The organism is Streptococcus dysgalactiae subsp. dysgalactiae, assembly GCF_900459225.1.
Taxonomy (GTDB): domain Bacteria; phylum Bacillota; class Bacilli; order Lactobacillales; family Streptococcaceae; genus Streptococcus; species Streptococcus dysgalactiae.
In genome coordinates, this window is sequence record NZ_UHFH01000003.1 from 1,188,260 (window position 1) to 1,245,930 (window position 57,671).

Below are 57,671 nucleotides of genomic sequence, written 5' to 3' on the forward strand. Positions count from 1 at the left end.
AACAGGCTGATAATGCTGGTTCATTTGGAACAGTCATTGATAAAATGCTCCCATTGACCTTATCATTAACTTTTGGTGCTTTAATTGCAGGTTCCCTCTTGTCGACCTTACTGATTATCATTAATCGCTTTAGTAAAAATATTTTTGGTCGTGAAGGGTATTTAACCTTAACACTACCTGTGACTTCTCACCAGATTATTCTTTCAAAATTGGTGGCTTCTTTCATCTGTAGCCTTTTTAATCTGATCATTTTGATTTTTGGAATTGCCATCTTGATCGTGCCAATGGTTGATTTTAAGGATGTTGGGGAAACTCTATCAAAAGTTATCAAGGCCGAATATATTCTCGATAATGCTTTCATTTTAAGTTATCTACTTGTATCATCCCTAGCAAGTATTCTACTTCTTTACTTCGCTATTTCAATTGGACAACTTTTCTCTAATCGTCGTGGATTAATGGCTTTTATCGCTTACTTTGCCTTGATGATTCTCTTTAGCGTAGCAACCACTTATCTCAACTTAAAAGTTTTTGGCTTTGAATCAACTTCAGAAGTCCTCCCATACAAAGAACAGGTGTACCTTTATGTTCTCATTGTAGAAGAATTTTTTGAGATGTTGTTTTGCTATCTAGGCACTCATTTTATTATTAAGAACAAACTCAATATTCAATAATCACTCAAACCTTCCCTTTAGATAGCTACTTAAAGGGAAGGTTTTGTATTTCCTATTAATGCCTAACTTCAGTCGAAGCTATTAAAAAACCACCCCATCATGAAAAGAGGTAGTTTAGCACTGAGACAATATTTATTAACGATGTAGTAGCCATGACACTAAATCTTTACCAAAGATAAAGAGATAGCTATAACCAATAATGGAAATAGGTTTAGTGACTAAGATAATGGTTGTGAACCGCTTTAAAGACATAGCTGTTAGCCCTGTAATCATCACCATGATATCCGCCGGAGAAATTGGTGAAGCCATACAAGCAATAAATAACTTTCCATAGCCAGGCGTTTCTAAACGACGCTCATACTTATAAAAGGTCTTTTCATCCATAAAAAGCAAAATAAACTTGCGGCCGTACGTTTTTACTAACAAAAAGAGAATCACACTGCCAATTATAATGCCAACATAATTGTAAATAAAACCTGCTATTGGGCCAAAAATCAAAAAGCCTGCTACAGTTGTAAGTCCTCCAGGGATGATAGGAAAAACGATTTGAATAATCTGAACCACAATAAAAATAAGTGGTCCCCATACCTTATACCGTTGGACTAAATCTTTTAGTGCATTGCTATCATTTAAAATACCTAATCTGTAAAGCCAAAAGGCAAGGATAAAGGATCCAATTAAAGCGAGGATTCCTAAAAGTTTAATAATTTTTTGCCAAGTCTCATAGACTTTTCTTTGTCGATTCTTCATAGCTTAATCATACCATAAGCTATGATTTTTTGCTATTTCTAAAGAGTTTTGATATAATAAATAAAGTAAGTTATTAATAAACCTTATATTAGGGGTTGTTACGGATTCGACAGGCATTATGAGGCATGTTTTGCGTCCCATCGGCAGATGTAAATTGCCAGTTAAATATAACTGCAAAAAATACAAACTCTTACGCTTTAGCTGCCTAAAAACCAGCTAGCGTGACTTCTACAAGATTGCTTGCGTCCTGTTAGAAGTCTCAAAATAGCAAGCTACGGTTACGAAATTGTCTATTTTCGTGACAAAAGATTGATAGACTCGCAAACTAATGGCTTGAGTTATGTGTCTTTAGTTTGTTAAATTAAAACATAACCTATGGACGTAGACAAATATGTTGGCAGGTGTTTGGACGTGGGTTCGACTCCCACCAGCTCCATCAATACTTACCGTAAGTAACCATAACTTATTAAAACCTTGTTATATCAAGGTTTTTTCTTTTTATCTTGTTCATAAGTTACCGTAACTTTCTATAAAAAGGAGAACAAAAAGGAATACCCGACATCCTTTAAAGACTTTTTGTTACTGTTATCATCTAACTGAGAGATCATTTTCGAGACCTCCTATCAGGTTATACTTTAAGCAAAGTCTTTTTGAAAGAGGTTTCCATTTCTCCCTAAACTCCTCTTTTTCGGTTAAAAATATGTTATAATGGGTTAAAAGAAAAGAGTTAGGAAATAATTATGAAAAAACACACCGTGCTTAGTTTCTTGATGCTTCCTTTATTTGTGGCATCTTTATCAGCTTGTTCCACCAGTAAAGACAAAACCACCTCTCCAAGCAGTCTAACAACCACTACAGCAGAGGTCCAAAAAGCAGATCATCAAGATGTTCGCGCTAATGTTGAAAAAATAAAACTAGCTACTGCTGCCGCTGAATTTAAGGGTGGTACCAGTCTTGAAGAGCTCATAGCACTTTTTGGACAACCTACTCAACATGAAAAACGACCCGCAGGAAGTGTGACACTTGATTCCTATACTTGGAAATTTGACCAAGTGACGCTGAATGTTAATCTCTATGATAATAGTAGCATTGTTAAAACGATATCAAACTTTGCTTTTGTGAGGGACTTAAACCTTTCACAAAAAGATTATCAAAAATTAAAAAAAGGTATGTCCTACGAAGCAGTCAAACAAATCCTGACTGAACCAGATAATTACAGCCAAGCTTCTTCGAGTGACAATCAAAGTTTACAGGCCATTTGGATTAGCGGCTTAAAAACCGAAACAAATGGTGCCAATATTTCTCTTGTCTTTGAAAACAACCAACTGACAGAAATGTCTCAGACAGGTCTCGAACCTTAAACAAACAGACTCGACTTTACCAAAGTCAGAGAAAAAAAATTCTGAAAAAGTTCGTCAACTCTTCTCAATCATTTTGGACATCTAATAAAAAAGCCTATTGTAATAGGCTTTTTTATATATATTTTAACTCCACCTTGAGGGAATCGAACCCCCATCTCAAGAACCGGAATCTTACGTGATATCCATTACACTAAAGGTGGTCAATACCTTTATAGTATATCATAAATTTATGAAATGGGGAATGACTTTTCTGACGAGAATATGTAAAAAAGTTGAGGTTTTCCTCAACTTTTTAGATTTATTATAATTCAATATCACCGAAAAGATCAGCCATTGAGAATCCAGTTTGAGTTTCTGGAAGTTCGTAGTCACGTTTTGTTTCACGTTTTGGACGACGTGGACGTGATTGACGTTTTTCTTCTTTATTTTCACCTTCGGCTTGAGCTGGACGTTCTTCAAGAGCTTTGATTGAAAGTGATACACGCTCATCAGCAGCATTCACTTCAAGGACTTTAACAGTTACTTCTTGTCCTACTGAAAGAACATCTTTTGGATTTTCAACACGTTTGTGTGAAATTTGTGAAATATGAACAAGTCCATCGATACCTGGTAATACTTCAACAAAAGCACCGAAGTCAGTCAAGCGTTTAACTTTACCTTCAACAACATCACCTTGAGCAAGTTTTTGTTCAACACCATCCCATGGTCCAGGTGTTGTTGCTTTAAGTGAAAGTGATACACGACCAGCTTCTTCATCGATTGAAAGAACTTTAACTTCAACTTCTTCACCAACAGAAACAACTGATTTAGGTGACACGTTACGTTCGTGAGATAATTCAGTCACGTGAACAAGTCCATCAACACCACCAAGGTCAATGAAAGCACCAAAGCTTGTCAAACGAGCAACTGTACCAGTAACAACTGCACCTTCTGAAAGTTTAGAAAATACTTCAGTACGAGCTTCTTTAGCTGCTTCTTCAATCACTTCACGACGTGATAGGATGAAACGGTTCTCTGCTGCATCAACTTCTTTGATTTTAGCATCAAATTCTTGACCAACAAATTTTTCTGTGTTGCGAACAAAACGAGTGTCAATCATTGAAGCAGGGATAAATCCACGAAGTCCTTCAAATTCAACTGAAAGGCCACCTTTAACAGCACGGGTACCTTTAACAGTGACAACTTCGCCTTCACGGCCAACAAGTTTGTCCCAGGCTTTACGAGCTTCCAAACGTTTTTTAGATACTAGGAAAGTAACTGTATCAGTATCTTTACCTACTACTTGACGAAGAACAAGTACTTCAACTGTGTCGCCAGCTTTAACAAAGTCATTAATATCAGCATCGCGGTCGTTAGTCAATTCACGAAGTGTCAAGACACCTTCAACACCTGTTCCTTCGATAACAACGTTTGCTTGACCGTTATCAACAGTTAAAACTTCCGCAGTGACAACATCACCAGGGTTCACTTCGCTAACACTGTTTAGCAAATCTTCAAATTCATTCATTCTAAAAAATCCTCCAACAAAAGCTAGCCAATGCTAGCTTTTGATAACAATATATTTTCTCAAGGTAACCCGCAACGACAACAACTCTTATCTTTGACGGTCTCAGACAACATCTGATACCTCTGACTGGGGTAGCTGGATTCGAACCAACGCATGAGGGAGTCAAAGTCCCTTGCCTTACCGCTTGGCTATACCCCAAAATGTCTTTCACAGAAATCTAATCTTTTAATAAATCATTTTTCTGAGATGGAAAGAGAGGGATTCGAACCCCCGAACCCGAAGGAGCGGATTTACAGTCCGCCGCGTTTAGCCTCTTCGCTATCTTTCCGTAACAACAAAAACTATTCTATCATAGTTTTTGTAAGCTGGCAAGTGTTTTTACCTACTTTTAATGGTTCAAATTATAGTTTTCAATGATATTTTCAACCGCTTGCTCAAGGTTTTTAAAGAAGCTATCCACGGTGTCATTTTTTAATACCGCGAATTTCTCATCAAGCTCTGCAATTTCTCCAACAACACGTTTTCCAATCTGCAACTGATAACCGTCAATTTTAGTTTGATTGACCATTACTTTATGATCAATTAATTGAATTTCAATCTTTTTATCTTTTTTACTCATCACTTTACCTCACTTTGTCTATTTTACACAAAATCAAAAAAGCTTGCAAGAGCAAGCTTCATTTTAATCAACTTTTACAATCCAACCTTCTGGGGCTTGAATGTCACCAAATTGGATACCAACTAACTCGTCATACAAACGGCGCGTTACTGGTCCAACTTCTGTTTCACTGTAAAAGACATGCAATTGATCCTTGTACTGGATACCACCAATTGGAGAAATGACCGCTGCTGTCCCACAGGCACCGGCTTCCACAAATTTATCCAATTCTGCGATTGGAACATCTCCCTCAATTGCTGTCATACCAAGTCTTTCTTCAGCTAATTGTAAGAGTGAGTACTTCGTAATAGATGGCAAGATGGATGGACTAAGTGGCGTAATAAATTCATTATTTGCGGTAATGCCAAAAAAGTTTGCTGCCCCTACTTCTTCAATTTTGGTATGAGTCGCTGGATCTAGGTAAATCACATCAGAGAAGCCAGCTGTTTTAGCAGCTTTACCTGGTAACAAACTTCCTGCATAGTTTCCTCCTACCTTAGCAGCACCTGTTCCGTAAGGAGCAGCACGGTCAAATTCTTCAGAAACAATAAAGTTTGTAGGAGCAAGTCCTCCCTTGAAATAGTTTCCTACTGGCATGGCAAAAATAGTGAAAATATATTCTTCAGCAGGTTTAACCCCAATAATATCTCCAACTCCAATCAATAGTGGTCTGAGATAAAGGGTTGCACCTGTTCCGTAAGGTGGTACAAAGTCTTCATTGGCTTTAACCACTTGCTTAGCAGCATCGATAAATTGCTTGGTTGATACTTGGGGCATCAAGAGACGATCTGCTGTCGCTTGCAAACGGGCTGCATTACGGTCTGGACGGAACAATTGGATTGAACCGTCTTTAGTTCGATAAGCTTTTAAACCTTCAAATGCTTGCTGTCCATAGTGAAGTGCTGGGGCGCTTTCTGAGATATGTAAGGTGGCATCTTCTATTAATTGACCTTTGTCCCATTGACCATTTTTGTAATAAGAAATGTAACGGAACGGCAACTTATGGTATTCAAATCCTAGGTTGTCCCAATCAATTGCTATTGTCATCATCGTACCTCTTTTCTACTTTTTTCTATTGTAACTTTTTTTCAATAATTTTCAAGTCTATTTTATTCTTTTGCTTTAATGTTCTTAATTTAGCATAAAATTAAAAAGAGTTTTCACTCTTTTTAACGTGTTCTAGCTGCTAGTACTTCTTGATCCGAAATAGTGTCTGAAATAAAGGAGCCATTGCTGGTTCTTTCCGATAACGAAAGCGTTTCTAAAGCAATCTCGTAGGTTTGACCAGTCTTACTAATGACTTCAAGCATTTGTTGATTAGTCTCTTCTTCAGGTATATCAGTGAACAAATCAAACTGCTCAGCTGAAGTATCTGATTGAACGCCTCCGGCCAGAAAAACTCTATGAGGTTTTGCTTTTAGCTCTCGTAGGACCAATAGCCCACGATTAGCACGACTTGTCTGAGGAATATCATCTACAGCCATACGTTTGAGGGCACCCCTCTGAGTTAAGACAAAGAAAGAGTTACTTGTCACCGAAAAAGCGGAAACAAGTTTATCCTCATTTTTCAAGTTAGTCCCTTTAACACCAGATGACTTCAATCCTTGAATCGGAACGTCTTGACTAGAGAATCGCAAAGCATAACCATAATAAGTGACTAATAAAAGGTCTTCCATAACAATCGGTGTCAAGGTCACTACACGATCTTTAGCATCTTTTAATTTCACATACTTGGTTGATTTAGATTTATAGGTTCGCCAAGGCGTCAATTCTTGACGTTCAAAACGCTTGGTAAAACCATTTTGTGTGACAGCAAGGTATAGACCTTGGTCAAAGGAAGTCACAATATCTGCGTAGAGAATCTCTTCATCTGTCGCAAAGTTTGAAATGGTTTGCGATAGATGCTCACCGATATCCTTCCAACGTAAATCGGTTAATTCATAGATGGGTCGGTAAATGACATTGCCTAATGTTGTAAATAACAAGAGGTGTTCTGTGGTTTTTGCCTGTTTAACAAAGATGAGGTCGTCATCATCTCTTTTACCAACTTCTTCCAAACTAGACGCATTGAAGGATCGTGGACTAGTTCTCTTGAGATAACCACCTCGTGTCACACTGACAAAAGTTTCTTCCTCAGCAATCAAGCTGGCAATATCAATCTCAATCGTTTGACTTTCCGCTTGCAGCTCTGATAAGCGAGGGTTGGCGAATTTCTTTTTCACCTCTCTTAATTCACGTTTCATGACGTTATACATGGTTGCTTCATCACTAACAATAGCAGAAAGAGTCGTGATTAATTCTCTCAGATCATTTTCTTCGTTCTGAAGCGTGATAATATCGGTATTGGTTAAGCGATAAAGCTGCAAGGTCACAATGGCCTCTGCTTGTTCCTCAGAGAAATCATAGCTAACTTTCAGATTTTCTTTAGCATCAGCTTTATTATCAGACGCTCTAATTAGAGCAATAATCTCATCTAAAATGGACAAGACACGAATCAATCCTTCAACAATGTGAAGTCGTTTTTCAGCTTTAGCTTTATCAAATTTGGAGCGTTCGATAATAATATCTTTACGGTGACTGATATAGCTTGATAGTATTTTTTGAAGGCCTACTTGGCGTGGCGTAAAGTGGTCGATAGCAACCATGTTAAAATTATAATTAACTTGAAGATCTGTGTATTTCAACAAGTAATTCAAAATGGTTTGGCTATCTGCATCTTTTTTCAACTCAATAGCTATGCGAAGACCTGTGCGATCAGATTCATCACGTACTTCTACGATGCCTGGGACTTTATTGTTAACACGAACATCGTCAATCTTTTTGACCAAGACTGCTTTGTTAACTTCATAAGGAATCTCAGTGACAATAATTTGTTGTTTACCACCTTTAAGTTCCTCAATTTCCGTCCGAGAGCGAACGACGACACGTCCCTTACCTGTTTCGTAAGCTTTTTTGATTTCGTCAGCTCCTTGGATAATACCTCCTGTTGGGAAATCTGGCCCTGGCAAAAACTCCATTAATTTCTCTAAGCTAGCCTTAGGATGGTCAATCATGTAAACAACGGCATCAATCACTTCAGATAAATTGTGTGGTGGAATATCTGTCGCATAACCTGCGGAAATACCAGAAGACCCATTGACAAGTAAGTTAGGAAAAGCTGCTGGTAAAACCGTCGGTTCTTTTTCTGTGTCATCAAAGTTCCAAGCAAAGGGAACTGTATTTTTTTCAATGTCTTGAAGAAGATAACCTGCAATTTCAGACAAGCGAGCTTCTGTATAACGCATAGCCGCAGGCGGATCACCATCCATTGAACCATTATTTCCATGCATTTCCACAAGAATTTCACGGTTTTTCCAATTTTGACTCATCCGTACCATGGCATCATAAATAGAGGAATCCCCGTGTGGATGGAAGTTCCCCATAATGTTACCAACTGATTTGGCTGATTTACGGTAACCTTTTTCAAAAGTATTACCATCCTTATTCATCGAATAAAGAATGCGGCGCTGAACAGGTTTTAACCCATCTCGAATATCTGGAAGCGCCCGTTCTTGAATAATGTACTTGGAGTAACGTCCAAAACGCTCCCCCATAATGTCCTCAAGGGACATGTTCTGAATGTTTGACATAAGTTCATGATGCACAGGCTATCAAGAAGGACAACTACGGTCGTTCAAAAAACAACTTAACCGCTGATGTCTTTTATTATGTTAACCTGAGTTCAAATCCTTTCTTAAAAGTTGAAGCAAGAGGAACGTGAAAATCACTCGAAAACCAAGATTTTAGGAAAAAGAGATGTCTTCGATAACGTAAGCCATCGGGAAAACTAGTCGGCCATCTCAAGGTTCACTAAAAAGCGATAAACAGTATCAGTCCACTCTATCAATCCTTCCTGATGGTAAGGTAAATAGAAACATCGTGCTTTAAGTGCCTCTGGAATAATAGCTTCAAACAAAGAAGCTTGATCTAGAGGAATAATACACGCCTTTAAAGCATCCAGTGATAGCTGATTTTTAACTTTGGCAGGGTGATAACCATCAAATAAATAATGCTCTTGTGCTAAGACCTCTTCATAAGAAAAATGGAAACTAACACCAGGGATAAATAACTCATTTAATTCCCTGTCATTTGGTAAATGGCCAATGAGCCTTTCCATAGCCAAACGATAACCTGAGGTAGTATTTGACCACCCCAACATCACATAGTTAAAGTAGTCCTCGGGATCTCCTGCAACATTTCTACTATCTTTCACTAATTCCTCAGCCGGACGGTTGAAAGCCTTAACTGCTGATAGGAGTTTTCCTGACTTAAAGACTGCTATTGCCGTTTCCACCGTACACGTATGACTAAGCCAGTCACCATAGACAGCTTTTCCAGAAACATCATAGGTTGAGGCAACCTTCTTATGGCTTGGAGTAAATGGCGGCTTTCTATTATCATGTTTTAAATACTGATTAATTTTTGTTACTATCACTTGATCTTTACAAATGATCTGAGGTTTCCGGTGATTCATCCTCTCATAATGACAAAAAACAGCTATTTTTTCTAATTCCCAATCCTGGATCATCGGGTAAGATTCCAAAGCAAAATGATAGGTCCCGTCCCACTGAAGACTGCATGTGTTTTGCCAAATCACCAATTTCATAAAAGGCCCCCTTTTCACAAGAATATGATTGCTAGTTTCACATCGAGATTCTCGGAGACAAAACAACTAAAACACCGTATTTTCTTCTAGGGTAAACTTGACGTTATCCTCGATCCACTGACGACGTGGAGCGGCTTTGTCACCCATCAAAACAGAAACGCGTCGTTCTGCTCTTGCTAAATCATCAATAGTAACACGAATAAGGGTTCTGGTTTCCGGATCCATGGTGGTTTCCCACAATTGGTTGGCGTTCATTTCACCTAGCCCTTTATAGCGTTGAAGAATAGCTCCTTTACCAAATTCCTTACGTAAATCTTCTAATTCACCATCTGTCCAAGCGTAGGATATTTTCTCTGTTTTACCTTTACCTTTTGACATTTTGTAAAGCGGGGGAAGCGCAATATAAACGTGACCTGCTTCCACCAACGGTCGCATATAACGGTAAAAGAAAGTCAGTAAAAGAGTCTGAATATGAGCCCCATCGGTATCAGCATCGGTCATGATAATAATCTTATCATAGTTGATATCCTCGAGGTTAAAGTCAGCTCCCACTCCAGCTCCGATAGTATAAACCATAGTGCTAATTTCTTCATTTTTCAAGATGTCAGCCATCTTAGCTTTTTCAGTATTTAACACCTTGCCTCGCAATGGCAAAATAGCTTGGAATTTACGATCTCTGCCTTGTTTTGCTGAGCCTCCCGCCGAATCTCCTTCGACCAGATACAATTCATTTTTCTTGGCATTTTTGGACTGGGCAGGAGTCAATTTCCCGGATAGTAGGCCCTTGTCTTTTTTATTTTTCTTACCATTACGTGAGTCATCGCGAGCTTTTCGTGCAGCCTCACGCGCATCCCTTGCCTTAATGGCCTTACGCACTAAGTTAGAGGCCAATTCTCCATTTTCGAGTAAAAAGAAGGTTAATTTTTCAGAAACGATACTATCGACAATCGGTCTCGCTAAGGGACTTCCCAATTTGTCTTTGGTCTGTCCTTCAAATTGCAAGTGCTGCTCAGGAACTAAGATAGATAATACTGCTGAGAGCCCTTCTCGATAATCTGAGCCCTCTAGATTTTTATCTTTTTCTTTTAAGAGATTAGTTTTACGAGCATAGTCATTCATCGCTTTGGTAATAGCTGACTTCAGTCCCGTTTCATGGCTACCACCATCTTTGGTGCGCACATTATTTACAAAGGATAAGATATTGTCGGAGAAACCATCATTATACTGCAAAGCAACTTCGACTTGAAAGTCTTGGTCTTGACCTTCCATATAAATAACAGGTGTCAAGGTTTCCTTATCTTCATTGAGGTATTCGACGAAATCTTGAACCCCATTCTCATAATGAAATTCTTCAACAATCGGTTCGTCTCCACGCAGATCTGTCAAGCTCATCTTAACGTTTTTCAAAAGAAAAGCAGATTCTTTAAGCCGTTCTGCAATGGTATTGAACTTAAAGTCAATGGTTGAAAAAATAGTATCATCAGGCATAAAGGTGACGACAGTTCCTGATTTAGACTTAGGAGCTGTACCAACCTTTCTAAGAGTAGTGACAGGTTTCCCACCATTTTCAAAGCATTGACGGTACACTGCCCCATCTCTTGTGATTTCAACTTTTAACCAGGCAGACAAAGCATTGACAACAGAGGAGCCAACACCGTGCAAACCACCTGACGTTTTGTAGCCACCCTGACCAAATTTACCACCTGCGTGGAGAATTGTAAAAATAACTTGAACCGTCGGAATCCCCATAACATGTTGACCAGTTGGCATCCCGCGTCCACTGTCTGCCACGCTAACTGACCCATCTTTATTAATGATAACTCGAATATCATCTCCAAAACCAGACAAGGCCTCATCGACAGCATTATCAACAATTTCCCAAATTAAATGGTGCAATCCCGTAGCATCTGTTGAGCCAATATACATCCCTGGACGTTTACGAACGGCATCTAACCCTTCTAAGACTTGGATAGCATCGTCATTATAGTTATTAATTGTTATTTCTTTCTTAGTCAACACTGACCTCCAGACATTTTCATCTTTTTTATCTTACAAGTTTTTTACCAATTTTGCAAAGTAATTTGCTAATTTTTTCTGAATTCTTTTGAGACGTTAGTTCCTCAATCACTGAATATGGTATAATATGGAGTATGAAATTGATATTTTTTATTTTAATAGCTTATTTACTTGGTTCGATTCCAACGGGTTTGTGGATTGGCCAACGGTTCTATCATATTAATCTTCGAGAATATGGGTCTGGAAATACTGGTACTACCAATACTTTTCGTATCTTAGGTATCAAGGCTGGTTTAACGACATTGGCTATTGATGTTCTGAAAGGAACGGTGGCAACCATCCTACCAGTTCTCTTTGGCTTGACCACGGTATCACCTATTGTCATCGGTTTTTTTGCAGTTTTAGGGCATACTTTTCCTATTTTTGCCAAATTCAAAGGCGGGAAGGCTGTCGCGACAAGTGCTGGTGTACTGCTAGGTTTTGCGCCTTGGTATCTAGTCTTTTTAGCTTTTATTTTCTTGCTAGTGCTTTATTTATTTAGTATGATTTCTTTGGCTAGCATCACTTCTGCGGTTGTAGCTGTCCTAACTGTTTTGATTTTTCCAGCCCTTCATTTTCTTCTGCCCCACTACGATTGGTTTTTGACATTTATTGTAATACTATTAGCAGCTATTATCATTATCCGACATCAGGATAATATGCGCCGTATTAAACGTCGTACTGAAAACCTAGTCCCTTGGGGATTGAATTTAAGCAGACAAGTGCCTAGAAAATGATTAAGAGCAACTAAAAACCTAACTTTAAAAAAGTCAGGTTTTTTCTGTCTTTGTCTACTAAGTGTTTTGATAAACAATCTCTCCACTTACAATGGTATACTTCACAACCCCTTTGAGCTTATTGCCAATAAAAGGAGAGTTACTTGCTTTAGAAGCAAATTGGTCTGTAATGACACGTTCTTCCTTGTCTGAGAAAATTATCACATCAGCTGGGCCATTTTCAGCTAAATAACCTGCTTCAAACTCATAGAGAGAAGCAGGATTTATAGTCATTTTTTCCAATAGAGACATGAGGGGCAGGTGACCTGGTTCAACCAAATGTGTCAAACCTAATGACAAAGAGGTTTCAAGTCCTGTCATACCAGATGGGGCTTTAGTCATATCTTCAACAGCTTTTTCATCCTTGTGATGAGGGGCATGATCAGTAGCAATGACGGTAATCACACCGGATTTCAAACCTTCTATGACGGATAAACGATCTCTCTCTGTACGTAGGGGAGGATTCATCTTGGCGCTAGTACCTGCAGTCAATAAGAGATCCTCTGTCGTTGAAAAATGTTGCGGGGCTACTTCAGCCGTCACCTTGGCTCCTAATTGCTGAGCAAAAGCAACAACCTGTACAGATTCTGCTTTAGACAAATGCTGGATATGAACACGCGCCTGCCTATCATAAGCAATCATGACATCTCTCGCAATCATGCTGTATTCCGCCACACCAGTTGCCCCGCAAAAATGAAAGTGGTCCTCAGCGATGCCTTCATTAAATCCTAAAATCCCATTTAACTGCGGGTCTTCCTCGTGCAAAGAGATAAAAGTCTTATTGGCATTAGCCAAATCAAAAGCCTCTTTTAAAACCTTTGAACTTTCTAAAGGAATACCATCGTCCGAGAAGCTGACTGCTCCTGCTTCCAAGAGAGCCTTAAAATCTGTTAATTCTTTCCCATTAAAGGCTTGGGTGACACTGGCATTGGTATATATATGAATCTTTTCTTTAGCTGCGCTAGCTAGCACTTCCTGTAAAGTTTCGACATCTGAAATGACAGGATTGGTATTAGCCATCATGACAACCGTAGTTACCCCTCCTGCCGCAGCGGCTAAGGCTCCTGTGTGAATATCTTCCTTATGTGTTTGACCCGGTTCCCTAAAATGCACATGAATATCAACTAAACCCGGGGCTACAATGAGGCCAGTAGCATCAATCACTTGAGCTTCTGGGCAATCAATAGCTGGGGCTATCTTCACAATCTGTTTGCCTTCAATCAAGACATCTACCACTTGATCTCGCTGCGATTTTGGATCCATAAGGCGTCCATTTTTAATGAGTAACATGCTCTCTCCTTTTTTCTGTTATTCTCCTGAAAACTTAGATATTTTTCACCTAAAAAAATTCACTTTAGTTGGTTGAAGCTATTAGCATATCGAAAATGCTAACCTAAGGTGCTTAACCTAAAATTTTCCATATGTTAGCAGTAATACTTCTTCCTATTGCAACCAATCAATGCCAGTCATGCCTTCTTTTTCTAAAATAGCATTTGTTCTTGAAAAGGGTTTGCTGCCAAAAAAGCCACGATAAGATGATAAAGGGCTTGGATGGGGGCTCTCGATGATGTGGTGCTTTGGATTAGTAATGAAGGCTTTCTTCTTCCTTGCATAAGCTCCCCACAAAATGAAAACCACAGGGCTGTCTTTCTCATTCAGCACTTTAATAACAGCGTCTGTGAATGGCTCCCATATTAAGCCTGCATGCCCATTAGCCTGACCTGCTGGCACTGTTAAGCAAGCATTCAAAAGCAGAACCCCTTGACTAGCCCAAGTGCTTAAATCATGATGGTCACGAGGACCAATATCATCTGCTAATTCTTTTAAAATATTAATAAGGGATGGCGGAGCAGGAATTTCTTCTGGAACTGAAAATGATAAGCCCTGGGCCTGTTTGGGACCATGATAAGGATCTTGTCCTAAAATTAAAACCTTGGTTTCTTCCAAAGGAGTGACTTGTAAGGCTTTAAAAACATTGTCTCGTGAGGGATAGACAGGACCAGAAGCATAGGCGTCATCTAAAAAGTGATTAATGCGACCATAGTAATGCTCCGGCAAAAATGATTTGATTTTCTCATGCCAAATTGAATGAGCCATAAGATTCCTTTCTAATCACGTTAGCTTCTAAGTTAAATACGATGTCCTTTTCTAACTAGTTTACCATATTTTAAATAGAAAAACCCTGAAAACATGATATTCCCAGGGTTAATATTCGTTTTTTACAGGATATTAAACAAGTGCTAGCTTATTTTCTAAGAATTCTTGGTAACGTTCTAACAAAAAAGCGATGAGCCAATAAATAAAGGCCACTAAAATATACATGGACATGTAATCCCACTCTCTACCGCCGATAATTTTGGAATTTTGAAAAATATCTGGTACGGTAATCATGGCAGCTAGCGACGAACTTTTAACCATATCAATAATGACATTGCCTAGAGGAGGAACTGCAATTCTAAAGGCTTGAGGAAGAATAATTTTCTTAACCATAAGAGAATATGGTAACCCTAAAGCCTTAGCTGCTTCCCACTGTCCCTTGTCAATAGCTTCTATAGAAGAGCGAAAAACTTCAGAAATGTAGGCAGCGCTGACCATAGAAAAACCAAGATAAGCGCAAAGTAAAGCTGGCAATTCTAACCCATAATAAGGCAACCCGAAATAAAGAACAAAGAGCACCACGATCATCGGCACACCCCGCATAATAGAAATGTAGGCTCTAACAAGATAATGAATCAACCGCTGACGTGACCTTCCCAGAAGGGCTAGGCCTAGACCTAACAACAGACCTGTTACAAAACTAAGCAACGAAATGCCAAGAGTATAAGGTAATCCTGATAACACAAATCCTAAACTATCTTTCATTAACCAGATATTAATCATGTGGTATGGACTCCTTTAAATTAAGGCGTTAGTTAACGTCTTTCGTATCAATGATGGGAATTTTCTTGTCTTTGCCAAAAGGTTTTGTCAGATCTTGACCAGCATAGTAGGTTTCAGAGATTTTCTGCAAGCTACCATCTTTTTTCATGTCTTTAATAACAGCATCGATTTTTTTCTTAAGGCTGTCATCTTTTTTGCTCATGATAATCCCTTGTTCTGTTGGGTTGTACTGAACATCACTCATTTTGACGTTTAAGTTTGGATTTTGAGAGAGCATATAATCTACAAATAGTTTTTGAGCTGGGTAGTCATTTGGAATGAAATCTGTTCGACCATTGGCCACATCGTTGAGGTAAACATCTCCTGTAACATTATCATAGGTTACGAGTTTAGCTCCCTGCTTTTGCGCTACTTTCATGTATTCTGTTCCAGAAGCACCAGCTGCTTTTTTACCTTTCCAGTCGCTAAGATCTTTTTTAGACATGTTTGAGCTGCCATCAGCACGCACAATCATCCCTCCTACACCATATTTATAAGGTGTAGAAATATGGTATTTTTTCTGACGTTTTGGGGTAATGTCAAAGTTATTAAGGGAAATATCCACGCGGCCACTATCAACTGAGGTAAAGGCTTGATCAAAACCAGTTTCAACAAACTTAACTTTAATATCAAGACGTCTACCAATTTCTTTGACCATATCTACTTCATAACCCACTAATTCATTGTCGTCATTATAAAAAGAAGTAGGTTGGTAGGTTCCGGGAGTGGCTACTTTGAGCACACCTTTTTCTTTGATAGCGTCCCAACTTGATTCTTGAGATGGATGTGACGCACAGGCAGTCAATAAAAGGCTGGCAAGTCCGATAAACAATAAGGTAACTGATTTCTTCATAATAACTCCTTTAGTAAGATAAACTATAGTATAACACTCAAACTATTTGACAGTTATTGGTAACGCTCACAAGGTTACAAAAAGTATTCTATAATAGGTCAACTGTTTTATAAGATTATTATTGAGGAGTCTTCAATAAACCCGCCAATTCAAACTGCTCTGCAATTCCTAATAATAGGTCCTCTCTACCTTTAGCTGCAATGAATTGAATGCCTATTGGGAGACCTTCTTTTGTTTCGTAAGTGGGCAAACTGATAGCTGGCTGCCCAGTTAGATTAGGCAGAGCTGTGTAAGGATTAATGGTTAAACTCTTAGTAAACATGGTTTCGACCAGATTGAATTGCTCTTCACTGCTGAAAATTTCAGCTTGAGCCAATCTAGCCATGAGTTGAGAATCTGGAACAAGTTCTCCGTGTTTAGGGGCCGGTGTATTGGTTGTAAACGTTAATAATAGGTCGTAGGACTCATGAAAGGTTGCCATAGTTGCGCTATAAGCATCCCATTTCTGAAGAACCTGTGAGTAGCGCCAAGCAGGAATGTCTTTACCTGATTGGTAAATAGCCCAAGTCACGGTTTCCATATCGTCCTTGGTCATTGGGCGTCTAAAAGCGGTTTCTATACCAGCAAACATAGCAGCTGTTTCAACACTATTCATCATGTAGTAATGTCGAATAACTTCTGGCATGTTTACAGGAAACTCTTGCAATTCAACCAGATGATGTCCCTGCTCTGTTAGACAAGCTACAGCTTGTCTTAAAGCCTCGGAAGTATCTGCTGATACGGGCCTACCGTCAATTAACCGTTGGTAAAACGCAATTTTTAAGGGACGCTTTAGCGGCTCCTCAATCTTTTCTTTGGCTAACTTTGCAAGAGGAAATGGACTTTCCATTTGTTCCATCTGTAAATGGTAAAGCAAGCATCGTGTATCTCTAACTGATTTGGTCAAGGCAAAATGAACTGAGGCTCCTTGCCAGCCTCTATAAGAGCCAGGTCCAACAGGTATGCGTCCACGACTAGGTTTGAGCCCAATTAAGCCATTAAACGAAGCTGGAATCCGAATAGAGCCACCCCCATCACTAGCTGGTGCTAGTGCACTAATTCCAGATGACACCAAAGCTGCCGCACCACCTGACGAGCCACCAGCATTGCGTGTTTTATCATGAGGTAATGAAACCGGGCCATGGAGCTGACTATCACTAATATTTTTAAAGCCAAATTCAGGTGTGTTAGAACGCCCTAAAATAATAAATCCCAAGTCTTCTAACCTTTTCACGAATAAATCCGTTTTAGTCGCATGATGATTCTTGAATAGCTTAGAACCTGATGTTGATAAGTCTCCCTTCAATTCTTGGCCCAAATCTTTCAAAAAAATGGGAACTCCTGCAAAAGGCTTACCTGAAAAATCCCTTTGTTTAGCCTCTTCTAGAGCTGCTTCAAAGCGTTCTGAGGTAATAGCATTTAAGATAGGATTTAATTCTTTTGCTTTGTGAATGGCTTGACTGACCAGCTCTAGAGGGGAGATTTCCCCAGTTTGAACTGCCATAGCCATAGCCGTTGCATCATGATAAGTCATGGTAACTCTTCCTTTCTGATACTGTCTTTCTAAAACATCCTTTTTTATTAAAACACAAATCTCATCAAACCACCATTAAAAGGCTAGGAGCAGTCCTTCTTGCCTGATATCAGCTAGTTCATTACAATTCAAAAAGGACTGCTATACTGAAGTGACCCCCAAAAGTTGGATATTATATTTTAAGTTAAGGATTGAGTTCTGTATTGCACAGGACTTAGTCCTCTTAATGTAAGTTTGATTCGTTTAGTGTTGTAGTAGTTGATATATTCTGAAATAGCTGTTTTTAATGTTTCGAGGGAAGTAAATTCCTTCTCAAACCCATAAAACATTTCTGTCTTCAATGTTCCAAAAAAAGATTCCATCATGCCGTTATCTAAGCTATTTCCTTTACGCGACATGGACGGTCTCATTCCATGCTCCTCAAGAAAATGATGGTAGTAAGTGTGTTGATATTGCCATCCTTGGTCACTATGTAAAATAGTGCCCTGGTAAGTTTGTTCAGGAAAAGCCTCGGAAAGCATCGTTTTAAGTTGTTGTAAGTTTGGCGAGGTAGATAAATGATATGCAATAATCTCACTGTTAAAGCCATCAAGAACTGGTGATAGATACAATTTTTGATCACTAGCAGGAATTGAAAACTCTGTGACATCGGTATAACACTTCTTAAGTGGTTGGGTAGCTTTAAATTGACGCTTAATGAGATTATCAGCTTTCTTGCCAACCTCACCTTTATAAGAGTTATAGCGACGTTTCGCACGGATTCTAGCTTTCAAACCAAGTTCTGTCATCAAACGTTGAACTTTCTTATGATTAACTTTATAGCCTCGATTTTTAAGTTCGAGGTGAATTCTACGGTAACCATATCTCCCTTTGTTCTCAGAATAAATATCTTGAATAGCTTCTTTTAATTCTTTGTTGTTATCTCCCTGAGTTAGACGTTTAACCTGATAATAGTAGGTTGATCGAGACAGCTTCAAAATATTAAGTAGGATTCTTAAATCAAATACATTGATTAGTCCTTGAATGATTTCTGTTGCTCTTTGAGCCTTGCTTCGACCCTCAATCGGAGTTCTCTCAACTTTTTTAGTACGGCATTCTCCGCTCTAAGGTACTCATTATCATATTGAAGACGCTCTAATTCAGTCATTTCTTCAAGTTTTCTCTTTGGTTTGCGTCCTATCTTTACAGGTCTCCCTCTTGATTTCTCAAGAATAGTATACCCGTTTTTCTTGTATTGCGCTATCCAATTAGGAAGCATTCCCTTGTTTGGTAATCCATAATCTAGAGAAACCTCTAGCTGAGACCTACCTTTCATCAGAACTTCGTTTATGATTTCCTGCTTTAGTTCAGGAGAATAATACCTATTTTTCCTTTTACAAACACTTTCCAATCCGTGTATATCAATAAGGCGGACCATGTATTGAAGGTTATACTTACTCATATTAAATGTTTGACTGATTTTAGGCCATGTCCAACCAGATTGTCGTAAGCGATAGATTTCAATTTTATCTTCATAACTTAATTTCATAGAAAAACACCCCAAAAGTTAGATTTGTTGTCTAACTTTTGGGGTGCAGTTCATGACGGCACTCCTTTTTGACTATCTTTCTCGAGGCGATTTTAAAACGGTCCAATAGTAGGCCACCTCTTGGTAACCTTGATGTTCATACATGGCACGATTTTCTTCTTCGGAAATCAAAATCACCTTCTGATAATCCTGACTAGCTCGATACTGCAGATTTGTTCCAATACCGCGTCCTCGATAGGCTTCTTTCACATAAAAGTCATCCATTTCAATGTAATCGCCACATTTCCAAGCTGTGATGTCCCCTACAATACTACCTTTATCAAGAGCAAGGTAAATAGCAGAGCCCTCAGTCCTTAGGTAACTTTCGTTGTAAGCTTGCATTTGATTAGCATAGGTTTCGCCGTAGTCAAGGTATCCCTCATATTTATAAGCCAGATAATCTGAGAAAGTGGCCTCTGAGAGTGGCTCAATGCTAATAGAATCACTATCATGCCAAGTTAGATTTAATTGATTACGACTATTGGTATAGATGAGGTGTTTCTCAAAGTCAAAGCCTTTTTCTTCTAAAAATACTTTTAGGTCAGCAGATAATTCCTGATTTTCTTCAAAAAAGACAAAAGCATAATCACTGTCATAATTTTCTTGTTCCTTGGCTAAATAAGCTAAATCCTCTTTTAATTCTACAACAGTGGGCATACGATAGTAACTAAGGTAATTCGAAAAATAACGTTCTGAGGTAGTGGGATTTTTATAATGGTGGAAGCGTTCTGTTTTCTGATAAACAGGTTCTCCCGCTTCCAGTAAAGCTTTGTAAGACATAGTGCATTCCTTTCCGTAAAGCAGGGAGATTAGCGATAGTTTACCCTTGCCAATTTTCCTGGTCTTCTTTGAATTTTTGAAGTAGCTGCAGGCCATCAGCTGTAATGTAGCCTTTTTCTTTAGCTACTTGGATTAAGTCACTGTAAGTTGACAAGGTAATCAGTTGCACCCCTGCTTCTTCAAAATTCTGACTAGCTTTTGGTAACTCATAAGTGAAAATTGCAACCACTCCCAAAACGTCTGCTCCCTCACGTTTAGCGGCTGCGGCTGCATCTAGTACCGACCCACCTGTTGAAATCAAATCTTCAATAATAACCATTTTTTGACCTTTCAAGACTCGCCCTTCAATCTGGTTCCCAGCACCATGATCTTTAGGTTTGCTGCGAATGTACGCAAAAGGAAGTGACATCTTATCAGCAATAATAGCTCCGTGGGGAATCCCTGCTGTGGCTGTACCAGCGATGACCTCAACTTCTGAGAAATGAGCCTTAATAGTGTCCACAAAACCATTTTCAATAAGGTTGCGCGTCTCAGGATAAGATAGGGTAATACGATTATCAGTGTAAATAGGGGATTTGATTCCAGAGGCCCAAGTAAAAGGATTCTCGGGTTTTAAATAAACAGCTTGAATATCAAGTAAATCGGATGCAACACGGCTTGCTAATGTCATCTTTTCATCTCCTTGTTTGTGTTCGTTTTTTTTCATGTTAACTCATCATTATGTTTTTGCTTAACTTGTCCATTCAGCTTTTATGGCTTGGTAAGCAGCCACTGGATCTTCTGCCTGAGTAATAGGACGCCCAACCACAATATAGTCACTTCCAATAATTCTTGCTTGAGCGGGAGTCATGACGCGTTTTTGATCCCCAACAGCGCTACCTTTTGGTCGAATTCCAGGGGTTAAACACACAAATCCGTTAGGGGTTTCAGCTTTGATGCGTTCTACTTCATGAGCTGAACAAACCACGCCATCAAGTTGAACTTTAGCTGCTCTCTTGGCATAATGTAAAACGGATTCCAAAAGACTAGACTGAATGTTTTGGTCCTCTCGCATTTGTTGCTCACTGGTAGAGGTTAGCTGAGTTACTGCTAGCAAGATTGGACCTTCTCCTAAACCTTCTCTAGCTGCTTTTAGCATCTCAACACCCCCTGCTGCTTGAACAGTTGCCATATCAATTTCCAATTGTTTCAAGACTTTCATTGCAGAATACACGGTATTGGGAATATCATGTAATTTCAAATCCAAGAACACACTATGTCCTAAACTTTTGACATATCGAATAATCTCTGATCCTTGAGCGTAATATAACTCCATACCAATCTTCACATAGAGTTTTTCTTCTTTTGGAAAAAGTGAAAGAAATGCTGTCACCTCCTCAACTGTTGCAAAATCTAGGGCAATAATCGGTCGTTCTTCTCGCATAACTCATCCTTTCTAAGCGCACTTAACAGGGTTAGACTAGCAAAAAACCTCGCTTCCAAAGAAGCGAGGCTACACCAAAGTAAGAGGGAAAGTTCATCCTCTTTTTCTCCTGTATTCCTTGTTCGCCTCTCTGGACGTCATTTAAAGGTTTTTATATTATTTTAGTTATTGTATCTTTTTTAGTCACAGAAGTCAACTGTCCCTATCAGCTTTAATCCATTGCTTGATGATGTTCTGCAACAACCACTTTAGGGCTTTGATAATGTTTGATAAAGACTTCTTCTTCTAAGTTAACCAATTTAATGTGGTCATAAAGCACCTCTGGAATAGGTTCTTCTTTGAGGGACATGGCAATAATTTTTAAGGAGGAGAAGACATCAATCAACACACCAAAAACTCGAATACGCTTATCACCAATAATAGCTTGAAAAACTTCCTTTGATTGACACAAATCAATGAGGTGGTCTACCCCCTTGATCCAATTGTCAACAATATCCAGCGTTTTATTCATTAATTTAAACGCTGATTCCTCATACCAAAAGGTCGATTCAATTAAGCGTTGTTGCTTGTCTAAAGTAGCGATGGCAGCAACAATGTCCCCAAATTCAGATTGAACCAAATGAGTTGGAAATTCACCTCCAAGTATGGAAGGTGTTCGCCCAACAAGCTTCAATTCATCACGAAAAAGGGTCAAATAGTGGATACTGACTAATAATTTTTGGATTAAGTTTTGATGACTAGTTTGTTCAGCCATATTCACACGATCACCACCCTTTGATTAGAAAAAAACTGATTTGTTAATACTATTAATATAACACAAGAAAAATAAAAGGGCAACGAAATTGCTGAAAGTGATTTTTAAAATCTTGGGACATTAAAGTCCTAATTTGCTGGGAAACTCACTAAATAGCCAACACCAGTTAAGGCATACTTTCGAAACATTTGTGCTTGCGTCTTTATTTTTTTTGAGATAGACTGTATCTATGAGAATCCAACAATTACATTACATTATCAAAATTGTCGAATGCGGCTCTATGAACGAGGCAGCCAAACAATTATTTATTACACAGCCAAGCCTTTCCAACGCGGTCAAGGACTTGGAAACTGAAATGGGGATTACTATTTTTATCCGAAATCCAAAAGGGATTACCTTAACAAAAGACGGGGTGGAATTTTTATCTTATGCGCGTCAAATCATTGAGCAAACCTCGCTGTTAGAAGACCGCTATAAAAACCAAAACACCAGCCGAGAATTATTCAGTGTCTCTTCTCAACACTATGCCTTTGTGGTTAATGCTTTTGTGTCACTCCTCAAGCGAACAGACATGACCCAATACGAGCTATTTTTGCGTGAGACGAGGACCTGGGAGATTATTGATGACGTTAAAAACTTTCGTTCTGAAATCGGGGTTCTCTTTATCAATGATTATAACAGGGATGTTTTGACGAAACTCTTTGATGATAATCATTTGACGGTAACGTCTCTCTTCAAGGCTCATCCTCATATTTTTGTCAGCAAGTCAAACCCTTTAGCTAAGAAAAGTCTTTTAAGTTTGGATGATTTGACTGATTTTCCTTATCTGAGTTATGATCAAGGCATTCACAATTCCTTTTACTTTTCAGAGGAGATGATGGCTCAAATGCCTCATCGTAAATCCATCGTGGTCAGCGATCGTGCTACTCTCTTTAATCTCATGATTGGTTTAGATGGTTACACAGTTGCTAGTGGTATCTTAAATAGTAACCTCAATGGAGATCAGATTGTGGCTATTCCACTAGATGTCCCTGATGCTATTGATATTGTCTTTATCAAACACGAAAAAGCTAATCTTTCTAAAATGGGAGAACGGTTTATTAAATACCTAATTGAGGAAGTCTCTTTTAGTCAGCCGCCTTTTTAATAGATTACAAAAAACACGATAGCAAAACCTTTTAGGGTTGAGTTACCGTGTTTTTGTTAGCCATGAAGTCTAAGCGATCTTTAAAGACCCAGTTCCTTTTTAATAATGGCATTCATTTGATCAAAGTAAAATGGCTCACTGTGGTAATTCACACCTGAAAAAGTCGCTAAGGCGATAATATTTTCTAGAAAAGCCTGAGAAGAAAAATGAGTTGTCCGATGTAATTCTTCTTCATCAAAGGGCTTAATCAAGTGTGCTAAGGGATTACGAACCGATTTCTCAAAGGTTCTCAAAGAAAGAACAAGATCCTTGATTTCTTGAGGTAAATGGGTCAAAGCCAATAAATCGGCCAAACTTTTGGTCGTGACGTTACGGGATTGTCTTTGAGATAAATAAGTTTTGAAAACCTCGTGATCAGATTCCAACATGGCCTGAAAATGCCAAGTATCATATTGGTCATTCTTTGTGTCAAAAATATAACGTTTAATATTTGGAATTTCTGCCTCTATTAATCTGAGAAAAAGCCGATAAAGAATAGGTGATACAGACCTGACAAAGTCAATGATAGCACCATTCTTCACCTTAACTTCCAAATCTAAAATATAGTTAGCAATTTGTTCTTCTTCAAGTGTTTGGTTTAGCCATACTGACAGGCCATAGGTTTTTTCAATAGTCTGATTCTCTGCTTGATGCTCTGACAGGAAATTGAGGTTTAATTCTCGTCGTTCTTTGAGCATTTCTAATAAATAGAGAGCGGATTTTGGAAAATCCGATAATATTTGTGCAACCTTAAAGGCGTGATTATAAGCATAGACATCCAAAAGGATGTCTATTGTTTGAGTGTTAATCATTGGCAATTAAAGTTTCCAAACCAACTTTCATCATATCAGTGAAGTTGGTTTGACGCTCTTCAGCTGTAGTATCTTCAGTTGGATCATTCAAGTTATCTGAGATCGTCATGATTCCAAGGGCTTTAACCTGGTGCTGAGCCGCTAAATAATAAAGAGCTGCTGCTTCCATTTCGATGGCTTTAACACCCAATTTACCAAGAGCCATGTTACGTTCAGGCATGTTAGAGTAAAAGACATCAGAAGAGAGCACATTCCCAACATGAGTTGTCACACCCATTTCTTTGGCAATATGGTAAGCCTTATCAAGCAAGCCAAAATCAGCAATTTGCGGGAAATCAAATTCTGGAAAATCGTTACGAATAATGTTTGAGTTGGTTGCGGCTGCTTGAGCAAGTACCAGTTCACGCACATGAACATCAGGGTCGATGGCACCAGCAGTCCCAACACGAATCAATGTTTTCACGCCGTAGTCAACAATTAACTCACGAGCATAGATGGAAATGGAAGGCATTCCCATACCCGTTCCCATAACAGAGACACGGTGGCCTTTGTAAGTTCCTGTGTAGCCAAACATGTTACGGACCTCATTGAAGCAAACAGCATCTTCAAGGAAGTTTTCCGCGATAAATTTCGCACGTAGAGGGTCTCCAGGTAGAAGGATTTTATCAGCAATATCGCCTTGTTTGGCAGAAATATGAATAGACATCAGTTATGATACAGAGAGCGACCAGAAAATGACTGAAAAATTGAAAACTGACAAGAAACACCATCTTCTTAGGCAGTTTCTCCTTTTTTCCGAGTTTTCCGCTTGAGTTCAAATCAGAAAGAACTAACTCTCTTTCCTTTCTTATTTTTAAATTAAGTGGATGGGAAAGATGCCCACATTCCCTTATATAGAATATGGAATCCATCGCACATTTATTCATTTATTATTTTTTGTTAATTAATAATCCCAGAAAATTGCATGCTAATCCTAGAATAATAAAGGAAACAGCAAATTTTACGAGATTTTTAATGGCAAACACGATACCAACTAAACTAAGAAAAATACATAAAACAAATAATATTTTTCTTAGTTTAATATGATACCTACTTATCATATTTTCCTATTTTTTTCTTCCGAAAAAGCAAGTGACAAGAAGGTTAATCTCGCACCTAAAAATATGATAACTAATATTCATTGTCAGATATCAAATTGTAGATTCTAGAGCGAGGCCACTGAAAAGATAGATTCAGTGAGTACTCTCTTTTTTATCCTACAACTCAGCTAAAATAGCTTTAACAAGACCTTTAAAATCTTCTTTGATATGTTCAGTCACTTCAACAACTTCTTCGTGGTTCAATTCTGATTGGAAACCAGCTGCAAAGTTAGTGATGGCTGAAATACCAAGTACTTTAAGTCCAGAATGAGCAGCCACAATAACTTCTGGCACAGTTGACATGCCGACAGCATCTGCTCCTAATACTTTGAAAGCACGGATTTCTGCTGGTGTTTCATAAGTTGGACCAGTTAAGCCCATATAAACACCATCTTCTAACTTGATGTTCATTTTTTCAGCCACTTCATGTGCCTTATCGCGATAAACCTTAGTATAGGCATCGGACATATCAGGGAAACGTGGACCAAACTCCTCCAAGTTTTCACCAATTAGTGGGTTATTTCCAGTCATGTTAATATGATCTGTGATTGCCATCAAGGTACCCGGGCCGTAGCCAATACCTCCAGCTGCATTTGTGACAAGAACGCCTTCACATCCCAGAGCTTTCATGACACGAACAGGGAAAGTCACCACTTCAAGCGGATTTCCTTCGTAAAAATGGAAACGACCTTGTAGGGCAAGTACTTTACGACCAGCTAAATCACCGTAGACTAATTTTCCAGCATGGCCAACAACTGTTGATTTGCCCCAGTTTGGAATATCTGCATAATCAATAACAACAGGATTCTCTACTTCTTCAGCAAGTTCACCAAGTCCTGAACCTAGAATTAATCCAAATTCTGGGGCTTCAATTCCCTTAGCAACTAAAAAGTCTTTTGTTTCGTTAATTTTAGTCATCAATGACATCTTTTTCTCCTTTTACCTCAATAGGGTTCACAATCTCGCCATCCTCTTTAATATAAGGACTAGGCAGGGGAACAGGAAGAATATCCAGTAAAGTCTCAGAAGGACGGCAAAGTTTTACTCCTTTGCGAGTCACAACAATAGGACGATTGATCAAAATTGGATCCGCCAACATGGCATTAATAATGTCTTTCTCAGCTACTGCTTGATTTGCTAATCCATGAGCCTCAAATTCAGGAACATTGGTTCGTAAGAGTTCTCGCGCAGAGATTCCCATAGATTGTAAGAGCTCAAGTAAAGTCTCCCGATTAGGGGGCGTCTGCAAATACTCAATAATAGTAGCCTCAATACCTGCATGACGAATCATGGCAAGAACATTACGTGAAGTGCCACAGTTTGGATTATGATAAATCGTGATTTCTTCCGTTATCAATTACTAACTTTCTTATTTTAAGTGACCAAGGAATGATTCACCAATCATGGCTGTATCAACTCCAAAATTTTCTGCAACAGTTGCTGAAATATCCGCAAAATGCCCTTGTGGAATAAGACCATTTCCAGTAAAGGATGCAGAGTAGGCAAGCAATGGGATGTATTCACGAGTGTGATCGGTGCCTGCATAGGTTGGGTCATTACCATGGTCAGCAGTGATGAGAAGCAAATCGTCTTCTTTCATATTTGCGATGATTTCAGGTAGGCGATTGTCAAATTCATGCAAGCAGTCACGATAACCTTCTGGATCACGACGGTGACCAAAGTTTGCATCAAAATCAACAAGGTTAGTAAAAGAGAAGCCTTTAGTAAACTCAGGTAATTGAAGGGTCTTAATAAGCGTGTCAATACCATGACTGTTTGATTTGTTATGTCCCATATCATTTGTAATACCTGAACCGTTGAAGATATCATTAATCTTACCAACGGCATAAGTTGGGACACCTGCGTCAGCCAGTTTGTTCAAAACGGTATCTTGGAAAGGAGACACTGCATAGTCATGACGGTTAGCTGTACGAGTAAAGTTTCCTGGCTCCCCTACATAAGGACGTGCAATAATTCGACCTAAAAGAGCAGGGCGCTCAAGAGTAATGGAGCGAGCGTACTCACAAATCTTGTAAAGCTCCTCCACAGGAATAATGTCTTCATGAGCTGCAATTTGAAGTACTGGGTCTGCTGACGTGTAAACGATCAACTCACCTGTTTCCATTTGACGTGGACCAAAATCATCAATAACCGCAGTTCCTGAATAAGGTTTGTTGGCCTCGCGAATGATTTTGCGACCAGAAAACTCCTCAATCTTAGTTAAAATCTCTTCTGGGAAACCATTCCAGAAAGTGTCAAAAGGTTCCGTAATGTTCAAGCCCATAATTTCCCAGTGGCCTGTCATGGTATCTTTTCCAAGAGATACTTCTTCCAATTTGGTCACGTAACCAGTAGGAATGTTTTCTGCTGGAACGGTTTGTAGTGGCACTGGGCGAGGAATATTACCAAGTCCAATTTTTGCCATATTCGGAACAGTTAAGCCTGCTGTCTTTGAAATATGGCCGAGGGTGTCAGAATCTGTATCAGCTACACCTGCATTAAAGAATTTGTCAGAATCTGGTGCTGCACCAATACCAACAGAATCTAAAACAACTAAGTGAATACGATTAAATTTTGACATAAGTCTCCAATCTAAGGGAGGTTACGGTTGGCTCCCTAAAACCTATAAAATATTTTTAACACAGTTACTATACTAAGACTAACCTGCTTTAGGCGCTTCTAAAACAGTAACGCCCGATTTGCTCGCAACAATCACCTTATCGACCATACCGTTAAAAAGACCGTGTTCCACAACACCAACTGTCCCATCTAACAAGCGACCAAAGGCAACGGGATCCTCAATGTAACCTAAATCAAGGTCAATAATATAGTTTTGCATATCGGTCACCAAACGACTGTCACCTTTCATCCGGAAAGAAGGTTTGTAACCAGCTTTTTCAAAGACACGGAGTAATCGGTCAGCACCGTATTGAACCACTTCGACTGGTAATTTAAAGGCACCCAAATGCTCTACCATTTTAGAATCATCCACAACCCAGATATATTCTTTTGTTGGTGTGGCCACAATCTTCTCCATCAATAAAGCTGCTCCTCCCCCTTTGATACCGTTGAAGTCTTTATCAACTTCATCAGCACCATCTACAGTGAGGTCGATGCTATCAATCTCATCTACTGATTTTAAAGGGATACCTAGACTTTCTGCTTGTTTACTGGTTACACTTGATGTCGTAACCCCGACCACTTGCAGTCCTTCTTCCTTTACACGACGGCCAATTTCTTCAACAAAATAGTAGGCGGTTGATCCTGTTCCCAATCCAATGGTCATACCATCTGTGACGTATTGGGCAGCAGTAACCCCAGCGATTTTTTTGAGTGCTTCCATGATTCCCCCTTATATTAGATTTGCGTCCTAGCACTTTATTATACCATGAAAGCGCCCGCTTGTTAATGAAAATATCTGATTTTCTCCTCTTGTCATAGCAAGACCTTGCTTTCTGACAGGACTTGATTTAAAATAGATGGCATGAGTATAACTAAAGAATTTGATACAATTACTGCCATTTCAACCCCTCTTGGTGAAGGGGCTATTGGCATTGTCCGTCTATCAGGAACAGATGCGCTTGCCATTGCACAATCTGTTTTTAAGGGAAAGAACTTAGAGCAAGTAGCTTCTCACACCATCAACTATGGTCATATCGTTGATCCTAAGACAGGAACTATTGTCGATGAGGTTATGGTGTCAGTCATGCTGGCTCCCAAAACCTTTACCCGTGAAAATGTAATTGAAATCAATACGCACGGTGGTATTGCGGTAACTAACGAAATATTACAATTACTGATTCGACAAGGGGCTAGAATGGCAGAGCCAGGTGAATTCACCAAACGTGCCTTCTTAAATGGTCGTGTTGATTTGACTCAGGCTGAGGCTGTCATGGACATTATTCGTGCTAAAACAGACAAGGCTATGACAATTGCGGTCAAGCAACTGGATGGCTCCCTTTCCCAGCTTATCAATGATACCCGTCAAGAAATTCTCAATACCTTAGCCCAAGTTGAAGTCAATATTGACTACCCGGAATATGACGATGTGGAAGAAATGACAACTGCTCTGTTACGTGAGAAAACACAAGAATTCCAAAAGCTTTTGAAAAACCTCCTCCGCACAGCTAAACGCGGCAAGATTCTTCGCGAGGGACTATCCACAGCTATTATTGGACGACCAAATGTCGGTAAGTCAAGCTTGCTTAATAATTTGTTACGAGAGGACAAAGCCATCGTCACTGATATTGCAGGAACTACCCGAGATGTCATTGAGGAATACGTTAATATCAAAGGAGTTCCTCTCAAACTTGTCGATACGGCTGGTATCCGTGAAACAGATGATTTAGTCGAACAAATCGGAGTTGAGCGGTCTAAAAAAGCTCTTCAAGAAGCTGACCTTGTTCTCCTTGTGCTGAATGCCTCTGAACCATTAACTGACCAAGACCGATCGCTATTATATCTCAGTCAAGACAGTAACCGTATTATATTGCTGAATAAAACAGATTTGGAACAAAAGATTGAATTGGAACAGTTGCCAGCGGATCTTATTCCTATTTCGGTGTTAACCAACCATAATATTGACCTGATCGAAGATCGCATCAACCAGCTTTTCTTTGACAACGCTGGTTTGGTAGAGCAAGATGCCACTTACCTGTCAAATGCCCGCCACATTTCTTTGATTGAAAAGGCTGTACAAAGTTTGGAAGCTGTCAATGATGGTTTAGCCCTTGGCATGCCAGTGGATTTACTACAAGTTGATCTAACCAGAACTTGGGAAATCCTCGGAGAAATCACAGGAGACGCTGCTCCTGATGAACTCATTACCCAACTCTTTAGCCAATTCTGTCTTGGTAAATAGTCAGAAAGCCCAGTGGGCTTTCTGAGCTCTGAACTTGGAGATTTTATATTTTTACAAGAAATGTCGATTCGTACTAGAGATTATCTTATTGTGAAATTTTTAATATCTCAACTTAACGTCGCAATCAAAACAACAAGAGAATTATTGATGGTATGAATAAGCCAAGGTGCCGTCAAATTTTGAAACCAAATTCGAGAAAGCATGAGTGAAATTCCTAAAAACAAGACATAAGCCATTACCGCTGGAATAATATGTAGTACTGTAAAAACAAAAACTACTATTGATGCAGCAAGCCATTTGGAAAAATACAATTGAAGCCATTCAAATAAAAATCGTCTGAAAATAATTTCTTCAATGAAGGGAATTAATATACCTACTGTTAGTTCTATGACTAGAACAACAGCCCATCCCAAAGCCATAGTTTCACTACTAATCCCACCAGCCTTTGCTTCATGGGGTATTTTAAAAAGGAACGAAAACAAGCCTGCTCCCGCAATGGAAAAAATAAATGTCAATGGAATCCACCACAATAGATGCCATAAGGAATGCTTCCCTTTATGAAATCCAAAATCAGATAGAGACCAATTATTTTTTAAAGAATAGCCATACCAGAGGACAATTAAACTACTTATACTTCCACCAATCATTACTGATAGAGTAATCGAAGCAGAATTTCGGAAAATGAAACCGAATAAAATTCCCCATATAAATGCACCTAAAAATAGTGCAATAAGTGCACCCGCAGCCCAATAATAATCTTTTTTATTTCCGATTTTTCTCAATATGATTTTTCTCCTAATCAATTAGGACTATATTGCTTTACTAATACAATTATTATATCACAAAATGTAAAAGAATATTAATAATTTACCAAGAGCAAAATACTTAATATGACTTTGTGAGAAAAATTTATCCAGTAGTCGATTTCTTTCTGAAATTAAAATAGAAAAAGAAGTACTTATTATTATATAACTCCAAACAAAAAAGAGGGTTGTATAGTCCCTCTTCCATATGAAATACTTTTTACTGCTTGTGGAAAAGTAAACCAAAACCCTCTAAAGCCGATACTAATCTCATTTAGTATCCAATTCAAGCCTAAAGCAGCCGGCCATCCTCACTAGCTTCATTGAATAAATCAACGTTAGTTGCTTTCTACAAAGTAGTAATATCATTTTTTACATCCTTTGCAAGTTTTTTATCTATTTTCAAATATTTTTTTATTAGATTATAAATAAATGAAATCGATAGATAGGAAAGTTAAATACTTTTTTATTTAGTCATGTAAATCCCCGGATTTCTTCAAACAAAAAACTCCCTAACTGTTTTAGCAACCATCCAACTCCTTATTAAATTAGCAATAAGTCTATTGTCACTTAATTCTTTTCGCCGTAGTTAAGCGGTTATTATAGGCATGGAATGAATTAGATTTCCTCAAACAGTCACTCTCCTGACTGTTGAAGTGTTCAACTCACAAATGAAAGGAACAATAATATATATTTGAAATTAATTAAATAAGCAAAAAGAAGCCTGACGGCTCCTTTTTGCTTATTTAATTAATTCATAGATAGCTTCAGCATAAATAGCAGCAGAGTGATAGATGTTTTCTAAAGGCATATATTCATTGGCTTGATGCATGGTGTTTTCATCGCCTGGGAACATAGCTCCAAAGGCCACACCACGTTCTAGCAAACGACCAAAGGTTCCTCCGCCGATAACTTGTTCATAGCCTTTAAGACCTGTTTGTTTTTCATAAACAGCAAGCAAGGTTGCTACCAATTCATCATCCATTGGCACATAATGAGGTGTATGCTCATGCTCAGAAAGGCTTACCTTAGTTAATCCTGATAGTTTTTCCAATCCTGCTTTTAGGGTTGCAGCATCAGTCCCTTTTGGATAACGGAAATTCAAGGCGATGGTATTGTCAGCTGATTGACTATCAAAGTTGAAGACACCTGCATTCATGGTCAAGGCTCCCATACGGTCGTCGGTATAAGCAAGGCCTAATTTTTCTGCCGCAAAGTCCTCATGAAGCACTTCACCTGCCACATGTAAATAATCTTTAGCAGCCCCTTCAAAGGTAAATTGATTCAGGAATTTAGCTAGTAGGGTGGCACCATTGATTCCAGCTTCTGGGGTTGACCCGTGAGCAGACTTCCCAATAATAGTTACTTCAATTTTACTATCAGAAGCCTCCATAGCGCCTTTAACACTATGTACTGATAAAAATTGCTCCAAAGCTGCTTCTAATACATTAAGGTCATGCGGTGCCGTGATGACTGCTGTTGCAGATTCTGGTACCATATTTTCACGTAAACCACCTTGGAAGCGATGAAGCACAAAAGCTCCCTGATTTTCTCCTGTAAAATGAAGGTATTCGGTGATGTTTCCTTTTTCGCCATTGATAATTGGAAATTCGGCATCTGGTGAGAAACCAAAGTCTGGATTTTTCAAACCGTTATGGGCAAAGTAATAATCCATATCACCCCAGCCAGATTCTTCATCAGTACCAACGATAAACCGTACCTTTTTAGACACAGGTAGACCCAATTCTTTAATGATTTTAAGGGCATAATAGCACGCTATGGTTGGTCCCTTGTCATCCGAAGACCCACGCGCATAGATGCGATCGTCTTTAATCACTGGCTCATAAGGATCGGTATCCCAACCGCTACCAGCTGGCACAACATCAAGGTGACCAAAGATTCCTAGCACTTCATCACCTTGACCAAACTCAAAGTCCCCCGCATAGTTATCGATATTACGCGTTTTGTAACCATCACGCTCAGCCATTGCAAGGAAATGCTCCAGGGCCTTAACTGGTCCTGGTCCAAAAGGGTGTTTGTCATCAGCTAATTGGTCATCACGTTCTGAATTGATACGTAACAGGTCAATCAAATCCGCCAACATGGCTTCTTTACGTTTGTCAACTTCTGCTTTAAAATCGATACTTGTCATTTTTTCTCCTTCTTATACTTCTTTCCTTAAAAAGGTCATCACTATTAAAAATCCTAGATTTCCTAGCCTATACAACGAGGAATAAAAGAGCATCTTGCTTTAGCTGTCAGATAAGGTAAAACCATTAAGAAGTATTTATCAGCTGATGCTAACAGCGTGAGACGATGTAGATAATAATTACCTTCTTTCAATCACTTCGTCAACGGGTAGACGATAACTAGGTTCTGGTTTTTCATCACTGTAACCAACTGTAATCAGCAATTCTGGACGGAAACGCGGATCAATGTCTAAAATCTCATTGGTTGTTGACTTATCAAAACCAAGAATAATATTAGATGCTATTTTTTGATCCGTCAAAGCTAACACCAAGTTCATAGCCACAATACCAGCATTAATAGCTAAATATTCACCTGTTTGAACCTCGTTAAACGAAGCAAATCGTGGTGGCAATGTTTCCATGTAATAGCCAATTAAGTCGTCTGGCAATGATTTGACACCAATACGAGCAATTTTACGAGAACGCAAGGCCAAATTAGTGTCTGAAAATAAGGCAATCACATATTGAGCCTGTTCTACCTGAAGTTTATTTGCTAGCGGTAAGCCTTTAGCAAGCTCATCTTTTTTCTCTTGAACCACTACAAATTTCCATGGTTGAATATTGTTAGCACTAGGTGCTAGAGTCGCAATTTCAATCGCCGTTCGCAAGTCATTATAGTCAACTGGCTTGTCATTAAAGGTCTTAATGGCATGACGTTTTTTGTTCAATTCTAGAAATTTCATCTCAAAACTTCCTATCTAATTCTGATTTTTAATACCCTTTCATTTTACCATAAAAAGTGTTTAAAGCCTTCTGAAAATCACAATTTCACGACATTTCTATTTTTTATTACTAATTAGCTTAAATTTTTTGATTTATTTCTTTTTGAGCAGTAAGATATCTATATCAGAATAATATTAAGACTGACCAACAGGAAAGTCTGCTACAATTCACCTCAGTTAGGGAAATATCTCTACAGGGTATCCAGCTATCTGAATTGTAACACGACTTTCCTTCAAGATCGTGTTTTGTCATTAGCTAAATGAGGACATTCGTATGAGTAAGATAAAAGCATCTGATGCGATGATAAAAGTTATTGAAGCAGAGTAAGACGATATGCCACAACCCCATTCTGGCATTGACCTCATGGATATTGATTTTGCTAAAGCTGCTAGTGCCATGGGCGCTAAGGGCTTTACGGTTCATAGTTTAGCAGAATTCAAAACGGCTTTTCAAGAAGCTCAAGGGGGCTACTGGTCCTGTGGTAATTGACGTTGAAATCGCTAACAATCGTCATCTTCCTGTGGATCAGTTACGTTTGAAGTCAGAAACATACGATACTGACCTCGTGCGTCAGTTCACAGAAACTTACGAAACCCAAGGATTGTTATCATTTAGTCAGCTATTGAAAGACGTTCAAAGTCACTAAGATAAAAAGAAAAACGTCTGAGACAGAAATGTTTCAGGCGTTTTTAATTGTGATTAACTTTGCTGACTGTCTGTCAGATGCTGATGGACAGCTGATGCCACCGCTCTAGGAATCCCTAAAGAATGAATCTCATCTGGACTAGCTGCCGCAATGGCTGTCATGGTTTTAAAATGTTTAAGCAGTATCTGCTTGCGCTTCGGACCTAGTCCTGGAATCTTATCCAATTTCGAAGAGAATGAATTTTTACTGCGAACCTGTCGGTGGAAAGTAATCGCAAAGCGGTGCACCTCATCTTGGATGCGATGCAAGAGGAAAAATTCTTCTGAATTACGGGGTAAGGGGACTACCTCGAGTGGCTTGCCAAAGAGCAATTCATGGGTCTGGTGCTTATCATTTTTTTGCAGGCCCGCAATAGGAATAGTTAATCCTAGTCGGTCTTCAATCACTTCTCTGGCCGCATTGACTTGCCCTAGCCCACCATCAATGATGATTAAATCAGGAGCTACCAGTCCTTCATGTTTAACACGGCTATACCTTCGAAAAATCACTTCCCTCATGCTGGCATAATCATCTTGGCCCACCACTGTTTTAATCTTAAATTTACGATAATCTTTCTTATTAGGTTTCCCGTCAAGAAAAACAACCATAGCCGCTACAGGGCTTGTCCCTTGAATATTGGAATTATCAAAAGCCTCAATACGGACTGGCTTGTCAATCCCTAACAAGTGGCCTAGATTGTCAATGGCACCGCTAGTTTTCTTAATATCTTTTTCCAACAAATCAAATTTCTGCTGAAGGCTAACGCGTGCGTTCTTGGTCGCCAAAGCCACCAATTGTTTTTTCTCACCTCGTTTTGGTTTGATGATTTTTGTTGGCACAATAGCGGCTACTAGTTCTTCATCAATAGCTTCTGGAATAAAGACTTCTTTGGGGATGAAATGCTGTTTATCTTGATAAAACTGCCCCATATAGGTTAAAAAATCTTCTTCCGCGTCGTTGTAGTAAGGAAAGAGGTTGACATCCCGCTGGATTAATTTCCCTTGACGTACAAAGAAAACTTGGACACACATCCATCCCTTATCAACAAAGTAGCCAAAAATATCCCTGTCTTGCAAGTCCTTACTCATCACCCGCTGCTTAGTGCGCATGGTGGCAATACCTGAAATCAAATCTCGATATTCAGCAGCACGTTCAAATGCCATTTCCTCAGAAGCTGCTAACATTTTTGCCCGCAGCCCATCAATAATCTTATCATCCTTGCCATTCAAAAAGTGTTTGACATCCTCTACCAGACCATCCCAATAAGCCTTATCTGTATGGCAGATGGTATGAGCACAACACTGTCCTAAATGGTAATAAAAACAAACCTTATGGACAGGGTTTTTACATTTCTTAAAAGGGAAAATACGATCCAGCAATTTTTTCACTTCGTTAGCGGTGTACGAATCTGGATAGGGTCCGAAATATAGGCCGTCATTTTTCTTAATCTGTCTCGTAATGAGCAGGCGAGGAAAGGTCTCATTGGTGATTTTGATAAAAGGATAAGACTTGTCATCTTTGAGCTTGATATTATATTTGGGCATGTTCTCTTGAATCAAGTTGATTTCAAGCAAGAGGGCTTCAGTATTTGATTCGGTGACAATAAATTCAAAATCAGCAATCTCAGACACCAATAATTCTGTCTTGGTATCATGGCTACCACGAAAATAAGACCGCACTCGGTTCTTCAAATTCTTAGCCTTGCCTACATAGATAATGGTTCCCTCTTTGTCCTTATGCAAGTAGCAACCAGGGCTATCTGGCAAGAGTTCTAGCTTGTGTTTAATCAGTTCATTCATGCTACTAGTTTATCAAAAATTTGGGTTTTTGACTTCAAAAAAGAGCCCTAGGGCTCCTTGGTTAAAGTAATTCTTTTTCCATCACGCTTAGAACACCTGAATCGTTATTTGACATGGTCACAAAGTGTGCCGTTTCCTTTACCTGATCGCTGGCATTCGTCATGGCGTAAGAATGCACGGTTAAACGAAGTATCTCAAGGTCATTATTGCCATCTCCAAACGCCATTAATTGATCAGGTTCTAATTGCCATTTATGCAATAAATAAGTCAGGGCTGTCCCTTTAGTAACCCCTTTTCCAATAACATCAATATTGCCATGACCAGAAGAAACAGCAGCCACTTTATCTCCCAACTGCTGATTGAGCTCTTCAACAATCCTTATGGTCTCCTCCTCAGGGGTATTAAACGAAAACTTCAAAAAGCATTGTCTGGTAACTTGCTGAAATCATCAACTTCTTCTAAAGCAGTGTAATAGGTCTTGAAAAAAACTTTGGTTTCAGATGCTGCACTGCTTAAAAGGTAGGCAGCGGTCTCTCCACAAATAATAGCCTCTTGGCTAAACTGATGCTCCTCCAAGTAAGTAAAGACCTTCTCAACCACCTCTCGATTCAAAGGATAACTAACCAGCACCTTTCCATTTTCAACGATGTAGGCACCACTTTCACTGACTATCGTTATCTAGTCAGCGTAGTCTTTGAAAAATCCTTTGATTTGGTCGTATTGGTTGCCACTGATGGCAACAAAGCGTTTCCCTTGCCCCTGTAAAGCCTCAAAAACATGGGCAAAGCGCTGACGGTCATAATCATTAGCATCTGTCAAAAAAGTGCCATCCATATCTGTTGCAAAAACATTAATGTCCATAATATCTCCAAAAGAACCCCTAAAAACAAGCACTATGTCCTTAGGGGTTGAAAAATTACTGTTGATTTGGGGTGTAGATAAGGTGTTCGTTTACAAAAGAGGTAAAACCAAGCTCACTCAATTCACGGCCATAGCCTGAATTTTTAATCCCACCAAATGGGAGCTCTGGAAGACTAGTGCAGCCTGAGTTGATAAAGGACATACCAGTTTCAATCTTAGCAGCCACTGCTTCCGCATGCTCTTGATTGCTACTAAAGATAGTACCTCCAAGACCATAGTTAGAATCATTCGCCACTTCAATCGCTTCTTCTTCAGAAGATACTTTGTAGATTTCACCAACTGGTCCAAAGATTTCTTGGTAGTAAACAGGGTTGTCTTTTGTGAGGCCAGCAATAATGGTTGGCATGACGAAATTACCTGGATGATCAATCGCTTCACCACCATAAACCAGTTCCGCACCATGATCCAAGGCCAACTTAATTTGGTCAAGAACATCTTCTTTAGCTTGAGCTGATGATAATGGTGCCAACGTCGTTTCGGGATCCATTGGGTCACCCCATTTAGCTGTTTTGAAGACTTTTGTTAATAATTCTTTGAAACGGTCATAGTCTTTGTCAAGCACGATAAAACGTTTCGATGAGGTACATACTTGTCCTGCATTGTAGAGACGAGAGAAGTAAAGAACCTTCTCTAATTGATCCCAATCCGCGTCATCAAGGATAATAAAGGCATCATCGCCACCCAATTCAAGAGTTGTTTTTTTCAAGTTTTTACCAGCTTCTTCTGCAATGCTAGCTCCTCCACGTTCGGAACCTGTCAAGCAGACACCAACCACACGTTTATCAGCAATCACTTGTGACACTTGGTCATAAGAAATAAACAGATTGGTAAAACTACCTGCTTCAGCACCAGCTTCAAGAACTAATTCTTCGAAAGATTGGGCAGAGCGTGGGCAAATGGACGCGTGTTTTAAAACCATTGGGTTCCCAACAATAAAGTTTGGCGCAAAAACCCGCATGATTTGATAGTAAGGAAAATTCCAAGGCTCAACAGCTAGGATAACACCTGTTGATTGTTTCAAATAGTAAGCCTGACCAGAATCTGTTTCTAGTGGCGTAGACATCAAAAATTCATCTGCCTTATCAGCATAGTAATCAGCAATATCAGCACAAAGATCTACTTCACCTTGGGCTTCTGTGAACAGTTTTCCCATATCTTTGGTCATGATTTCAGCGTATTTGTCTCGGTCACGACGAAGAATATTAGCCACTTGATGAAGCTGGGCTTTACGTTCTTCTAAACGATCTTCCTGACGCCATTTTTTATAGAGAAGGTGAGCTCTTTCAAGAACATCTGCCACACCTTGGTCGGTCATGTTGTCGAATGCATGAAGGACTTCATTTGTATAAGGGTAAATTGTTTGATAAGCCATCATATATAGCCTCCTTTGCTTAATACCTTTAGTCTATCAGAAATCGAAATCGATTTCAAAAAATGACTACGCTATTTTTAAAGGCTATTGTCAGTTGTTCCCATAATAGAGGTCAGCAGGGCTTGATAATCTGACACCTCATAAGTCGGATGAACAGGGCTGTTATTCAGGAGATGCTTTGGGTTGTACCATAAGGTATCCATGCCAGCATTAATTCCCCCTTGAATATCAGCCGATAAGCTATCGCCAATCATCACAGCCTGGTCAGGTTGGTAATGAGGAACCTGCTGGGTCATCCAATCGTAGAAAGCTTTGTTAGGTTTTTGACTACCCGACTGTTCCGAAATAAAAATGGCTTTGAAGTAAGGCACCAAACCAGATGCTTCCAATCGACCTTGTTGGATTGTTGCGATGCCATTGGTTGCCACATATAGGTTGTAGCCTTTGGCGACTAGTTTTTCTAACAGTTCCTTAGCACCAACATAAACTTGCCCTTGATGCTTTAAATGCTTTTGATAAGCTTCTGCTAACTCCCTACCATCAACCGTCACTCCAAAATGAGCAAATAGCAGAGCAAAACGAGAATTAATCAAGTCTACTTTACTAATACCTCCATACTCCAATTGTTTCCACAGGTTTTGGTTCATCGGTTTATAGTAGTCCTTATAGGCCTTAATATCAGTAACTTGATATTCTTCTAGCAACTTGGTCAAGGCAACCTCTTCTGCCGCATCAAAATCCAGTAAGGTGTGGTCAAGATCGAAAAAAAGGTGTGTATATGTCAAAGTAATCTCCTCACTAGTGATAACCCTATTATACCACGCCCTTAAATTGGTTTAAGGCGTGACCTGAATAATCCAAGTTATTCTCATTTTTTCAATTGACAAGTGAACATATTAGCAGTAAACTGAAAACAAGAAACAAATCAAATAAAATTGATATGAGGAAATCCTAGTGAGTAATTATCATAACGGCATTCAGATTTTTAAAGCACTAGCCGATAATAATCGTCTTACTATTTTAGAGTATTTAAAAAATGGTGAAACCTGTGCCTGTGTGTTAATAGAAGAGCTAGGCATTGCACAATCTGCCCTATCCTATCATATGAAAATCTTGTGCCAATCTGGACTTGTAAGGAGTAGACAAAAGGGGAAATGGAAACATTATAGCCTGAGTGCTGCCGCTGGCCAAGAAGCAGTTGACCTACTAAATGATATTCTATCCCTTCATGATCCTTCCTCTAACAATTGTGAATGTCGACAAAAGTCATCGTGAGGATGGCTTTCATTTTAGAAAACAAATCAAAAATATTTGATGTCACTTAAAAGGAGGAAGCATGTGGTTATTTGTACAAGAACACATTCTAGGAATGAAATGGTTAAATGAGCTAATTGGAAAAATTCTCTCCTCTTTGGGAATAGAGCTATCATCAAGGATAGGAGGAAGCCTACAGTTTTTCTTTTACGATGTGATTAAAATCACTATTCTACTTGGCGTTTTGATTTTTAGCATTTCATACCTTCAAAGCTACTTCCCACCCGAACGTAGTCGTCGTATACTCACTCGATTTAATGGGCTAACAGCTAACTAGATAGCAGCGCTGTTAGGGACAGTAACCCCTTTTTGTTCCTGCTCTTCCATTCCACTTTTTATGGGGTTTACCAGTGCAGGACTTCCAGTTGGTGTCACTTTTTCATTTTTGATTTCATCTCCCATGGTTGACTTAGGCAGTTTAGTTCTTTTAATGAGTATTTTTGGAGCAAAAGTTGCTAGTCTTTAATGTTATCCTTGGCTTGGTAATTGCCATTCTTGGTGGTCGACTCATCCAAGCGCTAGGGATGGAAAAATATGTAGAAGAATTTATCAAGAATGCACCGTTGACTAATGGCACATTAAAAAAATTATCCTGTCAAGATCGGCTAACCTTTGCTAAGGAACAAGTTATTGAGACCTTTCAAAAAGTCTTTCCTTATATTTTAGTTGGGGTTGGTATCGGCGCCCTTATTCATAATTGGATCCCAGATCATTGGGTAACTAGCATATTAGGCAGCCATAACCCTTTAGGAGTCATCCTTGCCACTGTTATCGGAGTGCCTATGTACGCTGATATTTTTGGAACAATACCCATCGCCGAAGCCTTGTTAGGTAAGGGCGCGCAGTTAGGAACTGTTTTGGCTTTCATGATGGCAGTTACAACTCTCAGCCTACCATCTCTCATTATGTTGAAAAGAGCTGTTAAGCCACGTCTACTAGGTACTTTTATCGCTATTTGTACTCTGGGGATTGTTTTAGTAGGTTATTTATTTAATATGTTACAATATCTCATCATTTAGGAGGAATTCATGATGACTCAAACCATTTTTAAAGTGTTAGGATCTGGTTGCAAAAAATGCAATCTTCTAGAAGAACATGTGAGACAAGCTTCTCAAGAAGAAGGTGTCCCAGTAACCATTGAACACGAAAAAGACTTTACCGAGATTGCTAAATATGGTGTTATGGCGACCCCGGCTTTAGTATTGAACGAGGAGGTTGTTTCTTCTGGCAAAGTATTGACAGTTGAAGATATTAAAACCATTCTTCGCAACAGTTACCAGTCATAAGCTTGACCAACTCTTTGATAGACATCAGATTTGATCAGTTCAACAATTGCAAAAAGGCCATGGACGTTGATTGAGGCTCCAAAAGTTAGATAAATATCTAACAATTAAGAGTCCGTTCACTTGTAGTCCAGGCCTTTTGACGTCTATTATGGTTATTTATCGTTTCAATGCTTTGCAAGCTCTGATTCTGAGATGGCTTATTGTTCTTGTTCGTTCTAGAAATATGATTACGACAAAAATAGCGTCCAACTAGTTCTCGACGTCAGTACTGATTTAGCTCCAATTGGCTACTCCTGTTCGATTTCTCTCACAACTTGGCAAGGGACACCAGCTGCGAGGGAATTAGCCGGGATAGCATGAGTGACGACTGAACCTGAAGCAATCACACAGCCACTGCCGATGGTGACACCAGGCATGACATTGACATTCGCACCAAACCAGACATTATCACCTATTGTAGTTGGTAACGCCTTTTCCAGACCCTCATTGCGGTGTTTATAGTCTAAAGGATGATTGGCGCCGTGTAAAAGCCTGTCGAAGGACCAACAAAGACATTGTCTCCCAGATTAATCTTTGCACCATCCATAAAGTAACAATTACTATTCACAAAACAATTCTTCCCAAAAATGATATTTGTGCCATAATCACACATAAAAGGATTAAGCAGGACCAAACCATCAAAGGCCTGCCCCATGAGTTATTTTAGAATAGTATAATGCTCCTCTTCTCGACTAGGTTTTAATTGGTTTAAATCAAAACATAGATCTTGTGCTTCCATGCGTTTTTGAATGAGTTCAGCATCAAAATTAGTATCATACCATTCGCCACGATTCATTTTCTCAAATGCTGTTGTCATTAGGTACTCCTTTTTAGTATATAGTTACTATACTACTTGCTCCTTCTTTTATCATTGAAAAGTCACCCGTCTATGCCAGTCACTCTGATAAGAAGCAAGGTGTCCATTTAGCAGATACTTCCCGATGAAAACTAGAGACAAACCGCCCCTCTCATGAGATTTAACAACTGTCTAAACGCTTCCTTAAGCGTTCCACAAACTCGTAAGCTGCTGGACAAATCAAGGTATTCTTGAGTGTGAGATGATTAATCTGGTAGATTTTTTTGCGGTCTGTGTGAGGGAATTCTCGGCAGGCTTTGGGTCTCACATCATAAATGCTACAAAGATTGTCCCCGCCTAAAAACGGGCAAGGCATGGACTGGAAAACCTTATCACCATCCTCATCGACGTGCAAATAAGTTTTTTCAAAGGTTGCCAACTTCATCCGAAAGAGCTTGGCAATTTTGACAATATCAGCCTCTGTCAAGTCAGGCCCTAAATCTTTACAACAGTTAGCACAGGCCATGCAATCAATCTCTTGAAAAACTTCTTGATGAATGTCTTGGACAATCTTATCGAGATGTTTAGGTGGTTTTTTCTTTAAGGCTGCTAAAAACTTTCGGTGTTCAGCCTGCCGTTGCAAAGCTAGTTGATGGTATTTTTCAATATCAATGGTTTTTGATGACATAATTCTGACTTTCTTAACAGAACTTCCTTTTTATTATACCATAGAAAAAAGGCTTTAAAGCCTCTTTTCCAAGACTGAAACAGTTCTCCGTCCAGTCATTCTTTAATATTCTCCAAATCTTTCACCATTTGGTTGTAGGTATTTAATATCTTTTTCTTATGCTTGGTCACATAGGCATAATCTTCTTTTAGGGTAGTAATCTCCTCAAGTGGTTTCATGTCATGACTTGTCTGAGCGTCTTGCCGAACGGGTCTGTTACTGGTTGACTGACCAAACGCATGTTGCACATCTCGAGAAAGCATAAAATTAATGAACAACTTGGCTTCTTCCATCGCTGGAGCATTTCTGACAATGGCCACAGATGAAGGGACAAACACTGTCCCTTCTCTAGGGTAGACAATCGAAACGTTGGCGCCGCTCTTTTGGAGATTAATGCAAGGGTCTTCATAGGTTAGACCAACAATCATCTTTCCTGCAGCGACAGATTGGTAGACATCCGACGAACTAGCAGCCCTCATTGAATTGGTATTGATGAGCAACTGCTTCACATAATCCCAAGCTTCTGAATGAGTATAGCCACCCTTAGCAAGTAATATATTTGTTAACTGCGAAAAAGCACTGGAAGACTTATTCGGGTCAGCAAAAGCTATCTTTCCTTTTAAAGCTGGTTGAAGGAGATCTTCATAGCTTGTGATGCTAAGTCCTTGTACCAATTCATTATTCACAATCAAGACACTGCCATTTATGGTGTATGGAGTGGCTCTATCACTAGGCAATTGGTAATCTGGAAGAACTGTCGCTACCTCAGGAGACAGGTAAGATTCAAATAAGTGTTTATGACTTTCAAATTGCGTGTAATTGCCTCCAAAGAAAATGTCAGCTTTCAATGAACTTCTCTTCTGGCGCAAGCGATCAATGAGCTGGCCAGTCCCTCCTTGGATAATCTTAACCTTAATCCCATATTTTTCCTCAAAAGCAGGGATGGTTCCGGTCAAAATCGTTTGGCTATTCGGACTCAAAATCACGAGTTCTTTTGATGGTAATGTTCTAGACGGTGACAAATTGGCAAGGGTGCAAATGCCAAGAAGAAAGAAAAGAATCGCAAGAACCAGGCTAATCCTCCAATTCCAGTTAGGTTTTCTCATGACATACTCCTTCGTGTGTTTTCAGAAAATGATGTTCTTTAAAAGCTTTGACTGTCTGGCCAAGGTATTTTTTAAATACCCTGTCAAAATAACGATAATCATAAATTCCAACTGCTTCTGCTATTTGGTATACCATTAAGTCCGGCTCTTTTTCCATTAGTTGAATGGCCTGGTTAATGCGGTATTGGTTGATGTACTCATTCAAAGTCATTTGAAGGTGTTTTTTTACGATTTGATAAAGGTAACTTTCACTATATCCCAACTCATGAGCCAATTGACCTGTGGTAATTTTATCTTGAAAATGCTCATGTACCCAATCCAGAATAGCTTTGACAATGTCAGGAAACTGATCATTCACCTGGGGTAAAGGTAGGTAGAGAGAGGAACTTTCCTGTCTGCCTGCTTTCTTTTGACTTTCTATCTGATCAACGATGCTTTGAAGACAATCCCAAAGAGCAGCTTTTTCGATCGGTTTGGTTAAAAATTCCAGAACACCATAATGAATGGCTGATTGTGCATTAGGAAAATCGGCATAGCCAGATAAGATAATTTTGGCATAGTTCTGTTCCCTGGTCTCTTCAAACATGTCAAATGCGGTCATGATGGGCATGTTGATGTCTGTCAGGACAATATGTGGCTGACACTCTCGGATTAAGGTAGCACCTGCTTTACCATCTTTGGCCTCGCCTACAACGACAATTCCTAAAGACTCATAGTCAACGGCGTAGCGCAGCCATTTTCGGATAATATGTTCATCTTCAATAATCACTAATTTATACATTGACTACTCCTTCACATAATAGCTGACAGTGAACTGGTCGTCTTCTTGGACAAACACCAATGACACTTCTGAAAAATGATGTTTGAGACGACGGTAAGAATTAACCAATCCATGATGAGATTCTGCCGCTTCCAGTTGTTCTCGAATGGTTAATTGCTTTTGAGGTGATATCCCTGTGCCGTTGTCACTCACAGCAAAGACAATGTGATTGTCTTTGCGATAACAAGCTATCTCGATCCGGACATCGTGACGTTCTTTTAATCCATATTTTATAGCATTTTCAATCAAAGGGAGTAAAAACAACTTTGGCACAGAGAGGTTTTCAAGGTCTGGCGAGAGGTGAAAACAGTATTGTAATTCTTCAAAACGCACCTGATTGATGACCAAGTAAGAATCAATCACACTTAAATCATCTTTGAGTAGGACAGGTTTGGTGGAATCTGTCAGACTATACCGCAGTAATTTGGTGAGCTGAATAACAATTTTTTCAGTTAAAACTGGATCGTAATGGCTAGTGATTAAAATGGTTTCTAAAGTATTGTAGAGAAAATGAGGATTAAACTGAGCTTCCAACATCCGTTTTTCAAACACTAATTTTTGCGTTTCCAAGGCCAAGGTCTTGTCATGTAGTTCCTGTAATTGTTCCACCATGTGATTAATCTGGCCAGATAAATATTGAAACTCGTCTTGGCTATCTAAGTCAATCCGACTTTTTTCCTGGCGAGAAATAGCTCCCATCTCTTGAACCATTTGATTGATGGCTATCGAATTTTTAGCTGCAATACGATTGGCCAAGCCACTCGATTTGCGCTGTAAAATCACAAAGATAATAAGGGAAGAAATGAGCGAGAACAAGACAACTGACGTAATTGGAATCAGCGGACGGTACATGTATAACCAGAGATTTCCTTGCAGCGCTACTTTTCTCACGACAAAGGCACGATGATTTTGGAAAACAAAGTAATCTTGCAACAAGGAGCTATTAACCTTATCCAAACTGGAAGTGATAAAATCACGGTTGGTAAAGGTAAAAGTATTATCTAGTCGATCTGCAATGACCAAATCAGAGGTCAAGGTCTTGCTTGGATGGAGAAAATCTTTACCATTCATGACTAAAAAGACATGCCCTTTAACTTTTTCTTGGCTGATTATTGGCTTAATCACTATCAGATAATGACCTTCTTCATTATCCATGGTTATTCTAAAGAAAGGCTTTTTGGTCTTTGCTCCTGCCAAAACTTCCTGGATATAAACCGACTTGCTCAAAAAAGAACCCAAATGGGGATTGCTAGCAAACAAAAGGGTTTGGTTTTGAGAAAAGATAAAAAAATCAGTTGACAGTTGACTTGTTTGCCGAAGATGAAAATAGTGTTTGCTCAACTCTTCAGCGCTAATGCTACCATTTAGAAAAGGCTCAACACTCGTTATTCCTAAGTCTTCTAACAAGGCCTCTTGCTTAGTCACGAAACGGTGGTAACGGTCCGAAATCGTATTGACATCGCGGTACAAGCCAATTTGCTGTGGGGCTAAAGAGAAAATGACAAAAAGACCAATCAAAAGCACTGATAACATGAGTGATTGGTAAGAAAAATGCCGTGAAATGTCCTTTTGCAATCGTTGTTTAAACTTTTCTTCCACCTGGTTACCTCGCATTTGTATCTCCTTACATTATAGCAGATTCTTAACCGCTAACAGGTTTTTTCCAGAAATACTGCATCGCATCACGTCTTACCATTAATGAAAAAAGATAAGTAAGACAAGAAAACTTATCTTACTTACCTTTGTTGCTAGGAGATTATTAGCAAATGCCTAAAAGGCCAAGAATAATGCCAAGGAACATGATACCAAACATAATCCAGTTGATATTGACCTTTTTACGTAAGAGCCAAAAGGCTGCCAAAGTTACCAAAAGCGGTACAATGCCAATAAATAACTGATCAAGGTAATCTTGAATGGAAGCTGCTTCTTTGGCACCTTTCGCAGCAACCGTAAGAATGGTTTTGAATTTCACATTTGAAGCGGTCATTGATCCAACCATCATCAACCCAAGCATGCTTGAGGTTTTGGTCACAATTTTGATGCCACCAGATTCGTAAAGTTTTTTGATAAAGCCTGCACCAACAGAATAACCACCATATAGACTGTAATAATGAATGATAAAAGCAGGGATATTATACAAGAGCAAGAAGACAACAGCACCCATGGCTGACCCTGTACTTGCCAAGGAAATCCCAATTCCTGCAGCAATAACTCGAAGAATTCCCCAGAAGAAGGAATCTCCAACGCCGGAAATAGGTCCCATTAGGGATGCTTTTACCGCCGTAATGGCACTGGCATCAAATTCAGGATCTTCACTATTTTTCTTTTCCATCGATGCCACAAGACCCATGATAAAGTTATTGATGTGCATGGTGGCATTGAACCATGTCGTATGTCTAACCAGCGCGTCTGCCTTATCTTTATCTGTTTTGTAAAAATGATTAATAACAGGCAAAAGGGTGTAAATCACACCAACGGCATGATACTGGGTTGCACCTGTACGGCTGGCATTCATCGTCCATGAGCGCCAGAAGACTGAGCGCAACATTTTGCGTTCTTCTCTGGTCAAATTATCTTGTGATGTCATGCGAAGAAATCCTCCTCTTCTGATTCTTTTGAGTCAAAGCTTGTCTGATTGCTAAAGGCTCCCTTAGTGATAGCATCCAATTCCAAATCACGTTGGGAACTAATCACACAAATAACTGCTCCAAGCGCCGCTACGGCCACAGCTGGTAATTTCAAATAAGCTGTTAAGACAAAGCCCAATAGGTAAAAAACAGCTAATTTGTTGGTCCACAATAATTTCATCAGCATGGCAAAACCGACGGCTGGCAAGAGGCCACCTGCGGCACTTAGTCCATTCATGAGGTTTTGGGGAATGTGTTCCACGAAGGCATTCACCGGACCGCTTCCCACCAAAATACCAATAAAGGAAATAGAGGCAATGATTAAATAATAGATGATCCAAGTACCGTAGTGAAGCATCACTAACTGACCTTGATGATTAGCTTCAGCTGCTTTATCAACCATTGGAGCAAAGATATTCATGAAGACATTTTTTAAGAACATGACGACAAAAGCTGCCAACATTCCGATTGGAACAGCTAGAGTCATAGCTGCTTTTTGGTCAATATGTGAAATAATGGTAAAGGTTGTCGCCATAGCAGTTGCCGTTACAGGTTCTGCAGCAATCACACCACCAATATTAACATTTCCCAGGAAGAGGGCTTCTAAAGAAGCTCCCATTAAAATGCCGACCTTCATGTCTCCTAAAAGAAGACCTGTGACCAAACCAACCACCAAAGGTCTTTCCATCATGCTTTGACCGGTTAAATAATTTCCCCCAAAACAAATCAACACAGCTAATGCTGCCATTGTTGCTGGTACTAACATACTTTTTACCTCTCTTTAGTTGACTAATTGACTCAAATGAACCTTGGTATTGGATGGCAATACTTGGTTAAAGACATCAAGATTTGGCAAACTTGCTAATTCTTTTGCGGCAGTCATTTCTTCTGGGTTTAACAAAAGACTTGGCGTCACCTTAACCTTGCTTGCTGAATCTGACTTATCAAAGCGTCCCACATTAGCCACATTAACAGCTTCTAAGTCTGGAACTTCTTTAGCGATGGCGCAGGCATCTTTGACAGAATTCACAATAACAAAGATACGCTTGTCTTTGGCGCGTGGGTCATTAAAGAGCTTAATAGATTCTTCAACAGAACGGATAAGCAATTTCATGCCATTTGGTACGGCCATTTTTAGCGTCATTTGAGTGATCTCATTTTTAGCCGCTTCATCGTTGGCCACAACTAAGAGTGGAGCATTCAACTCTTTAGTCCAGACAACTGCAACTTGACCATGAATCAAGCGATCATCAACACGAATTTGGGTAATCATTTGTCTTCCTCCTAGATATTAATCAAAAAAGTCATCTTCTGAATCCGTAGCAGGGCTCAAGTCAACAAACTGAACCTGAGACTCATTGATAACGGTTACAATTTCGTCTTTAGTAAGCGCCTCATCAGGGTTCAAAAACATCACTGATAACAAGGTCGCTAGATTACTATTTGTGATTAAAAAAATATTATTTTTACCACTGGCCATCACAGCCGTTACCATTTTCTGATTCACACTACCACCTAATAAATCAGTAAAAATGAGGCCCTGTTCATCTGCTGCTACCCCAGCGATAAAGTCATCAATCTGGCTAGTATAATCACTATCATCAACATAAGCATCAATGATTTCAAGTGACTGACCCATCCCTGCTAAAATGTCAATGGAACTTTGCAAACCACTGGCTAGTCTGCCGTGACTACCAATGAGAAATTTTCGTTTCATTCCTATCCTCCTCTGTTAACAAAAAACGCTGAGTAAACGATAATTGCTTATCTCAACCAGTTATCTTTACTGAACTGGTTTAGCGATAGGTTTATTTTATCAAATGAAAACGTTTTAAAAATGCATTATTCTCTTTAAAATGTAGACAATTCTACACAAATAAGGTACAAAAAAAGAAACCAGTCAAACTGATTTCTCGTGTCTGATTACCAAATGCCCCAAGAGAATTGCATGCCTAGACTGACAAGAGTAATGGCCACCCAGCAAATAGCCCCTAAAAGAATAGCTTGACCGCCCGTCTTGATTAATTTAACCAGGTTTGTATTTAAACCAATCGCTGCCATAGCCATAACAATAAAGAATTTGGATAATTCTTTGAAGGAATGGAAAACATCGGCAGAAACACCAAAGCTGGTCATCAGCGTTGTAATGAGGGAAGCTAATAAAAAGAAGAGGATGAAACGAGGGAATGACTTACTAAGGATGAAGCCTTCTTCTGTAACGATTTCGTGCTCTTTTTTAGCGCGGTAAAGAGATAAGCCTAAAGTAATTGGAATAATAGCCAAGGTGCGAGTCAATTTGACAATGGTTGCGCCATCTAGTGTATTGGAATGGTGAACGGCATCCCAGGACGTGGCCGTTGCAGTCACGGAAGAGGTGTCGTTAACAGCTGTCCCAGCAAAAATAGCAAAACCTTCATTAGATAAGCCTAATAATTGTCCTAAACTTGGAAATAGCAAAGCTGCTAGAATATTAAAGAGAAAAATGACTGAAATAGCTTTGGCAATCTCATCATCCTTTGCCTTAATGACAGGCGCTGTCGCTGCAATCGCTGATCCCCCACAAATGGAAGAACCTACACCCACTAAAGTAGCCGTATTCACATCCAAGCCTAACCACTTTTGCAGGCCATAGGCAACTAACAGCGCGGTGGCAATGGTCGAAACGATAATCGGTAAAGACTGCATGCCCACTGCCATAACTTGGGTTAAGTTTAATCCAAATCCAAGCAAAACAACTGCTGTTTGCAAAATATACTTGGATGTAAAACTAATTCCCTCTTTAGTCTTGTCACGATGGTGATAAAACAAGGCTAACAACATTCCTAAAAGAATAGCAAAAACAGGTGCTCCAATAATGGGGAATAAGCGCCCTAAATACCAGGCTGGAAGAGCTAAAAGTAGACAAAGTAACAAGCCTGGAAGTTTTCTTAAATAAGTTGACATACTAAACTCCTTTTTCATTCCCTATTATAGACCTTTTACAAAGGCTTGTAAAATTGACCCTCATTCCTCAACACTCCTGTCATTTAGCTTTGGTGAGTCAACCATTATGTTATTTGATTCCCTTTGTGAGTGTTAACAACTGTTGAAGGTGATTATGGATATTTTCAGAAATATCTCGACGACGATAGCTACCATAGGTTACCATCAATTGGTGAAGGGATTTTACCATCACCTTCTTTTTCTCATGATCAATAGACTGTAATGAACTGATTACACGCATCAAGGTTAAAAACGCCTTATCGTCAAGACTAAAGGCATTTAGACTAGTGATCCCACTAGCAGCCAAACAATCAAAAAAAGTATCACACAATAGTTTCAGATCTTGTTTTGATAACTGATTGGTCCAGTCTTTAAACGTTTCTTCTAAATCATAACTAAGTGCGCTTCGCTTAGGTGCCCTTTTAAATTGAGCATTCGGCGTGATTTGCCAATTGACCATTTGATGTTGTAACAACCCATAAGACTGGCTCTGAACAATTTTTTCAGATACATCACAATAAAGCATAACACCTATAATAGCATCTTGTGGCTTTATCACAACCAGTCGACGGCGAATGGCTTGGTAACCTGGATGAGTAAGAAATTCTTTGATGAGACCAGGCGAGTCAAAAAGATAAATGTCCTTGAGAGAGGCTTGCACATTCTTTGGCACAAAACTAGCGGCATACAAGGCTAGGTTTCCTCCTTTGGAATGCCCACTCAAGACTAATTTTTGATTAGGGTAATAGGTGTGATAGGTTTTAAGGTAGTCTATGGCGGAGCGATGAGCTGGAATTTCCCGCATATAAGTAAGCTTGAAATCCTCTTTCCATCCAATCAAACTGTCATCGGTCCCTCGAAAAACCAGTTGAGTATAATCAATCGAAGGAAGACGAAACACCATAGCTGCAAATTGCTTTTCAAACTCAGTATTGATGTCATTGATATAGTGCGATAAGGTCAGTTCTGAAAACCGCTTTGACTGACACATCATTTGAAAGAGATCCAACCGTTCTTTGGTGTTAAAAAAATCATAGGGAGCCCCCTTGATTTCTCTAGTCTGCAGTAAAGGCAACTGAATTAGTTTAATTGTCGCCTCTAGGTGATTATCATCAGCCACTAACTCATCAAAAGCCAGGTAACCAATTTCATTAATCACCGCAACATCTAATTCATTTAAGGCTAAACTATGATAGTCACGGTGTCCATTAGTCTTTATATAATCTAAGAGGGTTGCCATTTTCTCACCAGCTTTCTTAGCTTTAGTTTACCTATCTTTTCATCAAGCGTCAAGTATCTTCAAACTCCCCATGACCAGCATCTGCGATCTACTTTGAAGACAGTCAAAAAACCTAAAACCATAACCTGTTTTAGGCTTTCGATAAACCAATTGATTTTATCAAAGAATCATCTGTCGCTAAATGGTCCATTAATAACCATATCGAATTTGCAGTAAGGCATACAAGTCTTCCAGTTGAGCAGATTCTTTCGCTGATAAGGTGATCCGATGTTCCTTTAAAACTGTTGAAACTGCTACTGTCATACGACTTAAAATAAAAGGAATAAAGGACTCTCCTCTCTTTAACTCCTCATTAAAAGAGAGCAATACTTTTTGTAGCGGTTCTTTTCCACCACTTTGCTTCAAATCTGCCACTAAATCTTTGATGAGTAGCGAAGCTTGCTGTCGGCGCTCATTTCCTCCTGAAAACCAGTTTAGTCCAGACATTTTCCGTTCTCCTTTATCTTGTCTTCTTAGGTGTTCACCTACCATCTAATGACTTCGTTACGACATCACCATCATAATCCTATACTACCTTTTTTTCAGCCTATTTTGATGTCCAAATCATCAATGGTCTTTTTATGGTCATGAACTGTTTTAATTATTCAAACTAATTCTATGACACACCTTAGAATAACTCGACATAACCCATACGTGTCTTTTAAAATACACCAGTTGATTTCTTAACGCAAGCCATCCCATTCAGCATAAAATTCATCTAAATAAGACACCAAAACCTGATGCCGATGCTCCGCAAGCTGACGACCGTAAGCGGTATTCATGCGATTTTTCAACGTCAGTAATTTCTCATAAAAGTGCATGATAGCTGTCCCATCCTTACGATATTCCTCAACAGTCATGGTCTCTCGCGGTAGTCTATCAGGATCATGAATCAATCGACCGGTGTGACCTGAGTAAGCCATACAGCGGGCAATACCAATAGCACCAATGGCATCTAGTCGATCAGCATCTTGAACAATCTTAGCTTCCAAACTTGTCAATGGTTTCCCGTGACCGCCTTTAAAAGAGATTGTATCAATAATCGTCATGATCTGATCAGACTGCTTCTGCGATACGTCATGATCAGCTAACCAAGTCAGAATATCTTGGTGGGCTTTCTTTGGATCATCATTGAGTTTGTCATCAGCCATATCATGCAAGAGAGCTGCCAACTGACAGATGAAAACATCTCCCTCTTCCTCTTGGGCGATAATCTTAGCCAAGAGACAAACACGAATCACATGCCAAAAATCATGACCACTAGCATCCGCTGCCAGTTTTTCCTTGATCCAGGCCTCTGCTTGGGCTAATAGCTGCGCTTCTTTTTCAGTCATTTTGAAACCCTATTATTTCTCATCAAACAATGTGAGCCATTGGGCATAGCCTTCTTTTTCCATATGATCATAAGGAATAAATTTAAGAGCTGCTGAATTGATACAGTAACGTAAGCCTCCAGCTTCTTGAGGTCCATCACTAAAGACATGCCCCAAATGCGATCCCGCTTCCCGACTTTTGACTTCAACCCGTCTCATTCCATAAGAAGAGTCATCGTGGTTCGTGACCATGCGATTTTCAATAGGTTTTGAGAAGGCAGGCCAACCACAGCCAGAATTAAATTTATCCAGTGATGAAAACAAGACCTCTCCACTAACAATATCGACATAAATCCCCTTCTCAAAAAAATCATTATATTCCCCTGTAAAAGGACGTTCTGTCGCCGCATGTTGGGTAACCTCGTAAGAAAGATCACCAATCCGTTTTTTCAAGTCATCTTTTGTCTCCATGAGAAACTCCTTTCAGGTGTGTTAATGCTTTCATTTTACCAAAAAACGACAATCTTTTGAACCATTTGTTTAGAATATGTCATACAATGTCCCTGACAGACAACCTATCTTACCTAGCACAGCCACAACTGACCAAAAAAGCCAGATAAGCAATCTGACTTTTTCAAAAATCATTATTTTTTAGCATCGTCATCCATTGAGAGAACACTCAAGAAAGCTTCTTGAGGGACTTCTACCGAACCAATCGATTTCATGCGTTTTTTACCGGCTTTTTGCTTTTCGAGTAATTTACGTTTACGAGACACGTCACCACCATAACACTTAGCCAAAACGTTTTTACGAAGGGCCTTGATGTCTGAACGAGCAACAATTTTTTGACCGATAGCCGCTTGAATAGGCACTTCAAATTGTTGACGTGGAATGATCTTTTTCAACTTATCAACAATAATTTTCCCACGTTCATAAGCAAATTCTTTATGGACAATAAAGCTGAGCGCATCAACCTTATCCCCATTCAGCAGAATATCCATTTTCACCAGTTGTGACTTGCGGTATTCTGAAATTTCATAATCAAAGCTAGCATAGCCACGCGTTGATGATTTCAATTTATCAAAGAAATCAAACACAATTTCAGCCAGCGGAATTTGGTAAATCACATTGACACGATTATCATCAATATAATCCATGGTTACAAAGTCTCCACGCTTGCGCTGCGACAATTCCATAACAGCCCCAACGAACTCTTGTGGCACCATGATTTGCGCTTTAACATAAGGCTCTTCAATAGAAGCCACCCGCGTTGGATCAGGAAATTCTGAGGGATTAGACACTTCAATCATACCCCCATCAGTTGTGTGAACGTGATACACCACGGACGGTGCTGTCATGATCAAATCAATGTTAAACTCACGCTCTAAACGTTCTTGAATCACGTCCATATGAAGCAAACCTAAAAATCCACAACGGAAACCAAAGCCAAGAGCTTGTGACGTTTCTGGTTCAAACTGTAAACTGGCATCATTCAGTTGTAATTTTTCAAGCGCTTCACGCAAGTCATTGTATTTATTTGATTCAATCGGATAAATCCCTGCAAAGACCATGGGATTCATTTGTTTGTAGCCATGCAAGGCTTCCTTAGCTGGGTTATTAGCTAAAGTTACCGTATCCCCCACCCGAGTATCCGCTACTGTTTTAATAGAAGCCGCAACATAACCAACATCTCCCGTCGAAAGGAAATCTCGTCCAACTGCCTTAGGAGTGAAAATCCCAACTTCTGTGACATCAAAGGTTTTTCCATTCGACATCATTTGAATTTTATCGCCAGGTTTGACAATACCATTCACAATCCGAACTTGCAGGATAACGCCTCGATAAGCATCGTAAACAGAGTCAAAAATCAAGGCTTGTAAAGGCGAATCCACATCACCCGTAGGAGCAGGAACCTTCTCAACAATTTGCTCAAGAATTTCTTCAATCCCGATACCAGCCTTAGCTGACGCCAGAACAGCCTCAGAAGCATCAAGTCCAATGACATCTTCCACTTCATGGCGAACCCGTTCTGGATCAGCAGCCGGCAAATCAATTTTATTGATAACAGGTAAAATTTCCAAATCATTGTCGAGGGCTAGGTAAACGTTAGCCAATGTCTGCGCTTCAATTCCCTGCGCTGCATCAACCACTAGAATAGCTCCCTCGCAGGCTGCCAACGAACGAGATACTTCATAAGTAAAGTCCACATGCCCTGGGGTATCAATAAGGTGGAAAATGTACGTTTCCCCATCCTTAGCCGTATAATTAAGCTCAATAGCGTTTAACTTGATGGTAATCCCACGCTCACGCTCCAAATCCATGGAGTCCAGTAACTGGGCCTGCATTTCACGAGAGGAAACGGTCTCGGTCTTTTCCAAAATGCGATCAGCGAGAGTAGATTTGCCATGGTCAATATGTGCAATAATGGAGAAATTACGAATCTTCTCCTGACGTTTCTTTAAATCTTGACTGTTCATTCTATTTTCCTATACATTTAGTCTTTCCCTCTATTATAACAAAAAAGACAGGCTTTTGCCTATCTTTTCTTACTGATTATCTTTCGGAACAATAGCAGAGCTATCAAGTTCAGCTTGATTAAACCAAAGGGCAATCTCACGCCTAGCCGAGTCTCTTGAATCGGACCCATGCACCACGTTAAAAATACCTCCATCATCACCAGGAGCTTGGGCAAAATCACCACGAATGGTTCCGGGAAGAGCATCCTTAGGATTAGTTACCCCCATCATGGTTCGCCAAGAGGAAATCACCCGATTTCCCGACAGCACCCCAATTAAAACAGGACCACTTGTCATGTAAGCTTCAAGCTCAGGATAAAATGGTTTAGTTAGCAAGGCTTCGTAGTGCTTAGCCAAGAGTTCCGGACTAGCTTGCCGCAACTCCAAGCGTTCAAATGTAAATCCTCGACGCTCAATCCGCCGCAAAACCTCTCCAACTAACCCTCGCTTAACCCCATCCGGCTTAATCATAAAAAATGTTTGTTCCATCGCTCCACCCTCCTTCTCCTTTTGACTATTATAACATGAAAACGTTTTAATAGAAAGAATAGAAAGGCATAAGGATATGGTCTTTATCCCTCTCTCTCAAGTTACCATTGACGATGTTGAATTAAAACCATTCAAAACAACATAGCTCTAAAACTTATCATCATAATAATTAGATATATTAGTAGTTTTGGGACCATTCAAAACAACATAGCAAGTTAAAATAAGGCTAGTCCGTTATCAACTTGAAAAAGTGGCACCGAGTCGGTGCTTTTTGTATCTTTATTTTACCTTGTCGATAAACTAAAAACAAGCGTTTTCAAAGCGCTTGTTTTCTTGTTTTTGAAAAATGAATTCCTTAATTTTGAGTTGCTACTTTATCTTTGGGCTCTGCCATTTTGCCAATCCCACTAACCCCCATAGAAGAGCTTCGTAAATGGTGATAAAAAAGAGAAAACAGTGCAAGAAAAAGACTTCTGGAAGAATCCAGATCACAGGATCTTTCAAGGGGTCAAAGAGCCAATTGTTATCTCCTACAAAAAGCACCTTATGAAAAAGAATAAAAAAGTTTTCAAATCCAATAACACTAGCCATTAACCCAATCATAAGAGGAAACAAAGCTGCTATTATTAAAGGCCTTTGAATGGACCAGAAACTTTTAGTTTTGAATCTTTGCTTAAAAGACTTGACCGTTGGGTAAAGGAAACCTAGAAAGACGACTTGTGTGAGATGAAAAAACCACTTGACGTCTGCAAAATGCTTAAGCCCATCTGTCGACGATCTAAAACTAGCAAACGTCAAACTTGTCTCAAAGGGATTAGTGAGGTAATTGAGTAATCCGTTATAGTTATGCAAGATAGCATCCTTGCTCATAAAAACAACTTGTTCTAATTTCAGGTACTCCACCTCAAGAGGATACCATAGCCAAGCTGAATAGATTGTCATGAGAATGGCTAACACTAATATCCATATCCAGCTGCAAAGTAATTTAATGTTTTCTACCATCACAATTCCCACTCATCAAGACTAGATAGGACATGATCTGGCTGCACTGGTAATGTTGGTAATTCTTCAGGTCTCGTAAAACCTGTTGTCACCAGAATGGTTGCAATATCATTTTGAATGCCTGCCATAATATCAGTCAAGTAATTATCCCCAACCATCACTGCTTCGGAACGTTTGACTCCTAGGACTTCTAGTGATTTATTCATAATGATAGCATTGGGTTTTCCGATAAAAACAGGCTTCACACGTGTGGCAGCTTCTAATAAGGCATTCAATGCACCTGCTCCTGGCATCAGGCCACGTTCAGTCGGAATGTTTAAATCAGGATTTGTCCCAATAAAGAGGGCACCCTTTTGAATAGCCAAGGTGGCTATGGCTAACATCTCATAGGTCACCTGACTGTCTAAACCAACCACCACGTAAGCGGGATTCTCAAGTTCTTCTACATAGCCTGCGGCTGCAATAGCCGATTTAAGTCCAGTCTCACCAATAACATACGCTGTTTTGCCACGGTTCATGTCATTCATGTAATC

55 protein-coding genes, 3 tRNA genes, 1 other RNA gene and 3 pseudogenes (2 of these 62 running past the window's edge) are annotated in these 57,671 nt (G+C 39.4%); 11 read left to right on the forward strand and 51 right to left on the reverse strand.

Annotated features, from left to right (window positions below; translation table 11 throughout):
- Positions 1 to 671: the 3' portion of an ABC transporter permease gene (locus DYD17_RS06245; protein ID WP_115252912.1), read on the forward strand. It extends 118 nt beyond the left edge of the window; the window shows 671 of its 789 coding nt (coding positions 119-789); its start codon lies off the left edge, out of view; it ends in the stop codon at positions 669 to 671.
- Positions 672 to 806: 135 nt separating this feature from the next.
- Here the strand turns inward: DYD17_RS06245 and DYD17_RS06250 are convergent, their stop codons facing one another.
- The gene (locus tag DYD17_RS06250; protein ID WP_115252913.1) at positions 807 to 1,421 is read right to left on the reverse strand and encodes a TVP38/TMEM64 family protein; all 615 of its coding nucleotides are present in this window, start codon (positions 1,419 to 1,421) and stop codon (positions 807 to 809) included.
- A 91-nt stretch (positions 1,422 to 1,512) separates the two neighbouring features.
- Between DYD17_RS06250 and ssrA the strand changes: the two genes are divergently transcribed.
- Both ssrA and DYD17_RS06260 read left to right on the forward strand, forming a co-directional pair.
- Positions 1,513 to 1,860: a transfer-messenger RNA gene (ssrA, locus tag DYD17_RS06255) on the forward strand.
- Between the two features lie 301 nt (positions 1,861 to 2,161).
- Complete coding sequence (locus DYD17_RS06260) at positions 2,162 to 2,782, forward strand: DUF3862 domain-containing protein (protein WP_003051030.1); 621 nt, start codon at positions 2,162 to 2,164, stop codon at positions 2,780 to 2,782.
- 128 nt (positions 2,783 to 2,910) lie between these two features.
- Here DYD17_RS06260 and DYD17_RS06265 read toward each other — a convergent pair.
- From DYD17_RS06265 to parE, 9 genes are all read right to left on the reverse strand, one after another.
- A tRNA-Arg gene (locus tag DYD17_RS06265) sits at positions 2,911 to 2,982 on the reverse strand.
- Positions 2,983 to 3,083: 101 nt separating this feature from the next.
- Positions 3,084 to 4,289, reverse strand: a complete 1,206-nt coding sequence (gene rpsA / locus DYD17_RS06270) for a 30S ribosomal protein S1 (protein ID WP_115246049.1) — start codon at positions 4,287 to 4,289, stop codon at positions 3,084 to 3,086.
- Between the two features lie 126 nt (positions 4,290 to 4,415).
- A tRNA-Gln gene (locus DYD17_RS06275) sits at positions 4,416 to 4,487 on the reverse strand.
- A gap of 49 nt (positions 4,488 to 4,536) precedes the next feature.
- A tRNA-Tyr gene (locus tag DYD17_RS06280) sits at positions 4,537 to 4,617 on the reverse strand.
- 60 nt (positions 4,618 to 4,677) lie between these two features.
- Positions 4,678 to 4,908, reverse strand: a complete 231-nt coding sequence (locus tag DYD17_RS06285; RefSeq protein ID WP_003051034.1) for a DUF2969 domain-containing protein — start codon at positions 4,906 to 4,908, stop codon at positions 4,678 to 4,680.
- 63 nt (positions 4,909 to 4,971) lie between these two features.
- Positions 4,972 to 5,994 (reverse strand): branched-chain amino acid aminotransferase, encoded by a 1,023-nt coding sequence (locus tag DYD17_RS06290; RefSeq protein ID WP_003051038.1) that lies wholly within the window; start codon positions 5,992 to 5,994, stop codon positions 4,972 to 4,974.
- Between the two features lie 122 nt (positions 5,995 to 6,116).
- Positions 6,117 to 8,576 (reverse strand): DNA topoisomerase IV subunit A, encoded by a 2,460-nt coding sequence (gene parC / locus DYD17_RS06295; protein ID WP_003051040.1) that lies wholly within the window; start codon positions 8,574 to 8,576, stop codon positions 6,117 to 6,119.
- A gap of 197 nt (positions 8,577 to 8,773) precedes the next feature.
- On the reverse strand, positions 8,774 to 9,592 hold the full coding sequence (locus DYD17_RS06300) for a hypothetical protein (protein WP_003051042.1): 819 nt from the start codon (positions 9,590 to 9,592) through the stop codon (positions 8,774 to 8,776).
- Between the two features lie 66 nt (positions 9,593 to 9,658).
- Entirely contained in the window at positions 9,659 to 11,608 is a 1,950-nt protein-coding gene (gene parE, locus DYD17_RS06305) for a DNA topoisomerase IV subunit B (RefSeq protein WP_003051044.1), read from the reverse strand.
- A gap of 134 nt (positions 11,609 to 11,742) precedes the next feature.
- Between parE and plsY the strand changes: the two genes are divergently transcribed.
- Positions 11,743 to 12,384: a glycerol-3-phosphate 1-O-acyltransferase PlsY gene (plsY, locus tag DYD17_RS06310; protein ID WP_115276405.1), complete on the forward strand. Its 642-nt coding sequence runs from the start codon at positions 11,743 to 11,745 to the stop codon at positions 12,382 to 12,384.
- A gap of 57 nt (positions 12,385 to 12,441) precedes the next feature.
- On the opposite strand, the gene DYD17_RS06315 is transcribed toward plsY, so the two are convergent.
- The 10 genes from DYD17_RS06315 to DYD17_RS06360 all read right to left on the reverse strand — a co-directional run bounded on the left by DYD17_RS06315 (position 12,442) and on the right by DYD17_RS06360 (position 22,298).
- Positions 12,442 to 13,713 (reverse strand): dihydroorotase, encoded by a 1,272-nt coding sequence (locus tag DYD17_RS06315; RefSeq protein WP_115252916.1) that lies wholly within the window; start codon positions 13,711 to 13,713, stop codon positions 12,442 to 12,444.
- Between the two features lie 153 nt (positions 13,714 to 13,866).
- Positions 13,867 to 14,520 (reverse strand): uracil-DNA glycosylase, encoded by a 654-nt coding sequence (locus tag DYD17_RS06320; protein WP_115246054.1) that lies wholly within the window; start codon positions 14,518 to 14,520, stop codon positions 13,867 to 13,869.
- Positions 14,521 to 14,652: 132 nt separating this feature from the next.
- On the reverse strand, positions 14,653 to 15,303 hold the full coding sequence (locus tag DYD17_RS06325) for an amino acid ABC transporter permease (protein WP_003051053.1): 651 nt from the start codon (positions 15,301 to 15,303) through the stop codon (positions 14,653 to 14,655).
- 28 nt (positions 15,304 to 15,331) lie between these two features.
- Positions 15,332 to 16,195 (reverse strand): transporter substrate-binding domain-containing protein, encoded by an 864-nt coding sequence (locus DYD17_RS06330; RefSeq protein ID WP_003051055.1) that lies wholly within the window; start codon positions 16,193 to 16,195, stop codon positions 15,332 to 15,334.
- 118 nt (positions 16,196 to 16,313) lie between these two features.
- Positions 16,314 to 17,768, reverse strand: a complete 1,455-nt coding sequence (locus tag DYD17_RS06335; RefSeq protein WP_003051057.1) for an amidase — start codon at positions 17,766 to 17,768, stop codon at positions 16,314 to 16,316.
- A gap of 179 nt (positions 17,769 to 17,947) precedes the next feature.
- Positions 17,948 to 19,296 (reverse strand): IS3 family transposase gene (locus tag DYD17_RS06340; protein ID WP_115276406.1). Its coding sequence is split into 2 segments (ribosomal slippage): positions 17,948 to 18,855 and positions 18,855 to 19,296, totalling 1,350 coding nucleotides; the frame shifts between segments, so codons are not numbered across the junction.
- 72 nt (positions 19,297 to 19,368) lie between these two features.
- Positions 19,369 to 20,115: a GNAT family N-acetyltransferase gene (locus tag DYD17_RS06345; protein ID WP_003051063.1), complete on the reverse strand. Its 747-nt coding sequence runs from the start codon at positions 20,113 to 20,115 to the stop codon at positions 19,369 to 19,371.
- Positions 20,116 to 20,155: 40 nt separating this feature from the next.
- Positions 20,156 to 20,785, reverse strand: a complete 630-nt coding sequence (pyrE, locus tag DYD17_RS06350; RefSeq protein WP_003051066.1) for an orotate phosphoribosyltransferase — start codon at positions 20,783 to 20,785, stop codon at positions 20,156 to 20,158.
- A gap of 60 nt (positions 20,786 to 20,845) precedes the next feature.
- Complete coding sequence (pyrF, locus tag DYD17_RS06355) at positions 20,846 to 21,538, reverse strand: orotidine-5'-phosphate decarboxylase (protein WP_115252918.1); 693 nt, start codon at positions 21,536 to 21,538, stop codon at positions 20,846 to 20,848.
- 211 nt (positions 21,539 to 21,749) lie between these two features.
- Positions 21,750 to 22,298, reverse strand: a complete 549-nt coding sequence (locus DYD17_RS06360; RefSeq protein WP_115276407.1) for a hypothetical protein — start codon at positions 22,296 to 22,298, stop codon at positions 21,750 to 21,752.
- 223 nt (positions 22,299 to 22,521) lie between these two features.
- On the opposite strand from DYD17_RS06360, the gene DYD17_RS06365 reads away from it, so the two are divergent.
- Positions 22,522 to 23,439 carry a LysR family transcriptional regulator gene (locus tag DYD17_RS06365; RefSeq protein ID WP_115246060.1) on the forward strand — a complete coding sequence of 306 codons (918 nt, stop codon included), beginning with the start codon at positions 22,522 to 22,524 and terminating at the stop codon, positions 23,437 to 23,439.
- A gap of 80 nt (positions 23,440 to 23,519) precedes the next feature.
- Here the strand turns inward: DYD17_RS06365 and DYD17_RS06370 are convergent, their stop codons facing one another.
- The 6 genes from DYD17_RS06370 to rpiA form a co-directional block, all read right to left on the reverse strand.
- On the reverse strand, positions 23,520 to 24,290 hold the full coding sequence (locus DYD17_RS06370) for a hypothetical protein (RefSeq protein ID WP_003051075.1): 771 nt from the start codon (positions 24,288 to 24,290) through the stop codon (positions 23,520 to 23,522).
- Positions 24,283 to 24,996, reverse strand: coding sequence for a purine-nucleoside phosphorylase (gene deoD / locus DYD17_RS06375; protein ID WP_003051077.1), 714 nt, complete (start codon positions 24,994 to 24,996; stop codon positions 24,283 to 24,285). The genes DYD17_RS06370 and deoD overlap by 8 nt, the downstream gene beginning before the upstream one ends.
- 550 nt (positions 24,997 to 25,546) lie before the next feature.
- Entirely contained in the window at positions 25,547 to 26,356 is an 810-nt protein-coding gene (locus DYD17_RS06380) for a purine-nucleoside phosphorylase (RefSeq protein ID WP_003051078.1), read from the reverse strand.
- Positions 26,340 to 26,786 carry an arsenate reductase (glutaredoxin) gene (arsC, locus tag DYD17_RS06385; protein WP_003051079.1) on the reverse strand — a complete coding sequence of 149 codons (447 nt, stop codon included), beginning with the start codon at positions 26,784 to 26,786 and terminating at the stop codon, positions 26,340 to 26,342. Before arsC ends, DYD17_RS06380 begins: the two co-directional genes overlap by 17 nt.
- 12 nt (positions 26,787 to 26,798) lie before the next feature.
- Positions 26,799 to 28,010 (reverse strand): phosphopentomutase, encoded by a 1,212-nt coding sequence (locus DYD17_RS06390; protein ID WP_003051080.1) that lies wholly within the window; start codon positions 28,008 to 28,010, stop codon positions 26,799 to 26,801.
- A 78-nt stretch (positions 28,011 to 28,088) separates the two neighbouring features.
- Complete coding sequence (gene rpiA / locus DYD17_RS06395; protein ID WP_003051081.1) at positions 28,089 to 28,772, reverse strand: ribose-5-phosphate isomerase RpiA; 684 nt, start codon at positions 28,770 to 28,772, stop codon at positions 28,089 to 28,091.
- Between the two features lie 141 nt (positions 28,773 to 28,913).
- Between rpiA and mnmE the strand changes: the two genes are divergently transcribed.
- Positions 28,914 to 30,290 carry a tRNA uridine-5-carboxymethylaminomethyl(34) synthesis GTPase MnmE gene (mnmE, locus tag DYD17_RS06400; protein ID WP_003051082.1) on the forward strand — a complete coding sequence of 459 codons (1,377 nt, stop codon included), beginning with the start codon at positions 28,914 to 28,916 and terminating at the stop codon, positions 30,288 to 30,290.
- A gap of 107 nt (positions 30,291 to 30,397) precedes the next feature.
- Here the strand turns inward: mnmE and DYD17_RS06405 are convergent, their stop codons facing one another.
- The 3 genes from DYD17_RS06405 to DYD17_RS06415 all read right to left on the reverse strand — a co-directional run bounded on the left by DYD17_RS06405 (position 30,398) and on the right by DYD17_RS06415 (position 34,025).
- Complete coding sequence (locus tag DYD17_RS06405) at positions 30,398 to 31,072, reverse strand: CPBP family intramembrane glutamic endopeptidase (RefSeq protein ID WP_115252920.1); 675 nt, start codon at positions 31,070 to 31,072, stop codon at positions 30,398 to 30,400.
- 763 nt (positions 31,073 to 31,835) lie between these two features.
- Positions 31,836 to 33,245, reverse strand: coding sequence for a dipeptidase PepV (gene pepV, locus DYD17_RS06410; protein ID WP_003051087.1), 1,410 nt, complete (start codon positions 33,243 to 33,245; stop codon positions 31,836 to 31,838).
- Positions 33,246 to 33,422: 177 nt separating this feature from the next.
- The gene (locus DYD17_RS06415) at positions 33,423 to 34,025 is read right to left on the reverse strand and encodes a nitroreductase family protein (RefSeq protein ID WP_003051089.1); all 603 of its coding nucleotides are present in this window, start codon (positions 34,023 to 34,025) and stop codon (positions 33,423 to 33,425) included.
- Positions 34,026 to 34,398: 373 nt separating this feature from the next.
- Here DYD17_RS06415 and DYD17_RS11160 point away from each other — a divergent pair, with 373 nt between their 5' ends.
- Complete coding sequence (locus tag DYD17_RS11160; RefSeq protein ID WP_003051090.1) at positions 34,399 to 34,554, forward strand: thiamine pyrophosphate-dependent enzyme; 156 nt, start codon at positions 34,399 to 34,401, stop codon at positions 34,552 to 34,554.
- Positions 34,544 to 34,711: a hypothetical protein gene (locus tag DYD17_RS11165; protein WP_236593279.1), complete on the forward strand. Its 168-nt coding sequence runs from the start codon at positions 34,544 to 34,546 to the stop codon at positions 34,709 to 34,711. The genes DYD17_RS11160 and DYD17_RS11165 overlap by 11 nt, the downstream gene beginning before the upstream one ends.
- Positions 34,712 to 34,764: 53 nt before the next feature.
- Here the strand turns inward: DYD17_RS11165 and uvrC are convergent, their stop codons facing one another.
- The 4 genes and pseudogenes from uvrC to DYD17_RS06450 form a co-directional block, all read right to left on the reverse strand.
- Positions 34,765 to 36,549 carry an excinuclease ABC subunit UvrC gene (gene uvrC, locus DYD17_RS06425; protein ID WP_115252921.1) on the reverse strand — a complete coding sequence of 595 codons (1,785 nt, stop codon included), beginning with the start codon at positions 36,547 to 36,549 and terminating at the stop codon, positions 34,765 to 34,767.
- 61 nt (positions 36,550 to 36,610) lie between these two features.
- A pseudogene (locus DYD17_RS11340) lies at positions 36,611 to 37,410 on the reverse strand (Cof-type HAD-IIB family hydrolase).
- 55 nt (positions 37,411 to 37,465) lie between these two features.
- Positions 37,466 to 38,842 carry an NAD-dependent succinate-semialdehyde dehydrogenase gene (locus DYD17_RS06445; RefSeq protein WP_003051105.1) on the reverse strand — a complete coding sequence of 459 codons (1,377 nt, stop codon included), beginning with the start codon at positions 38,840 to 38,842 and terminating at the stop codon, positions 37,466 to 37,468.
- Between the two features lie 77 nt (positions 38,843 to 38,919).
- Complete coding sequence (locus DYD17_RS06450) at positions 38,920 to 39,627, reverse strand: YjjG family noncanonical pyrimidine nucleotidase (protein ID WP_003051107.1); 708 nt, start codon at positions 39,625 to 39,627, stop codon at positions 38,920 to 38,922.
- Between the two features lie 169 nt (positions 39,628 to 39,796).
- On the opposite strand from DYD17_RS06450, the gene DYD17_RS06455 reads away from it, so the two are divergent.
- The 3 genes and pseudogenes from DYD17_RS06455 to DYD17_RS06465 all read left to right on the forward strand — a co-directional run bounded on the left by DYD17_RS06455 (position 39,797) and on the right by DYD17_RS06465 (position 41,442).
- Positions 39,797 to 40,117: an ArsR/SmtB family transcription factor gene (locus DYD17_RS06455; protein WP_003051109.1), complete on the forward strand. Its 321-nt coding sequence runs from the start codon at positions 39,797 to 39,799 to the stop codon at positions 40,115 to 40,117.
- Positions 40,118 to 40,178: 61 nt separating this feature from the next.
- A pseudogene (locus DYD17_RS06460) lies at positions 40,179 to 41,175 on the forward strand (permease).
- 9 nt (positions 41,176 to 41,184) lie between these two features.
- Positions 41,185 to 41,442 carry a thioredoxin family protein gene (locus tag DYD17_RS06465; protein WP_003051110.1) on the forward strand — a complete coding sequence of 86 codons (258 nt, stop codon included), beginning with the start codon at positions 41,185 to 41,187 and terminating at the stop codon, positions 41,440 to 41,442.
- A 287-nt stretch (positions 41,443 to 41,729) separates the two neighbouring features.
- Here the strand turns inward: DYD17_RS06465 and DYD17_RS11345 are convergent.
- The 18 genes and pseudogenes from DYD17_RS11345 to DYD17_RS06555 form a co-directional block, all read right to left on the reverse strand.
- A pseudogene (locus DYD17_RS11345) lies at positions 41,730 to 42,298 on the reverse strand (sugar O-acetyltransferase).
- A 160-nt stretch (positions 42,299 to 42,458) separates the two neighbouring features.
- Positions 42,459 to 42,965: a YkgJ family cysteine cluster protein gene (locus tag DYD17_RS06475; RefSeq protein WP_115246077.1), complete on the reverse strand. Its 507-nt coding sequence runs from the start codon at positions 42,963 to 42,965 to the stop codon at positions 42,459 to 42,461.
- Positions 42,966 to 43,060: 95 nt separating this feature from the next.
- Positions 43,061 to 44,110 (reverse strand): extracellular solute-binding protein, encoded by a 1,050-nt coding sequence (locus DYD17_RS06480; protein WP_003051115.1) that lies wholly within the window; start codon positions 44,108 to 44,110, stop codon positions 43,061 to 43,063.
- Positions 44,097 to 44,891 carry a response regulator transcription factor gene (locus DYD17_RS06485; RefSeq protein WP_115246079.1) on the reverse strand — a complete coding sequence of 265 codons (795 nt, stop codon included), beginning with the start codon at positions 44,889 to 44,891 and terminating at the stop codon, positions 44,097 to 44,099. The genes DYD17_RS06480 and DYD17_RS06485 overlap by 14 nt, the downstream gene beginning before the upstream one ends.
- Before the next feature lie 3 nt (positions 44,892 to 44,894).
- Positions 44,895 to 46,544, reverse strand: coding sequence for a sensor histidine kinase (locus DYD17_RS06490; RefSeq protein WP_115252924.1), 1,650 nt, complete (start codon positions 46,542 to 46,544; stop codon positions 44,895 to 44,897).
- A gap of 145 nt (positions 46,545 to 46,689) precedes the next feature.
- Positions 46,690 to 47,517, reverse strand: coding sequence for a PTS system mannose/fructose/sorbose family transporter subunit IID (locus DYD17_RS06495; protein WP_003051128.1), 828 nt, complete (start codon positions 47,515 to 47,517; stop codon positions 46,690 to 46,692).
- Entirely contained in the window at positions 47,514 to 48,323 is an 810-nt protein-coding gene (locus tag DYD17_RS06500; protein ID WP_003051133.1) for a PTS mannose/fructose/sorbose/N-acetylgalactosamine transporter subunit IIC, read from the reverse strand. The genes DYD17_RS06495 and DYD17_RS06500 overlap by 4 nt, the downstream gene beginning before the upstream one ends.
- A gap of 15 nt (positions 48,324 to 48,338) precedes the next feature.
- Positions 48,339 to 48,830, reverse strand: coding sequence for a PTS sugar transporter subunit IIB (locus DYD17_RS06505; protein ID WP_115252925.1), 492 nt, complete (start codon positions 48,828 to 48,830; stop codon positions 48,339 to 48,341).
- Between the two features lie 18 nt (positions 48,831 to 48,848).
- Positions 48,849 to 49,274 (reverse strand): PTS sugar transporter subunit IIA, encoded by a 426-nt coding sequence (locus DYD17_RS06510; RefSeq protein ID WP_115252926.1) that lies wholly within the window; start codon positions 49,272 to 49,274, stop codon positions 48,849 to 48,851.
- 206 nt (positions 49,275 to 49,480) lie between these two features.
- Positions 49,481 to 50,500, reverse strand: coding sequence for a YeiH family protein (locus DYD17_RS06515; protein ID WP_115252927.1), 1,020 nt, complete (start codon positions 50,498 to 50,500; stop codon positions 49,481 to 49,483).
- Between the two features lie 109 nt (positions 50,501 to 50,609).
- Entirely contained in the window at positions 50,610 to 51,779 is a 1,170-nt protein-coding gene (locus DYD17_RS06520; RefSeq protein WP_115252928.1) for an Mbeg1-like protein, read from the reverse strand.
- Positions 51,780 to 51,968: 189 nt separating this feature from the next.
- Entirely contained in the window at positions 51,969 to 52,265 is a 297-nt protein-coding gene (locus DYD17_RS06525) for a bacteriocin immunity protein (RefSeq protein ID WP_115252929.1), read from the reverse strand.
- A 236-nt stretch (positions 52,266 to 52,501) separates the two neighbouring features.
- Positions 52,502 to 53,152 (reverse strand): HD domain-containing protein, encoded by a 651-nt coding sequence (locus DYD17_RS06530; protein ID WP_003051146.1) that lies wholly within the window; start codon positions 53,150 to 53,152, stop codon positions 52,502 to 52,504.
- 12 nt (positions 53,153 to 53,164) lie between these two features.
- Positions 53,165 to 53,602: a peptide-methionine (R)-S-oxide reductase MsrB gene (gene msrB / locus DYD17_RS06535; RefSeq protein ID WP_003051148.1), complete on the reverse strand. Its 438-nt coding sequence runs from the start codon at positions 53,600 to 53,602 to the stop codon at positions 53,165 to 53,167.
- 173 nt (positions 53,603 to 53,775) lie between these two features.
- Positions 53,776 to 55,608, reverse strand: a complete 1,833-nt coding sequence (lepA, locus tag DYD17_RS06540) for a translation elongation factor 4 (RefSeq protein WP_003051150.1) — start codon at positions 55,606 to 55,608, stop codon at positions 53,776 to 53,778.
- A 69-nt stretch (positions 55,609 to 55,677) separates the two neighbouring features.
- The gene (gene ndk, locus DYD17_RS06545; protein ID WP_003051153.1) at positions 55,678 to 56,136 is read right to left on the reverse strand and encodes a nucleoside-diphosphate kinase; all 459 of its coding nucleotides are present in this window, start codon (positions 56,134 to 56,136) and stop codon (positions 55,678 to 55,680) included.
- A 369-nt stretch (positions 56,137 to 56,505) separates the two neighbouring features.
- Entirely contained in the window at positions 56,506 to 57,138 is a 633-nt protein-coding gene (locus DYD17_RS06550) for a TIGR01906 family membrane protein (RefSeq protein WP_003051155.1), read from the reverse strand.
- A protein-coding gene (locus DYD17_RS06555) for a TIGR01457 family HAD-type hydrolase (RefSeq protein ID WP_003051156.1) crosses the window boundary here: on the reverse strand, positions 57,138 to 57,671 show its 3' portion. 231 nt of this gene lie beyond the right edge of the window; only the last 534 of its 765 coding nucleotides appear in the window; its start codon lies off the right edge, out of view — the gene reads right to left on this strand; it ends in the stop codon at positions 57,138 to 57,140. Before DYD17_RS06555 ends, DYD17_RS06550 begins: the two co-directional genes overlap by 1 nt.

Bases quoted from the DNA above. Each gene is read 5' to 3' on its own strand.
- DYD17_RS06480 (WP_003051115.1), bottom strand. From the start codon at position 44,110: ATGAGAAAACCTAACTGGAATTGGAGGATTAGCCTGGTTCTTGCGATT.
- DYD17_RS06415 (WP_003051089.1), bottom strand. From the start codon at position 34,025: ATGAAATTTCTAGAATTGAACAAAAAACGTCATGCCATTAAGACCTTT.
- DYD17_RS06320 (WP_115246054.1), bottom strand. From the start codon at position 14,520: ATGGCTCATTCAATTTGGCATGAGAAAATCAAATCATTTTTGCCGGAG.
- DYD17_RS06525 (WP_115252929.1), bottom strand. From the start codon at position 52,265: ATGTCTGGACTAAACTGGTTTTCAGGAGGAAATGAGCGCCGACAGCAA.
- DYD17_RS06465 (WP_003051110.1), top strand. From the start codon at position 41,185: ATGATGACTCAAACCATTTTTAAAGTGTTAGGATCTGGTTGCAAAAAA.
- DYD17_RS06330 (WP_003051055.1), bottom strand. From the start codon at position 16,195: ATGAAGAAATCAGTTACCTTATTGTTTATCGGACTTGCCAGCCTTTTA.
- DYD17_RS06345 (WP_003051063.1), bottom strand. From the start codon at position 20,115: ATGTCTTACAAAGCTTTACTGGAAGCGGGAGAACCTGTTTATCAGAAA.
- plsY (WP_115276405.1), top strand. From the start codon at position 11,743: ATGAAATTGATATTTTTTATTTTAATAGCTTATTTACTTGGTTCGATT.
- DYD17_RS06335 (WP_003051057.1), bottom strand. From the start codon at position 17,768: ATGACTTATCATGATGCAACGGCTATGGCTATGGCAGTTCAAACTGGG.
- DYD17_RS06365 (WP_115246060.1), top strand. From the start codon at position 22,522: ATGAGAATCCAACAATTACATTACATTATCAAAATTGTCGAATGCGGC.
- DYD17_RS06475 (WP_115246077.1), bottom strand. From the start codon at position 42,965: ATGTCATCAAAAACCATTGATATTGAAAAATACCATCAACTAGCTTTG.
- pyrE (WP_003051066.1), bottom strand. From the start codon at position 20,785: ATGACATTAGCAAGCCGTGTTGCATCCGATTTACTTGATATTCAAGCT.
- rpiA (WP_003051081.1), bottom strand. From the start codon at position 28,772: ATGGAAGCACTCAAAAAAATCGCTGGGGTTACTGCTGCCCAATACGTC.
- DYD17_RS06315 (WP_115252916.1), bottom strand. From the start codon at position 13,713: ATGTTACTCATTAAAAATGGACGCCTTATGGATCCAAAATCGCAGCGA.
- DYD17_RS06290 (WP_003051038.1), bottom strand. From the start codon at position 5,994: ATGACAATAGCAATTGATTGGGACAACCTAGGATTTGAATACCATAAG.
- pepV (WP_003051087.1), bottom strand. From the start codon at position 33,245: ATGACAAGTATCGATTTTAAAGCAGAAGTTGACAAACGTAAAGAAGCC.
- DYD17_RS06530 (WP_003051146.1), bottom strand. From the start codon at position 53,152: ATGACTGAAAAAGAAGCGCAGCTATTAGCCCAAGCAGAGGCCTGGATC.
- DYD17_RS06285 (WP_003051034.1), bottom strand. From the start codon at position 4,908: ATGAGTAAAAAAGATAAAAAGATTGAAATTCAATTAATTGATCATAAA.
- rpsA (WP_115246049.1), bottom strand. From the start codon at position 4,289: ATGAATGAATTTGAAGATTTGCTAAACAGTGTTAGCGAAGTGAACCCT.
- DYD17_RS06260 (WP_003051030.1), top strand. From the start codon at position 2,162: ATGAAAAAACACACCGTGCTTAGTTTCTTGATGCTTCCTTTATTTGTG.
- lepA (WP_003051150.1), bottom strand. From the start codon at position 55,608: ATGAACAGTCAAGATTTAAAGAAACGTCAGGAGAAGATTCGTAATTTC.
- DYD17_RS06505 (WP_115252925.1), bottom strand. From the start codon at position 48,830: ATGATTACCCAAATTCGTGTTGATGATCGCTTGATTCATGGTCAAGTT.
- DYD17_RS06250 (WP_115252913.1), bottom strand. From the start codon at position 1,421: ATGAAGAATCGACAAAGAAAAGTCTATGAGACTTGGCAAAAAATTATT.
- pyrF (WP_115252918.1), bottom strand. From the start codon at position 21,538: ATGCGAGAAGAACGACCGATTATTGCCCTAGATTTTGCAACAGTTGAG.
- msrB (WP_003051148.1), bottom strand. From the start codon at position 53,602: ATGGAGACAAAAGATGACTTGAAAAAACGGATTGGTGATCTTTCTTAC.
- DYD17_RS06485 (WP_115246079.1), bottom strand. From the start codon at position 44,891: ATGTATAAATTAGTGATTATTGAAGATGAACATATTATCCGAAAATGG.
- DYD17_RS06380 (WP_003051078.1), bottom strand. From the start codon at position 26,356: ATGTCATTGATGACTAAAATTAACGAAACAAAAGACTTTTTAGTTGCT.
- ndk (WP_003051153.1), bottom strand. From the start codon at position 56,136: ATGGAACAAACATTTTTTATGATTAAGCCGGATGGGGTTAAGCGAGGG.
- DYD17_RS06325 (WP_003051053.1), bottom strand. From the start codon at position 15,303: ATGATTAATATCTGGTTAATGAAAGATAGTTTAGGATTTGTGTTATCA.
- DYD17_RS06445 (WP_003051105.1), bottom strand. From the start codon at position 38,842: ATGGCTTATCAAACAATTTACCCTTATACAAATGAAGTCCTTCATGCA.
- DYD17_RS06500 (WP_003051133.1), bottom strand. From the start codon at position 48,323: ATGTTAGTACCAGCAACAATGGCAGCATTAGCTGTGTTGATTTGTTTT.
- DYD17_RS06370 (WP_003051075.1), bottom strand. From the start codon at position 24,290: ATGATTAACACTCAAACAATAGACATCCTTTTGGATGTCTATGCTTAT.
- DYD17_RS11160 (WP_003051090.1), top strand. From the start codon at position 34,399: ATGCCACAACCCCATTCTGGCATTGACCTCATGGATATTGATTTTGCT.
- DYD17_RS06550 (WP_003051155.1), bottom strand. From the start codon at position 57,138: ATGGTAGAAAACATTAAATTACTTTGCAGCTGGATATGGATATTAGTG.
- DYD17_RS06300 (WP_003051042.1), bottom strand. From the start codon at position 9,592: ATGAAATTGGTGATTTGGCAAAACACATGCAGTCTTCAGTGGGACGGG.
- DYD17_RS06520 (WP_115252928.1), bottom strand. From the start codon at position 51,779: ATGGCAACCCTCTTAGATTATATAAAGACTAATGGACACCGTGACTAT.
- mnmE (WP_003051082.1), top strand. From the start codon at position 28,914: ATGAGTATAACTAAAGAATTTGATACAATTACTGCCATTTCAACCCCT.
- DYD17_RS06390 (WP_003051080.1), bottom strand. From the start codon at position 28,010: ATGTCAAAATTTAATCGTATTCACTTAGTTGTTTTAGATTCTGTTGGT.
- parC (WP_003051040.1), bottom strand. From the start codon at position 8,576: ATGTCAAACATTCAGAACATGTCCCTTGAGGACATTATGGGGGAGCGT.
- DYD17_RS06515 (WP_115252927.1), bottom strand. From the start codon at position 50,500: ATGTCAACTTATTTAAGAAAACTTCCAGGCTTGTTACTTTGTCTACTT.
- DYD17_RS06495 (WP_003051128.1), bottom strand. From the start codon at position 47,517: ATGACATCACAAGATAATTTGACCAGAGAAGAACGCAAAATGTTGCGC.
- DYD17_RS06510 (WP_115252926.1), bottom strand. From the start codon at position 49,274: ATGAAACGAAAATTTCTCATTGGTAGTCACGGCAGACTAGCCAGTGGT.
- uvrC (WP_115252921.1), bottom strand. From the start codon at position 36,549: ATGAATGAACTGATTAAACACAAGCTAGAACTCTTGCCAGATAGCCCT.
- deoD (WP_003051077.1), bottom strand. From the start codon at position 24,996: ATGTCTATTCATATTTCTGCCAAACAAGGCGATATTGCTGATAAAATC.
- DYD17_RS06490 (WP_115252924.1), bottom strand. From the start codon at position 46,544: ATGCGAGGTAACCAGGTGGAAGAAAAGTTTAAACAACGATTGCAAAAG.